The organism is Pseudomonas pergaminensis, from assembly GCF_024112395.2.
Taxonomy (GTDB): domain Bacteria; phylum Pseudomonadota; class Gammaproteobacteria; order Pseudomonadales; family Pseudomonadaceae; genus Aquipseudomonas; species Aquipseudomonas pergaminensis.
In genome coordinates this window covers 56,432-113,073 of sequence record NZ_CP078013.2, presented here as the reverse complement: position 1 = coordinate 113,073, position 56,642 = coordinate 56,432, and the positions used below count along the sequence as shown (strand labels likewise).

General features: G+C 60.7%; 56 protein-coding genes and 1 pseudogene (2 of these 57 running past the window's edge). 31 read left to right on the top strand and 26 right to left on the bottom strand.

The window, feature by feature from the left end; genetic code table 11:
* From KUA23_RS00550 to KUA23_RS00470, 17 genes are all read left to right on the top strand, one after another.
* Positions 1–157, top strand: the 3' portion of a protein-coding gene (locus tag KUA23_RS00550) for an NAD(P)(+) transhydrogenase (Re/Si-specific) subunit beta (protein ID WP_252993286.1). Its footprint begins 1,280 nt before the window's first position; only the last 157 of its 1,437 coding nucleotides appear in the window; its start codon lies beyond the left edge, outside the window; its stop codon occupies positions 155–157.
* A gap of 179 nt (positions 158–336) precedes the next feature.
* Complete coding sequence (gene scpC, locus KUA23_RS00545; protein ID WP_034110661.1) at positions 337–1,830, top strand: succinyl-CoA:acetate CoA-transferase ScpC; 1,494 nt, start codon at positions 337–339, stop codon at positions 1,828–1,830.
* Positions 1,831–2,148: 318 nt separating this feature from the next.
* Positions 2,149–2,364 carry a DUF1127 domain-containing protein gene (locus tag KUA23_RS00540; RefSeq protein WP_012721550.1) on the top strand — a complete coding sequence of 72 codons (216 nt, stop codon included), beginning with the start codon at positions 2,149–2,151 and terminating at the stop codon, positions 2,362–2,364.
* A gap of 263 nt (positions 2,365–2,627) precedes the next feature.
* A complete protein-coding gene (locus tag KUA23_RS00535) occupies positions 2,628–2,813 on the top strand; it encodes a DUF1127 domain-containing protein (RefSeq protein ID WP_078046271.1) in 186 nt (61 codons plus the stop codon).
* Between the two features lie 136 nt (positions 2,814–2,949).
* Entirely contained in the window at positions 2,950–3,270 is a 321-nt protein-coding gene (locus KUA23_RS00530; RefSeq protein ID WP_078046270.1) for a DUF2388 domain-containing protein, read from the top strand.
* A gap of 80 nt (positions 3,271–3,350) precedes the next feature.
* Positions 3,351–3,659 carry a DUF2388 domain-containing protein gene (locus KUA23_RS00525; RefSeq protein WP_078050845.1) on the top strand — a complete coding sequence of 103 codons (309 nt, stop codon included), beginning with the start codon at positions 3,351–3,353 and terminating at the stop codon, positions 3,657–3,659.
* A 37-nt stretch (positions 3,660–3,696) separates the two neighbouring features.
* A complete protein-coding gene (locus tag KUA23_RS00520; RefSeq protein ID WP_012721546.1) occupies positions 3,697–4,017 on the top strand; it encodes a DUF2388 domain-containing protein in 321 nt (106 codons plus the stop codon).
* The gene (locus KUA23_RS00515) at positions 4,014–5,975 is read left to right on the top strand and encodes a DUF7844 domain-containing protein (RefSeq protein WP_252993285.1); all 1,962 of its coding nucleotides are present in this window, start codon (positions 4,014–4,016) and stop codon (positions 5,973–5,975) included. Before KUA23_RS00520 ends, KUA23_RS00515 begins: the two co-directional genes overlap by 4 nt.
* Before the next feature lie 317 nt (positions 5,976–6,292).
* Positions 6,293–7,600, top strand: coding sequence for a CitMHS family transporter (locus KUA23_RS00510; protein WP_078046268.1), 1,308 nt, complete (start codon positions 6,293–6,295; stop codon positions 7,598–7,600).
* A 68-nt stretch (positions 7,601–7,668) separates the two neighbouring features.
* Positions 7,669–8,436 carry a TerC family protein gene (locus KUA23_RS00505; RefSeq protein WP_078046267.1) on the top strand — a complete coding sequence of 256 codons (768 nt, stop codon included), beginning with the start codon at positions 7,669–7,671 and terminating at the stop codon, positions 8,434–8,436.
* A 211-nt stretch (positions 8,437–8,647) separates the two neighbouring features.
* A complete protein-coding gene (locus tag KUA23_RS00500) occupies positions 8,648–10,306 on the top strand; it encodes a Na/Pi cotransporter family protein (RefSeq protein ID WP_214497086.1) in 1,659 nt (552 codons plus the stop codon).
* A gap of 57 nt (positions 10,307–10,363) precedes the next feature.
* Complete coding sequence (locus tag KUA23_RS00495) at positions 10,364–11,746, top strand: M16 family metallopeptidase (RefSeq protein WP_252993284.1); 1,383 nt, start codon at positions 10,364–10,366, stop codon at positions 11,744–11,746.
* A 72-nt stretch (positions 11,747–11,818) separates the two neighbouring features.
* Positions 11,819–12,850 (top strand): DUF5924 family protein, encoded by a 1,032-nt coding sequence (locus tag KUA23_RS00490; protein ID WP_078046264.1) that lies wholly within the window; start codon positions 11,819–11,821, stop codon positions 12,848–12,850.
* A gap of 54 nt (positions 12,851–12,904) precedes the next feature.
* A complete protein-coding gene (locus tag KUA23_RS00485; protein ID WP_078046263.1) occupies positions 12,905–14,053 on the top strand; it encodes an ABC transporter permease in 1,149 nt (382 codons plus the stop codon).
* Complete coding sequence (locus KUA23_RS00480; RefSeq protein WP_078046262.1) at positions 14,050–14,853, top strand: ABC transporter ATP-binding protein; 804 nt, start codon at positions 14,050–14,052, stop codon at positions 14,851–14,853. Before KUA23_RS00485 ends, KUA23_RS00480 begins: the two co-directional genes overlap by 4 nt.
* A gap of 1 nt (position 14,854) precedes the next feature.
* A complete protein-coding gene (locus KUA23_RS00475; RefSeq protein WP_078046261.1) occupies positions 14,855–15,793 on the top strand; it encodes an MlaD family protein in 939 nt (312 codons plus the stop codon).
* Positions 15,790–16,401 (top strand): ABC-type transport auxiliary lipoprotein family protein, encoded by a 612-nt coding sequence (locus KUA23_RS00470; protein ID WP_252993283.1) that lies wholly within the window; start codon positions 15,790–15,792, stop codon positions 16,399–16,401. The genes KUA23_RS00475 and KUA23_RS00470 overlap by 4 nt, the downstream gene beginning before the upstream one ends.
* A 92-nt stretch (positions 16,402–16,493) precedes the next feature.
* On the opposite strand, the gene KUA23_RS00465 is transcribed toward KUA23_RS00470, so the two are convergent.
* The 5 genes from KUA23_RS00465 to KUA23_RS00445 all read right to left on the bottom strand — a co-directional run bounded on the left by KUA23_RS00465 (position 16,494) and on the right by KUA23_RS00445 (position 20,878).
* Entirely contained in the window at positions 16,494–17,723 is a 1,230-nt protein-coding gene (locus KUA23_RS00465) for a nucleoside recognition domain-containing protein (protein WP_016978801.1), read from the bottom strand.
* Between the two features lie 98 nt (positions 17,724–17,821).
* Positions 17,822–19,153 (bottom strand): glutamate/aspartate:proton symporter GltP, encoded by a 1,332-nt coding sequence (gene gltP, locus KUA23_RS00460; protein WP_078046259.1) that lies wholly within the window; start codon positions 19,151–19,153, stop codon positions 17,822–17,824.
* 726 nt (positions 19,154–19,879) lie between these two features.
* Entirely contained in the window at positions 19,880–20,347 is a 468-nt protein-coding gene (locus KUA23_RS00455; RefSeq protein WP_010207846.1) for an inhibitor of vertebrate lysozyme family protein, read from the bottom strand.
* A gap of 2 nt (positions 20,348–20,349) precedes the next feature.
* Entirely contained in the window at positions 20,350–20,514 is a 165-nt protein-coding gene (locus KUA23_RS00450) for a DUF1328 domain-containing protein (protein WP_003170804.1), read from the bottom strand.
* A 79-nt stretch (positions 20,515–20,593) separates the two neighbouring features.
* Complete coding sequence (locus tag KUA23_RS00445) at positions 20,594–20,878, bottom strand: hypothetical protein (protein ID WP_252993282.1); 285 nt, start codon at positions 20,876–20,878, stop codon at positions 20,594–20,596.
* Between the two features lie 378 nt (positions 20,879–21,256).
* Between KUA23_RS00445 and algB the strand changes: the two genes are divergently transcribed.
* Complete coding sequence (algB, locus tag KUA23_RS00440; RefSeq protein ID WP_025854310.1) at positions 21,257–22,603, top strand: sigma-54-dependent response regulator transcription factor AlgB; 1,347 nt, start codon at positions 21,257–21,259, stop codon at positions 22,601–22,603.
* A 10-nt stretch (positions 22,604–22,613) separates the two neighbouring features.
* Positions 22,614–24,401 (top strand): KinB sensor domain-containing domain, encoded by a 1,788-nt coding sequence (locus KUA23_RS00435; protein WP_099493321.1) that lies wholly within the window; start codon positions 22,614–22,616, stop codon positions 24,399–24,401.
* Here the strand turns inward: KUA23_RS00435 and KUA23_RS00430 are convergent.
* The 6 genes and pseudogenes from KUA23_RS00430 to KUA23_RS00405 form a co-directional block, all read right to left on the bottom strand.
* Positions 24,398–25,174, bottom strand: a complete 777-nt coding sequence (locus KUA23_RS00430) for an N-acetylmuramoyl-L-alanine amidase (RefSeq protein ID WP_078046256.1) — start codon at positions 25,172–25,174, stop codon at positions 24,398–24,400. The two genes, KUA23_RS00435 and KUA23_RS00430, sit on opposite strands and share 4 nt — an antisense overlap.
* 88 nt (positions 25,175–25,262) lie before the next feature.
* On the bottom strand, positions 25,263–27,314 hold the full coding sequence (locus KUA23_RS00425; RefSeq protein ID WP_252993281.1) for a GGDEF domain-containing protein: 2,052 nt from the start codon (positions 27,312–27,314) through the stop codon (positions 25,263–25,265).
* Positions 27,311–28,189 (bottom strand): endonuclease/exonuclease/phosphatase family protein, encoded by an 879-nt coding sequence (locus KUA23_RS00420; RefSeq protein ID WP_078046254.1) that lies wholly within the window; start codon positions 28,187–28,189, stop codon positions 27,311–27,313. Before KUA23_RS00420 ends, KUA23_RS00425 begins: the two co-directional genes overlap by 4 nt.
* A 10-nt stretch (positions 28,190–28,199) precedes the next feature.
* Entirely contained in the window at positions 28,200–28,835 is a 636-nt protein-coding gene (gene dsbA, locus KUA23_RS00415; RefSeq protein ID WP_033899253.1) for a thiol:disulfide interchange protein DsbA, read from the bottom strand.
* 168 nt (positions 28,836–29,003) lie between these two features.
* Entirely contained in the window at positions 29,004–29,630 is a 627-nt protein-coding gene (locus KUA23_RS00410; protein ID WP_034110627.1) for a c-type cytochrome, read from the bottom strand.
* A 34-nt stretch (positions 29,631–29,664) separates the two neighbouring features.
* Positions 29,665–29,965, bottom strand: a pseudogene (locus tag KUA23_RS00405) (c-type cytochrome).
* A 192-nt stretch (positions 29,966–30,157) separates the two neighbouring features.
* Between KUA23_RS00405 and yihA the strand changes: the two are divergent.
* Positions 30,158–30,799, top strand: coding sequence for a ribosome biogenesis GTP-binding protein YihA/YsxC (gene yihA, locus KUA23_RS00400; protein WP_078046252.1), 642 nt, complete (start codon positions 30,158–30,160; stop codon positions 30,797–30,799).
* Positions 30,800–31,069: 270 nt separating this feature from the next.
* Here the strand turns inward: yihA and polA are convergent, their stop codons facing one another.
* Positions 31,070–33,847: a DNA polymerase I gene (polA, locus tag KUA23_RS00395; protein WP_100491807.1), complete on the bottom strand. Its 2,778-nt coding sequence runs from the start codon at positions 33,845–33,847 to the stop codon at positions 31,070–31,072.
* Between the two features lie 74 nt (positions 33,848–33,921).
* Here polA and KUA23_RS00390 point away from each other — a divergent pair, with 74 nt between their 5' ends.
* Entirely contained in the window at positions 33,922–34,212 is a 291-nt protein-coding gene (locus tag KUA23_RS00390) for a DUF2782 domain-containing protein (RefSeq protein WP_012721523.1), read from the top strand.
* A 56-nt stretch (positions 34,213–34,268) separates the two neighbouring features.
* Positions 34,269–35,222, top strand: a complete 954-nt coding sequence (locus KUA23_RS00385) for a homoserine kinase (RefSeq protein WP_078046250.1) — start codon at positions 34,269–34,271, stop codon at positions 35,220–35,222.
* A 123-nt stretch (positions 35,223–35,345) separates the two neighbouring features.
* Here KUA23_RS00385 and KUA23_RS00380 read toward each other — a convergent pair whose 3' ends face one another.
* Positions 35,346–36,275 (bottom strand): zinc ABC transporter substrate-binding protein ZnuA, encoded by a 930-nt coding sequence (locus KUA23_RS00380; RefSeq protein WP_078046249.1) that lies wholly within the window; start codon positions 36,273–36,275, stop codon positions 35,346–35,348.
* Positions 36,276–36,333: 58 nt separating this feature from the next.
* On the opposite strand from KUA23_RS00380, the gene KUA23_RS00375 reads away from it, so the two are divergent.
* From KUA23_RS00375 to KUA23_RS00360, 4 genes are read left to right on the top strand one after another with little or no spacing between them, the layout of a single operon-like run.
* Positions 36,334–36,816 (top strand): Fur family transcriptional regulator, encoded by a 483-nt coding sequence (locus KUA23_RS00375; protein ID WP_012721520.1) that lies wholly within the window; start codon positions 36,334–36,336, stop codon positions 36,814–36,816.
* Positions 36,816–37,601, top strand: a complete 786-nt coding sequence (gene znuC, locus KUA23_RS00370) for a zinc ABC transporter ATP-binding protein ZnuC (protein ID WP_065902810.1) — start codon at positions 36,816–36,818, stop codon at positions 37,599–37,601. Before KUA23_RS00375 ends, znuC begins: the two co-directional genes overlap by 1 nt.
* Entirely contained in the window at positions 37,594–38,382 is a 789-nt protein-coding gene (gene znuB / locus KUA23_RS00365) for a zinc ABC transporter permease subunit ZnuB (protein WP_012721518.1), read from the top strand. Before znuC ends, znuB begins: the two co-directional genes overlap by 8 nt.
* Before the next feature lie 37 nt (positions 38,383–38,419).
* Positions 38,420–39,139 (top strand): PA5502 family lipoprotein, encoded by a 720-nt coding sequence (locus KUA23_RS00360; protein ID WP_078046247.1) that lies wholly within the window; start codon positions 38,420–38,422, stop codon positions 39,137–39,139.
* Positions 39,140–39,226: 87 nt separating this feature from the next.
* On the opposite strand, the gene katE is transcribed toward KUA23_RS00360, so the two are convergent.
* On the bottom strand, positions 39,227–41,440 hold the full coding sequence (gene katE / locus KUA23_RS00355) for a catalase HPII (protein WP_223204484.1): 2,214 nt from the start codon (positions 41,438–41,440) through the stop codon (positions 39,227–39,229).
* A gap of 193 nt (positions 41,441–41,633) precedes the next feature.
* On the opposite strand from katE, the gene KUA23_RS00350 reads away from it, so the two are divergent.
* Genes KUA23_RS00350 through KUA23_RS00340 form a run of 3 tightly spaced genes read left to right on the top strand, consistent with a single transcriptional unit; the run spans position 41,634 to position 44,136 of the window.
* Entirely contained in the window at positions 41,634–42,641 is a 1,008-nt protein-coding gene (locus KUA23_RS00350) for a methionine ABC transporter ATP-binding protein (protein ID WP_100491810.1), read from the top strand.
* On the top strand, positions 42,641–43,315 hold the full coding sequence (locus KUA23_RS00345) for a methionine ABC transporter permease (RefSeq protein WP_078046245.1): 675 nt from the start codon (positions 42,641–42,643) through the stop codon (positions 43,313–43,315). Before KUA23_RS00350 ends, KUA23_RS00345 begins: the two co-directional genes overlap by 1 nt.
* Before the next feature lie 50 nt (positions 43,316–43,365).
* Positions 43,366–44,136, top strand: a complete 771-nt coding sequence (locus tag KUA23_RS00340) for a MetQ/NlpA family ABC transporter substrate-binding protein (protein ID WP_028618642.1) — start codon at positions 43,366–43,368, stop codon at positions 44,134–44,136.
* A gap of 160 nt (positions 44,137–44,296) precedes the next feature.
* On the opposite strand, the gene KUA23_RS00335 is transcribed toward KUA23_RS00340, so the two are convergent.
* Genes KUA23_RS00335 through KUA23_RS00315 form a run of 5 tightly spaced genes read right to left on the bottom strand, consistent with a single transcriptional unit; the run spans position 44,297 to position 48,220 of the window.
* A complete protein-coding gene (locus tag KUA23_RS00335) occupies positions 44,297–44,932 on the bottom strand; it encodes an SCO family protein (RefSeq protein WP_099493314.1) in 636 nt (211 codons plus the stop codon).
* A complete protein-coding gene (cyoE, locus tag KUA23_RS00330) occupies positions 44,929–45,828 on the bottom strand; it encodes a heme o synthase (RefSeq protein WP_214497096.1) in 900 nt (299 codons plus the stop codon). The genes KUA23_RS00335 and cyoE overlap by 4 nt, the downstream gene beginning before the upstream one ends.
* Positions 45,816–46,895, bottom strand: coding sequence for a COX15/CtaA family protein (locus KUA23_RS00325; RefSeq protein WP_252993280.1), 1,080 nt, complete (start codon positions 46,893–46,895; stop codon positions 45,816–45,818). Before KUA23_RS00325 ends, cyoE begins: the two co-directional genes overlap by 13 nt.
* 10 nt (positions 46,896–46,905) lie before the next feature.
* Entirely contained in the window at positions 46,906–47,490 is a 585-nt protein-coding gene (locus KUA23_RS00320; protein WP_078050842.1) for a hypothetical protein, read from the bottom strand.
* Positions 47,456–48,220: an SURF1 family protein gene (locus KUA23_RS00315; protein WP_252993279.1), complete on the bottom strand. Its 765-nt coding sequence runs from the start codon at positions 48,218–48,220 to the stop codon at positions 47,456–47,458. The genes KUA23_RS00320 and KUA23_RS00315 overlap by 35 nt, the downstream gene beginning before the upstream one ends.
* Positions 48,221–48,248: 28 nt before the next feature.
* On the opposite strand from KUA23_RS00315, the gene KUA23_RS00310 reads away from it, so the two are divergent.
* Positions 48,249–48,452 (top strand): twin transmembrane helix small protein, encoded by a 204-nt coding sequence (locus tag KUA23_RS00310; protein WP_252993278.1) that lies wholly within the window; start codon positions 48,249–48,251, stop codon positions 48,450–48,452.
* 6 nt (positions 48,453–48,458) lie between these two features.
* Here the strand turns inward: KUA23_RS00310 and KUA23_RS00305 are convergent, their stop codons facing one another.
* The 4 genes from KUA23_RS00305 to coxB form a co-directional block, all read right to left on the bottom strand.
* Positions 48,459–49,346 carry a cytochrome c oxidase subunit 3 gene (locus KUA23_RS00305; RefSeq protein WP_252993277.1) on the bottom strand — a complete coding sequence of 296 codons (888 nt, stop codon included), beginning with the start codon at positions 49,344–49,346 and terminating at the stop codon, positions 48,459–48,461.
* Between the two features lie 34 nt (positions 49,347–49,380).
* Positions 49,381–49,932 carry a cytochrome c oxidase assembly protein gene (locus tag KUA23_RS00300; RefSeq protein WP_252993276.1) on the bottom strand — a complete coding sequence of 184 codons (552 nt, stop codon included), beginning with the start codon at positions 49,930–49,932 and terminating at the stop codon, positions 49,381–49,383.
* 144 nt (positions 49,933–50,076) lie between these two features.
* Positions 50,077–51,663 (bottom strand): cytochrome c oxidase subunit I, encoded by a 1,587-nt coding sequence (gene ctaD / locus KUA23_RS00295; protein ID WP_078046240.1) that lies wholly within the window; start codon positions 51,661–51,663, stop codon positions 50,077–50,079.
* A 58-nt stretch (positions 51,664–51,721) separates the two neighbouring features.
* Positions 51,722–52,849: a cytochrome c oxidase subunit II gene (gene coxB / locus KUA23_RS00290; RefSeq protein ID WP_078046239.1), complete on the bottom strand. Its 1,128-nt coding sequence runs from the start codon at positions 52,847–52,849 to the stop codon at positions 51,722–51,724.
* A 367-nt stretch (positions 52,850–53,216) separates the two neighbouring features.
* Between coxB and KUA23_RS00285 the strand changes: the two genes are divergently transcribed.
* Positions 53,217–53,864 (top strand): hypothetical protein, encoded by a 648-nt coding sequence (locus tag KUA23_RS00285; protein WP_099493310.1) that lies wholly within the window; start codon positions 53,217–53,219, stop codon positions 53,862–53,864.
* A 105-nt stretch (positions 53,865–53,969) separates the two neighbouring features.
* Here the strand turns inward: KUA23_RS00285 and KUA23_RS00280 are convergent, their stop codons facing one another.
* The 3 genes from KUA23_RS00280 to KUA23_RS00270 form a co-directional block, all read right to left on the bottom strand.
* Positions 53,970–55,511 carry a SulP family inorganic anion transporter gene (locus tag KUA23_RS00280; protein ID WP_078046237.1) on the bottom strand — a complete coding sequence of 514 codons (1,542 nt, stop codon included), beginning with the start codon at positions 55,509–55,511 and terminating at the stop codon, positions 53,970–53,972.
* Between the two features lie 85 nt (positions 55,512–55,596).
* Positions 55,597–56,328 (bottom strand): carbonic anhydrase, encoded by a 732-nt coding sequence (locus KUA23_RS00275; protein ID WP_078046236.1) that lies wholly within the window; start codon positions 56,326–56,328, stop codon positions 55,597–55,599.
* Between the two features lie 227 nt (positions 56,329–56,555).
* Positions 56,556–56,642: the 3' end of a PA0069 family radical SAM protein gene (locus KUA23_RS00270; RefSeq protein ID WP_078046235.1), read on the bottom strand. It continues 972 nt past the right edge of the window; only the last 87 of its 1,059 coding nucleotides appear in the window; its start codon lies beyond the right edge, outside the window; its stop codon occupies positions 56,556–56,558.

Below are 56,642 nucleotides of genomic sequence, written 5' to 3'. Positions count from 1 at the left end.
CGAGGCGTTCAAGGCCAAAACCATCATCGTCAACAAACGCTCGATGGCCAGCGGCTATGCCGGTCTGGATAACGAGTTGTTCTACCTGGACAAGACCATGATGGTCTTCGGTGATGCCAAGAAGGTCATCGAAGACATGGTCAAAGCCGTCGAGTAACCCTGCTGCAGCGCAATACTCGAAACCCCGGCCTCCAGTAGGCTGGGGTTTTTTATTACCGCATGAAACCCGACCAAAGGCTCTAAATCGCTGCCTGGCATTCGACCATGGTAGCGGGCCGAAATTTTTTGAAATCACTAAACTGCGCACCTTGCTTCCGTAGCCTGAGATAAGAATCCATGTACCGTGATCGCATCCGCTTGCCTTCGTTGTTGAACAAGGTCATGAGCGCGGCAGACGCCGCCGCACTGATCGAAGACGGCATGACCGTTGGCATGAGCGGCTTCACCCGTGCCGGTGAAGCCAAGGCCGTCCCCCACGCCCTGGCCGAACGCGCCAAGACTTCCCCGCTGAAAATCACCCTGATGACCGGCGCCAGCCTGGGCAATGACCTGGACAAGCAATTGACCGAAGCCGGCGTGCTGTCGCGGCGCATGCCGTTTCAAGTCGACAGCACGCTGCGCAAGGCGATCAACGCCGGCGAGGTGATGTTTATCGACCAACACCTGTCGGAAACCGTCGAGCAACTGCGCAACAACCAGCTCAAGCTGCCGGACATCGCGGTGATTGAAGCGGTCGCGATCACTGAACAAGGCCACATCGTTCCCACCACGTCCGTAGGCAACTCCGCCAGCTTCGCGATTTTCGCCAAGCAGGTGATCGTCGAGATCAACCTGGCACACAATCCAAATCTGGAAGGGTTGCACGACATCTATATCCCGACCTACCGGCCGACGCGCACGCCAATCCCTCTGGTGAAAGTCGACGACCGTATCGGCAGCACCGCCATTCCGATCCCGCCGGAAAAAATCGTCGCCATTGTCATCACCAACCAGGCCGACTCCGCCTCGACCGTGACGCCGCCCGACAGCGACACACAGGGCATCGCCAACCACCTCATCAACTTCCTAAAGCAGGAAGTCGACGCAGGCCGCATGACCAACAAGCTCGGCCCGCTGCAGGCCGGGATCGGCAATATTGCCAACGCTGTGATGTGCGGGTTGATCGAGTCACCGTTCGAAGACCTGACCATGTATTCGGAAGTGTTGCAGGATTCAACCTTCGACCTGATCGACGCAGGCAAGCTCAGCTTTGCTTCGGGCAGCTCGATCACCTTGTCAGAGCGACGCAATGCCGACGTGTTCGGCAACCTGGAACACTATAAGGACAAGCTGGTGCTGCGCCCGCAAGAGATCTCCAACCACCCTGAAGTGGTACGTCGCCTGGGCATTATCGGTATCAACACCGCGCTGGAGTTCGACATCTACGGCAACGTCAACTCCACCCACGTCTGCGGCACGCGGATGATGAATGGCATTGGCGGCTCCGGGGACTTTGCGCGCAATGCGCACCTGGCGATCTTCGTCACCAAGTCGATTGCCAAGGGCGGGGCTATTTCCAGCGTCGTGCCCATGGTCAGCCATGTGGACCATACCGAGCATGACGTCGACATCCTGGTGACCGAAGTCGGGCTCGCCGACCTGCGTGGCCTGGCGCCACGGGAACGGGCCCGAGTGATCATCGACAACTGTGTGCATCCGGCTTACCGCGATGCGCTGAACAGTTACTTCAATGCCGCCTGCGCAATCGGTGGGCACACCCCGCACATCCTGCGCGAGGCACTGAGCTGGCACATCAACCTGGAAGAAACCGGGCACATGCTCAAGGCGTGATTGGTACAGATTCGGGCTGATGCAAATACAGTTTCATCAGCTCGGCTGCGCCGGCCGTACTTATTGAAAAAACTGTACTGCTGTACCGGTCATTTCCTACTGAAATATCCTACTAGCCAGACCAAAAACACCCATTTCGCACTATTTGAGTGCAGACAGGTACAGTTGCCCCATTTCTGTACAGTACAGCGCCTATAAACAGTTAACTGGCCCCTCACAATACAGGTGAACTGTATCTAGAGAGTCTTGCGCCGGAAGAGGATCATTGGCATCAGTTAAACCACTACCTAATCCCGCCACAAGCGGAAGGATGTCATCATGGAACGTACACTCAGTTCCGAACTGTTTTTCGAAGAAAAAGCTGTAAACACCCAGGCCTCCCTGCCTCTGCGCGTTATCGCCAACCTGATGTTGTGGCAGCGCCGCATCTCCAGCCGCCACCAACTGGCTCGCCTGGATTCGCGTCTGCTGGCTGATGCAGGCATCAGCGAAGCTCAACGCTACGAAGAGCTGAGCAAGCCGTTCTGGCGCTGATTTAGCGCTCGCTGGCCCTGACCTGACGGGTCCACTGCCAGCAACCTGATTTGTCAAAACACAGCCCGCCCCGGGTAACCGGAGGCGGGCTTTGTTGTTTCTGGGATTCAAGTCCTCAGTGCGAAAACAGAAGCGCTTTCTGGAGACCGGTACAGTTTAAAAAATACTACAGTTGAGCAGTACAATTTAAATCTGGTGTATCTGTATCGGTTCCACTGCCTAACCCAACATGGCGTTCCAAGACCTCATGAAAGGGACTCTCCATGGACACACCTTCTGCCTTATATAAGCGGCTACTGCAACGCACTGCCGCAACGCTGGCCAAATGGCTGCGCCAGGCCTATGAACGACGCCAATTGTCGAAGCTTGATACGCGGGAACTGTCCGACCTGGGCATCAGCCATGGCGATCGCATGGCTGAAATATCCAAACCGTTCTGGCGTGACTAGGCAGTCATGGCGCTTCCCGAACGGATAAACGGCAGCTTAATATCCAGTCACCACGTGGCGAGGCGCCTGGTACAGGCGTCTGATCCCCAATGGCTGCCCTGCGCCACCTTATCCGTTCATCTACAGGAGTCACCCCATGTCTCGTCTTCGCCTGCTGAGTGCTGCCGCCCTGTTGGTCCTGGCAGCCAACGCCAATGCGACCAGTTTCATCGTCACCACCGACTCTATCGTCGGCGCGCTGAAAGCCACCTCCGACGCCAGCTCCGATGCGACCTCGTCCCTGCGCGACAACAAGGTTGTGCGCGCCGCGCGTGACGACGCCGCCAGTTTTGTCGCCAGTGAAGGCGCCATCCGTGGTGTGAAACTGGAAAGCGCCCTGGCACAGATCCGCCAGCAAGCGCCGCAACTGAACACTGCGACTGACGCGCAACTGGCCCAGGCCATCCTGGCCATCTGAAGACAGCCGTGATGCCTGGGCGCTGGCTCTCGCCCGGGCATTACGCTAGCCTTGGCGCTCGTTTTCAGTTGTCGAGTCCCATGGCTTTTTCATACCGCCTTCTAGTAGTCCCTGTATTGTTTTCCTGCGGCTGGTCACCATTGGCTTCTGCCTTTGACCTCACCACCCAGAGCACCGTCGTGAGCGCGTACGCCACCAGCAAAGTGACCTCCGCGCCCTTCGACAGAAAAGTGATAATGGCCGCCCAGGATGACGCTGCCGCGTTTATCGCCACTGACGGCCAATGGCGGGGGGCACGGCTGGAGTCAGCGCTGGATTATCTGCGCCGCAGCCAGCCAAAACTTAACGCCAGCGACCTTGAACTGGCGCAAGCAATCCTCGTCCAATAATCATCTTTGTATTCCTTATTTGTATTGGAGTTATCCCATGCGTAGCCCGCTGATCGCCGCCACCCTTGGCCTGCTGTTATTGGCCGACGTTGCCCAGGCGCATACCCTGGTGGCCACCAGTAACATCATTGTTCGCGCCTCTGGCCGCACCATTGATTTCACCTCGGACACCACCACCTCGATCCGCGACTCCAAAGTGGTACGCGAAGCCCACGACGACGCCGCCAGTTTCGTCGCAACCAACGGTGAAATCCGTGGCGCGCACTTGGAAGCGGCCTTCGACACCCTGCGTACACGTCTGCCGGAAGCCCGCGACGCCAGTGACCAGACCCTCGCCGAAGCCATCCTCGCACTGTGAGGCGCATTGCCGCCTGGCTCCTGGCCGGGACTGTGCTGCTGTGTGCCAGCGCAGCCCAGGCCAGCCTGCAACTACGGCTCAAGACCGAGGGTCTGAGTCCGGCTGAACAGCAGGCCAGCCAGGCGTTGCTCGACGAAGCCCTGCACTCTTTACCGCCGCGCTTCATCGAACAGTTGGACCGGCGCATCGATGTCGGCTGGACCGACAAGATGCCCGAGAACGCCTACGGGCAAGCCTCCCTGGTGTCCGAGCTGGACCTCAACCGCAATCTGCTGGCCAGCCTGACCGACGGCAGCGCCGCCACCCAGAAAACCAATCGCCCCCATGGCACCGTGCGCCGCGAAATGCTCGCCACGGTGCTGCATGAACTGACCCACATCTATGACCGTGCGCGCCTGTGGTCCAAGGAAGACCGCGCGCTGATCAATCGTTGCAGCCGGCAGAACAACCTCACCGGCCTAATCGGCCTGCCTGATCAATGCCGCGGCCAGAATGGCCGACGCTTTACCCTCAGCGATGACCCACGCCTGCTGGACCTTGCCGGCTGGCCGCAGTACGTCGGCCGTCGCGGCGAGCGTGAGCAGCACAACCATCAAGTTGCGCGCAGCCCGGACATCTACGAAACCACCAGCCCGCTGGAGTTCGTGGCGGTCAATATGGAGTACTTCCTGTTAGACCCAAGCTACGCCTGCCGACGCCCGGCATTGTTCCGCTATTACCGGGCACACTTTGGCTGGGCCCCGCCGGAGCAGGACACCTGCGCCAGCACTTACGCCTTCCTGAACGCCGGTAATGATTTCGCCAAGACGCCGCTGGGTCATGTGGACCCTGAACGCGTCTACGAAATCGACTACCTGCTGGCCGAAGCCAACCAGAACCTGGTCAGCCGCTGGGGCCACAGCATGTTGCGACTGGTGATCTGTGCGCCGGGCCGCCCGCGTGGGCCGGATTGCCGGCTGGACCTGGACCAGCATCTGGTCTTGTCCTACCGCGCGTTTGTCGGTGACGTACAGCTGTCGAGCTGGGATGGCCTGGTCGGCAAGTACCCATCGCGCTTGTTTGTATTGCCGCTGGCGCAAGTGATCGACGAATACACCAAGACCGAACTGCGTGGGCTGGCCTCTGTACCGCTGAAACTGACCCGCCAGGAAATCAACGACACCGTCGAACATGCCGCCGAGATGCATTGGAGCTATGACGGCAACTATTTCTTCATCTCCAACAACTGCGCGGTGGAGAGCCTGAAACTGCTACGCAGCGGCAGCGCCAACCCGCAACTGACCGGCCTGGACAACATCACCCCCAACGGTTTGCTTGAAGTCCTGAGCGCCCGCGGCTTGGCCGATACCAGCGTGCTGGATGACAAACGCAGGGCGCTGCGCCTGGGGTATCACTTCGACTCCTTCCGCGAACGCTATCAGGCGATGTTCGATGTGCTGCGCAAGCACCTGCCGATCAAACAGACCCAGGTCGAAGACTGGTTGTCTCTGAGTGCCGAGGAACGCCGCCAGTGGTTCGGCCAGGCCGACCTACGCACCAGTGCCGCATTGTTGCTGCTGGAGCAGGCAAGCTTTCGCAAACAGTTGATGCTGGCCCAGGACGAAGTCAAACAACGCTACCTCGGCGCCCGCGAGCTGAAAAACGGTGGCATGGAGAAAGCCAACGCCACGCTGCAACAAATCCTCGCCAACAGCGGCTTCCTCAGCCGCCCGGCGGAACTGCTGGGCAGTGGCGGCTATGGCCTGCCGCAACCTTCGGAGGCCACACGCCTGGAATCGGAAAGTGCCGAGCGCCAGAAGCAACTGCAATCGCTGACCGGCGAACTGGACAAAGAGGTGAGGGCGCTGCTGGAGCCGTCCCGTTCCGCCGAAATTGCCGCCTGTGAAGCCAACCTGAAGCTGGTGGGCGAGCATTTGCGGACGTTGCATAAAGCGGCTGGCGGCCTGGAGCTCCCCTGAAGGCACCACGGCAAACACCATTCAAATGTGGGAGCTGGCTTGCCAGCTCCCACATGGGGTCTGTGTAAATCTGAAGACTGTGTATCTACCCTCCATCAGCTGTTTGCGCAGCGAAAGCTGGCTGAAAGCTTACCCGTCTAGGATCGCCACCACTGCCGGCAATAGACCGGCTGTTAACAACAACAATGGTGATTCCCGATGTCCGCTCCTACCCGCCTGTTCGCCCCAACTCCACCCGTACGCCTCGTGCCGTTCGTTTTGCGCTGACCCCAACCCGGTCCGCCATTCCCTAGCCGCGCTACGCCTGGAGTATTCCTATGCTGACTTTCCTTGGCTTTGCCATGGTCATCACGTTCATGTTCCTGATCATGACCAAGCGCCTTTCTGCGCTGATCGCTCTGATCATCGTGCCGATCCTGTTCGCGCTGTTCGGCGGTTTTGCACCGAAGATCGGCCCGATGATGCTCGAAGGCATCACCAAACTCGCGCCGACCGGCGTGATGTTGATGTTCGCCATTCTCTACTTTGCCCTGATGATTGATTCCGGCCTGTTCGACCCGGCCGTGCGCAAGATCCTCAAGATGGTCAAGGGCGACCCACTGAAGGTTTCCGTCGGTACCGCCGTACTGGCCCTGGTCGTGTCCCTCGACGGTGACGGCGCCACCACCTACATGATCTGCGTGGCCGCCATGCTGCCGTTGTACAAGCGCATCGGCATGAGCCCGCGGATCATGGCGGGCCTGATCATCCTCGCCGGTGGCGTGATGAACATGACCCCCTGGGGTGGCCCGACTGCCCGTGCCGCCAGTGCGCTGCATGTCGACCCCTCGGATATTTTCGTACCGATGATCCCGGCGATGGCCGCCGGCGTGGTGGCGATCCTGGTGATTGCCTACATGTACGGCAAACGCGAACGTGCGCGCCTGGGTGAACTGCACCTGCAAGGCGATGAAATCGACCACAGCGAGATCAGCGTGTCGCAATACCCTGACGCTCGTCGTCCGAAGCTGATCTGGTTCAACGGCGCGCTGACCCTGGCCCTGATGTGCACACTGATCGCCGGTCTGTTGCCGCTGCCGGTGCTGTTCATGGTGGCGTTCAGTATCGCGATGATCGTCAACTACCCGTGCCTGCAACAGCAGAAAGACCGCGTCGCCGCCCACGCCGGCAGCGTCTTGGCGGTCGTCGGGTTGATCTTCGCTGCGGGTATCTTCACCGGCATCCTGTCCGGTACCGGCATGGTCGACGCCATGTCCAAGAGCCTGCTGGCAGTGATCCCGGAGGCCATGGGCCCGTACCTGGCCGTGATCACTGCACTGGTGAGCATGCCGTTCACTTTCTTCATGTCCAACGACGCGTTCTACTACGGCGTGCTGCCCGTCCTCGCCGAAGCCGCCAGCCACTACGGCATCACCGCCGTGGAAATGGCCCGCGCCTCTATCGTTGGCCAGCCTGTGCACTTGCTCAGCCCACTGGTACCGTCGACCTACCTGTTGGTGGCACTGGCCGGTATCGAATTTGGTGATCACCAGCGCTTCACCCTTAAGTGGGCAGTGCTGGTGTGCCTGTGCATAATGTTCGCCGCATTGCTGATGGGGATTTTTCCGCTGTTCAGCACTCTATAATCGTACCGACTCACTCACCGCGCGGCGCTGCAGCTTGCGCGGTTTAACATTTGCTCAAAGGAATACACATGGAATGGCTGACCAATCCGGAAATCTGGATTGCCTTCTTCACCCTGACGGCCCTCGAGATCGTCCTGGGCATCGATAACATCATCATGATTTCGATCCTGGTCAGCCGCATGCCCAAGCATATGCAGGCGCGCACCCGGATCTTCGGCCTGGCCTTGGCCATGGTCACGCGCATCCTGTTGCTGCTGTCGATAACCTGGGTGATGCAACTGACCGCCGACCTGTTCGTGGTCTTCGGCCAGGGTATTTCCGGTCGCGACCTGATCCTGTTCTTCGGTGGCCTGTTCCTGCTGTGGAAAAGCTCCCAAGAGATGTACCACGCGCTGGAAGGCGAAGACGAAACCCACGACGAGCCGAAGGGCGCCGGTGGCAAGTTCATCTACACCATCATCCAGATCGCGATCATCGACATCGTGTTCTCCCTGGACTCGGTGATCACCGCGGTGGGCATGGTCTCGCACGTACCGGTGATGGTCGCAGCGATTATCGTGGCCGTACTGGTGATGATGCTGGCGGCGGGCACCATCAGCGAATTCATCGACAAGCACCCGTCGCTGAAGATGCTGGCACTGTCGTTCCTGCTGGTAGTGGGTACCGTGCTGATCGCCGAATCCTTCGATGTGCACGTGCCAAAAGGCTACGTCTACTTCGCCATGGCGTTCTCGCTGGCAGTGGAAGCGGTGAACATCAAGATGCGCACCGCCATCGCGAAAAAGAAAAAACAGCAGGATCCTGTGAAACTGCGCAAAGACATTCCGGGTCAATAAACCCGAGCCAGACATAAAGGGGCTTTTATAAGCCCCTTTTTTTTATCCGCAAAAAGCTGATTTCATGACAGTTTTGTTTCAATCCCCACTTTAGCTATGCGATGCTGGCGCAGAGCCCATTCGCCAACTACAGCTTAACTACAAGACGTAGAACGGCACGCGGCAACTTTCCTTCGCTCCTGTTGGAGCGCACCCACACGGGGGGCCGAGCATGCTGACCTTGCTCAATCTGCTTTCCGCCGTGACCCTGCTTATCTGGGGCACGCACATCGTTCGTACCGGCATCCTGCGGGTCTACGGCTCGAACTTGCGCCAAGTCATCGGGCAGAACATGTCCAAGCGCTGGCTGGCGTTTATCGCCGGTATCCTGGTGACCGCCATGGTGCAAAGCAGCAACGCCACGGCGATGCTGGTGACGTCCTTTGTCGGCCAGGGCCTGATGGGGCTGATGCCCGCCCTGGCAACCATGCTCGGTGCAGACGTGGGTACTGCGCTGATGGCGCGGGTACTGACGTTTGACCTGTCGTGGCTGTCGCCGCTGCTGATCTTTCTCGGGGTGATTTTCTTCCTGTCGCGCAAACAGACGCGGGCAGGGCAGTTGGGCCGGGTCGGGATCGGCCTTGGGCTGATCATCCTCGCACTGCAACTCATCGTCGAAGCCGCGGGGCCCATCACCCACGCCCAGGGCGTCAAGGTTCTATTCGCTTCATTGACCGGCGACATCCTGCTCGACGCCCTGGTCGGCGCCTTGTTCGCGATGATTTCCTACTCCAGTTTGGCCGCCGTCCTACTCACCGCCACCCTGGCCGGCGCCGGCGTGATCGGCTTGCACGTGGCCATCGGCCTGGTGATCGGTGCCAATATCGGCAGCGGCGTGCTGGCCTTCCTCAGCACCAGCATGCAGAACGCCGCCGGTCGCCAGGTCGCGCTGGGCAGCTTGCTGTACAAGTTGATCGGCCTGCTGCTGATCATCCCGGTACTCGACCCGCTGGTGCTGTGGATGGACGGGCTGGACTACAGCGCCCAAGGCATGGTCATCACTTTCCACCTGCTTTACAACGTCACCCGGTGCCTGATCCTGCTGCCCACCATTGGGCCGATGGCGCGGCTGTGCGCCTGGCTGCTGCCCGAGCGCGAAGAATCCAACGGCAAGGCCAAACCCCGCCACCTGGACGTGGCCGCGCTCACTACGCCGAGCCTGGCACTGGCCAACGCCGCGCGGGAAACCCTGCGCCTGGGCGACCTGATCGACAACATGCTCACCGCGATGCAGGAAGTACTGCGCGGCAAACAGACGGCCATCACCCAGGAAATGCGCAGCCTCAGCGACGACGTCGAGTCGCTCTACAGCGCGATCAAACTCTACCTGGCGCAAATGCCGCGCGAAGACCTCAGCGAGCAAGACAGCCGGCGCTGGGCCGAAATCATCGAGCTGTCGATCAACCTCAAGCTGGCTGGCGACCTGATCGAACGCATGCTGCGCAAAGTCCAGCAGCAGAAAACCTCCCAGCGTCGCCAGTTCTCGGAAGTCGGTCTGGAAGAACTTACGGGCCTGCACAGCCAATTGATCGCCAACCTGCGCCTTGGGCTGTCGGTGTTCCTCAGCGCCGACCCGGAAAGCGCGCGCCAATTGCTGCGCGAGAAGCGCCGCTTCCGCGCCCAGGAACGCCGCCTGGCACACGCCCACGTCAGCCGGCTGCAGCGTAAAATCGTGCAGAGCCTGGAGACCAGCTCCCTGCACCTGGAGCTGATCGCCGACATGAAGCGCTTGAATTCGTTGTTTTGCAGCAGTGCCTATGTAGTGTTGGAAACGTCCGACACCGGCGCGCTCTCGGCCGAAGATATTGCCGACATCACACATTCGCCCTGAACGTACGATGGCCCGTGAAGTCAGTTAAAACTGACCTCACTCGCCAGGAAGCTTGTTATGCGTCGCCTGTTGTTCGCTTGCCTGCTCATGGGTTCTGCCCACGTCTTCGCCTTTGACCGCCTGCAAGTCGAGGGTTATACCTTGCCCAATGGCCTGCAATTGCTGCTTAAACCGGGCACCGAGCGCGGGCACGTGGCGATACGCCTGGTGGTGGGCGTGGGCCTGGATGACTTCCATTGCGAAGACAAGGAGTTGCCACACCTGCTTGAACACCTGCTGTTCAGCGGCATCGACGGTGGCGGCGAAGGTGAGCTGGAAGACCGCATGCAAGCCCTGGGCGGTGAGTGGAACGCCTACACCAGCAACGCGGACACCACCTTCGTGATCGAGGCGCCCGCGCAGAACCAGCGCAAGGTGCTCGACCTGCTGCTGGCGATCATCACCCGCACCGAACTGACCGACGCTAATATCAATGCCGCCAAGCGCGTGGTCGAACGCGAAGACGGCGGCCACTACTCACACCTGCAACGCCTGCTGGACCGCCAGGACCTGGGCCACACCGCCAGCAATCAACTGGCCGTCGAGTTGGGCCTCAAATGCGCCGAACGTGCCGAGGTCGACCACCTGACCCGCGAACAGTTGGAAAACCTGCGCAAACACTGGTACGCGCCCAACAACATGACCCTGATCATCGTCGGCGACCTCGACAAACTGCTGCCTGCCTATCTGGAACGTACCTACGGCCAGCTCGAACCGATCAAGCCCAGCGAACATCTGGCGCTGCCGGAAATCCAGCACGCCGCCGCCGCCCATCGCGAACTCATCCACGGCTGGGTTGGCGACAGCGCCAAGTTGCACTGGTTGTTCCCCGAGCCGGTGCTGGACGACGGGCATGACGAAACCTACGACCTGCTCAAGGATTACCTCGACTGGGCGCTGTACCGCCAACTGCGCCTCAAACACGGTTTGTCCTACGGCCCCTGGAGCGAGCGCGAAGTGCTCGGCGGCGTCGGCTTTCTCAGCCTGAATGCCGACCTTGAGCGCGAAAGCCTCCCCGAAGCCGAACAGGTCCTCCAGGACCTCAAGGCACAACTGCTCAAGGACGGCCTCGACCCGGCGGTGTTCACCCGCTTGCAGCAGGCCGCCATCGCCCGTCAGGCCTGGGCCGTGCAGGGCAACAGCGCGCTGGCCGACTACTACTGGAGTGCTTCGGGAGACTACAACAACGGCCATTTCAGCGACCCGGTCAAACGCATCAAGGCCGTCAGCCTGGACCAGACCAACCAAGCCATGCGCCAAGTGTTCCAGCAGCCAGGCTACTGGCGCATCGAAAAACCGTTGCTCAGCTACGACGCGCTGAGTTGGATGGGCGCCGGCCTGCTCGGCCTGATCGCCATTGTGTTGATTGGCGTGCGGGGTTATCGCAAACGGATCGCGTAATGAGGCACCGGACGCCAGGCTAAGACGTTATTCTGTCTGGGATTTTCTCCTACAAAGACTGCGAACCGCCGAATGCAAAACCTGACCCGCTTGATCACCCGCATCCTCGAACTGATGAAGCGTTACCCTGGGGTGATTGCACTCGGCGGCTTCATCTCGGGTGTGGGCAGCTTCATCCTGGTGGACCGCCAGCAGGGCATGGCCAGTTGGATCGCGGTGATCATGCTGGTGAGCTGGCTGTGGTTGATGCTGGAGAACAGCTTTACCCAGCTGTTCACCAAGGTCTTCAAGCGCGAAATCCCCGAACCGCTGCTGCGCTACGCAACCCAGATGATCCATCAGGAAAGTCTGTTCTTTGTGCTGCCGTTCTTCTTTGTCACCACCGCCTGGAACAGCGGCCAATCGGTGTTCACCGGGCTGCTCGGCGCGGCAGCGCTGGTGTCGATCACCGACCCGCTGTATTACAAGTGGCTGGCGCCCAAGCGTTCGCTGTTCCTGGCGCTGCACACGCTGACCCTGTTCGCGGCACTGCTCACCGCGCTGCCGATCATCCTGCACCTGACCACCGCCGAGAGTTACAAGCTGGCCCTCGGCGTGGCCATGGCGTTGTCGATCCCAAGTCTGGCCGTGAGCCTGCCGCTGCGCAGCCTCAAGGGCTGGGCGATGCTGTTGGGGGTTACGGCCGCGATTGGCTGCGCCGGCTGGTTCCTGCGCAGCTGGGTGCCGCCGGCCACCCTGTGGATGACCGAAGTGGCGATCAGCACCCAACTGCAAGACCGCACTCCAGGCGACGACCTCAAGGAAGTCACCGCCGCCCAACTGCGCAGCGGCGGGCTGTACGCCTACACCGCCATCAACGCACCGCGCGGGCTGGATGAGCGGATCTACCATGTTTGGCAATTCAACGGCAAAGAGGTCGACCGCATCGCCCTCGATATTCACGGCGGGCGTAAAGAGGGCTATCGCGCCTGGACTCACAAGCAGAACTTCCCCGGCGACGCTGTGGGCCGCTGGCAGGTCAGGGTGTTGACCGAAGACGGGCAGGTGATCGGTGTGCTGCGCTTCAAAGTGACGGACGCAGCACAAACGGACAACCCAAAGTAGGTAGGTTCGTGCTATTACGTAGGAATTGTGGATAGCCAAACAAGCTCGGAGCTTATGACCACCAGTACGACGGCCGGCGCAGCCCACCTCGATACGTCCACCACCCCGCCACAGCTGAGGATTACGGGGGACTGGACGCTTGCGCACTATGCCGGCCTGAAGAAGCTGTCGGACAAGCTCGACGGCCAATACGACGCCGGCGCGCGCATCGACCTCAACGGCCTCGGCGCCCTCGATACTGCCGGCGCCTCGCTGCTGGTGGAACTGCTGGGGCCGACCCGCATCGAGCAATCTGCCGAGCAGACTGACTGCAGCTTGTCTGCCGCTGACCGCGCGCTGCTCAAGACCGTCTACCGCTCCCTGAATGACTTTTGCGTACCGGACAAAGCCCCGGAAGAAGCCGCCGGCATTCAGGTGCTGGCGCGCATTGGCCGAGCGGTGGACACCGTCTGGCAGGACAGCAAGAAACTGCTGGGCTTTATTGGCCTGATTCTCGAAACCTTCGCCCGTGGCATTTTGCGCCCCAAGCGCTGGCGCATCACGCCCATGGTCGCGCACCTGGAGCAGGTCGGCCTCGACGCCGCGCCCATCGTGGCCCTGCTGACCTTCCTGGTCGGCGCGGTAGTGGCGTTTCTCGGCGCCACTGTCCTCAAGAGTTTTGGCGCAACTATTTTCACCGTCGACCTGGTGGCGTTTTCTTTCCTGCGGGAATTCGGCGTGTTGCTGACGGCAATCCTGATCGCCGGTCGCACCGCCAGTGCCTTTACCGCCCAGATCGGTTCGATGAAGGCCAACGAAGAAATCGACGCGATCCGCACCCTGGGCCTGGACCCGATGGAATTGCTGGTATTGCCGCGCGTGCTGGCGCTGCTGGTGGCGCTGCCGATGCTGACCTTCCTGGCGATGCTGTCGGGGATTGTCGGCGGCGGCGTGGTCTGCGCGGTGGCGCTGGATATTTCGCCGGCGATGTTCCTCTCGCTGCTGCAATCGGACATTGGCGTGCAGCACTTCCTGGTGGGCATGGTGAAAGCGCCGATCTTCGCGTTCCTGATTGCGGCCATTGGCTGCCTGGAAGGCTTCAAGGTCAGCGGCAGTGCCGAGTCGGTGGGCGCCCACACCACCTCCAGCGTGGTGCAATCGATCTTTGTGGTGATCGTGCTGGATGCGGTCGCTGCGCTGTTCTTTATGGAGATGGGCTGGTGAGTCGTCTACACCGTGCGCCCACTGAGGCGGTCATTGAGGTGCGCGGCCTGTGCAATCGCTTTGGCAGCCAGAGCGTGCACGAGAACCTCGACCTGGACTTGTACAAGGGCGAGATCCTCGCCGTGGTCGGCGGCTCCGGCAGCGGCAAGTCGGTGCTGTTGCGCAGCATCGTCGGCCTGCGCCGGCCCAGCGAAGGCGAAGTGCGGGTGTTCGGCAAAAACCTGCCGAGCCTGCCGGAACATGAACGCTCGCTGGTCGAACGGCGTTTCGGCGTGCTGTTCCAGAAGGGCGCGCTGTTTTCCTCGCTGACGGTCACCGAGAATGTGGCCCTGCCGCTGATCGAACATGCGGGCCTCAGCCGCGCCGACGCGGAGCACCTGGCAGCGGTCAAACTGGCGCTGGCCGGGCTGCCGCTATCGGCGGCCGACAAGTACCCGGCGTCACTGTCCGGCGGCATGATCAAGCGCGCTGCCCTGGCCCGCGCTTTGGCCCTGGACCCGGACATCCTGTTCCTCGACGAGCCCACAGCCGGCCTCGACCCGATCGGCGCGGCACAGTTCGACCAACTGATCCTGACCCTGCGTGACGCGCTGGGCCTGAGTGTGTTTCTGGTCACCCACGACCTGGACACGCTTTACACCATCACCGACCGCGTGGCGGTGCTGGCGCAGAAGAAAGTGCTGGTGGCCGACGCCATCGACATTGTCTCTGAAACCAACGACGCCTGGATTCACGAATATTTCCACGGCCCCCGGGGCCGCGCGGCATTGGATGCCGCTCAACCGCTCAACGAGGTATGACATGGAAACCCGAGCCCATCATGTGATGATCGGTCTGTTCAGCGTGATCGTGGTGGTCGGCGCGATGCTGTTTGGCCTGTGGCTGGCCAAATCCAGCGTCGACACCGCCTTCCAGGATTACGAAGTGATCTTCAACGAGGCGGTCAGCGGCCTGTCGCAGGGCAGTTCGGTGCAGTACAGCGGGATCAAGGTGGGCGACGTGATCAGCCTGCGCCTGGACCCCAACGACCCGCGCCGCGTGCTGGCGCGCATCCGCCTCGCCGGGCAGACGCCGATCAAGGAAGACACCCAGGCCAAACTGGCCCTGACCGGCATCACCGGCACCTCGATCATCCAGCTCAGTGGCGGCACACCGCAAAGTCCCGAACTCAAGGGCAAGGACGGCAACCTGCCGGAAATCATCGCCTCGCCATCGCCCATCGCCCGGCTGCTGAACAACAGCAACGACCTGATGACCAGCATCAACCTGCTGCTGCACAACGCCAACCACATGTTCTCCCGCGAGAACGTCGAGCGCCTGAGCAACACCCTGGACAACCTTCAACAAACCACCGGCGCCATCGCCGACCAACGCGGTGATATCAAGGTGGTGATGCAGCAACTGATGCAGGTGAGCAAGCAAGCGAGCGCCGCACTGGAGCAGACTACCGTGCTGATGCGCAACGCCAACGGCCTGCTCAACGAGCAAGGCAAGCAGGCCTTCGGCAGTGCCGAACAGGCGATGAAGTCCCTTGAACAAAGCACCGCGACCATCAACACCTTGCTGACTGACAACAAGGACTCGGTGAACAGCGGCATGCAAGGCCTCAACGAACTGGCGCCGGCCGTGCGCGAACTGCGCGAAACCCTGGGCTCGCTGCGCGCCATCTCCCGCCGCCTGGAAGCCAACCCCAGCGGTTACCTGCTGGGCAGCGACAAGAACAAGGAGTTCACGCCATGAAGCGTGCGTACCAAATGATCGCCCCTGTCGCATTGGCGCTGGTGAGCGCGTGCTCGATCCTGCCCAAGGCCGACCCTTCGGACGTGTATCGCCTGTCCTCGGCCCAGGCCACTAGCCAGGCTGCGCCGGTGAGTTGGTCACTGCGTGTGAACAAGCCGCAGACCAGCGAGTTTCTCGACAGCCCGCGTATTGCCGTGGTGCCCAATGGCGACCTGATCAGCAGCTATGCCAACTCGCGCTGGAGCGACCCGTCACCCGTGCTGCTGCGCAACCGCTTCATGGATGGTTTCCAGCGCGATGGCCGGGTGACGCTGCTGAGCACCGACGACACCAACTTGCAGTCTGACTTTGAATTGGGCGGGCAATTGCAGGCGTTCCAGAGTGAATACCACGGCAGTGCGGTGGAGGTGGTGATTCGCCTGGATGCGCGCCTGGTGCGCGGCAGTGACCAGCGAATTGTTGCCAGCCGACGGTTTGAGGTGCGGCAGCCAGTGAGCGACACCAAGGTGCCAGCGGTGGTTGCCGGGTTCGGGCAGGCGGGGGATCAACTGAACAAGCAGGTGGTGGATTGGGTTGTGCAGCAAGGCAATGGTGCTGCGAAACGCTGAGGGCGTCTTCGCGGGCAAGCCCGCTCCCACATTTTGATTTGTGAACACAGTCAAATGTGGGAGCTGGCTTGCCGGCGATAGCGATTCAAGCCTTACCCAAAGAACCAATAGCACACCGCAATAGCAGCAACGACACCGGCCAACTCCGCCAGCAACGCACACCCCACCGCATGCCTGGCCCGCTGGATCCCCACCGAACCGAAATACACCGCCAACACATAGAAGGTGGTCTCTGTACTGCCCTGGATCGTCGCCGCGACCAGTGCCGGGAAGCTGTCCACACCCTGGGTCTGCATGGTCTCGATCAACATCGCCCGCGCGGCACTGCCAGAGAAGGGCTTGACCATCGCGGTCGGCAACGCATCGACGAAGCGCGTGTCCATGCCCGTCCAAGCGACCACATGACGAATGCCTTCGAGACCAAAGTCCAGCGCACCCGAGGCACGTAACACACCTACGGCACACAACATTGCCACCAGATATGGCAGCAGGTTCTTGGCCACGTCGAAGCCTTCCTTGGCGCCTTCGACAAACGCCTCGTACACCTTGACCTTGCGCAGTGCACCGATCACAAGGAACAACATGATCAGGCCGAACAGCGTGAGGTTGCCGAGGATCGACGACAGCCCGGCCAGTGCCGTGGCGGAAAGAGTCGCCAGCAGGGCCATGAAGCCGCCAAGCACCAGCGCACCCGGAATCAGGTAGGCCAGCACCACCGGGTCCCACAGCCGCAGACGCTGCATGATCGCCACCGAGAGCAGGCCGACCAGGGTCGAGGCGCTGGTCGCCAGCAGGATCGGCAGGAACACCAGCGTCGGGTCCGCCGCGCCTTGCTGGGCGCGGTACATGAAGATCGTCACCGGCAACAGCGTCAGCGAAGACGCGTTGAGCACCAGGAATAGGATCTGCGCGTTACTCGCGGTGTTGGGGATAGGGTTGAGTTCTTGCAGCGCCTTCATCGCTTTCAAACCGATGGGCGTGGCGGCGTTATCCAGGCCCAGGCCGTTGGCAGCGAAGTTCAGGGTGATCAAACCGATGGCCGGGTGGCCGGCAGGGACTTCCGGCATCAGGCGGCGAAACAGTGGGCCGAGGGCCTTGGCCAGCCAATCGACGATCCCGGCTTTTTCGGCAATGCGCAAAAAGCCCAGCCACAGCGTCAGGGTGCCGAAAAGCAGCACCATGACCTCCACCGACAATTTAGCCATGGCGAAAATGCTTTCGACCATTGCCGCGAATATTCCGGCGTTACCGCCGACCAGCCATTGCGCCAGTGCCGACACCATTGCCACGACAAAGAAGCCAAGCCACAGGCCATTGAGCATCACTTAAACCCCTTGAAGAATGCAGCGAATGATAGCGGGGCTGGCAGAAACGACAAACCCCGGAATTTTCCGGGGTTTGTCTTCGAGCCGTCAGGCTATCAGCTGCGGGTGGCCTGGGCGGCCGGCGAGGCTTCCTTGCTGCGCCAGTGCGGCAGCGAGTTCCAGTAACGCTCGCCCTTGGCGTCGTCGTACATGCCTTCCCAACGGGAGATCACCAGCACGGCCAGGGCGTTGCCGATCACGTTCAGGGCGGTACGCGCCATGTCCATGATGCGATCGACACCGGCGATAAACGCCAGGCCTTCCAGCGGAATACCCACGCTGCCCAGGGTGGCCAGCAGCACCACAAAGGACACGCCCGGCACGCCGGCAATGCCTTTGGAGGTGACCATCAACGTCAGCACCAGCATCAGTTGCTGGCCGATCGACAGGTCGATGCCGTACAGCTGCGCAATGAAGATCGCGGCAATGCTCTGGTACAGGGTCGAACCGTCGAGATTGAACGAGTAACCGGTTGGCACCACGAAGCTGCAGATCGCCTTCGGCGCGCCGTAGGCTTCCATCTTCTCGATCACGCGCGGCAGCACGGTTTCGGAGCTGGCGGTGGAGTAGGCCAGCACCAGCTCATCCTTGAAGATGCGCATCAGCTTGATCACCGAGAAGCCGAACAGGCGGGCGATCAGGCCGAGGATCACAAAGGCGAAGAACAGGATGGCGACGTAAACCAGGATCACCAGCTTGGCCAACGGCAGCAAGGAGGCGAAGCCGAAGTTGGCGACGGTCACGGCGATCAGTGCAAATACGCCGATCGGGGCGTATTTCATGATCATGTGCGTGACTTTGAACATGCTCTCGGACACGCCCTGGAACATGGTCACCAGCGGCTCGCGCAGCTCAGGCTTGAGGCTCGACAAGCCGAGGCCGAATAGCACGGAGAAGAAGATGATCGGCAGCATTTCGCCACGGGCGACGGCGGCGAAGATATTCGATGGGATCAGGTTGAGGATGGTTTCGATGAACGCATGCTCATGCTGCACTTCGGCGGCAGTGGCGGTGTACTTGGAGATGTCGACGGTACCCAAGGTACTCATGTCGATGCCAGCGCCCGGGTGGAACAGGTTGGCGAGCAACAGGCCGACCACGATGGCGATCGTAGTGACGATTTCGAAGTAAAGGATGGTTTTGACGCCGATACGCCCGAGTTTCTTCGCGTCACCGACACCGGCAATGCCGACGATCAGCGAGGAGATCACAATCGGGATCACGATCATCTTGATCAGGCGGATAAAGATATCGCCCGCTGGCTGCAACACATTGCTGATCCACCAGGCTTTTTCAGCACTGAAATGGTTGAGCACTGCACCGATTGCGATCCCCAGCACCAAACCGATGAGGATCTGCCAGGCGAGGCTTAGCTTTGCCTTCTTCATGTCATTACCCTTACTTCAAGTGAACTTAAGGCAAATGCGCCAGCCGCAACGCTCGAAAGCGAAAAAGTGTGTGCATCTGCCTCCATGGAAGGTCACCGCAGCGTGGCCGAAATGGCTTACTGGCAGGCGAAAAAAGGCGCAACTATTCCCATGCAAGGGAGCGACGTCTAATGCCGTAAACGCCTACCCTATGCCGAATCGGCATGGCTTTTTTTAATAATAACTGTCCGAACGGTCAGTTCAAATGTGACATTTTGTCCGGCAAACATGCCGTGAACCTGCCAAACCCGGCTCGCTCAGAGAATCAGGACGTCTTTGGAGCCTTGGCAGAAATGCTTGGGAATACCGTCGTTTAGCGTCGGAAATGTCCTATGGACCAGGCCAAATTTTATCGATAGATGGTCAGCCCGACACACGAAGTAATGGTTGGGAAAGAGCAGGAAGGAAATTTGCGGCTAAGGAGAGCATAGGAAGCTGAGCGAGCCTGACAAGCCCGCCGCAGGTTCAGCAAGCCATCGGCTTGTAAACCTGCGTCGCAGCTTTTCGCCTGACCCGGCCCTTGCGCAGGCACTCCCTGTACCCGTAGGTCACGCCGATCGCAATTGATCAGAGCAACCCGGCCCCTTGGTCATGCACCGCCCTTTTCGGGTGGCGCAGACAGAAAGAAGCGAGGGGCTTCTTTCTATGGACGCTGGCCCCGTAGACGACAATGTCGTCAGACGGAACCTAGTACCAATTAGGATCTTTCTTCAGCTGCTCCATCAGCAGCTTCTGCATGCCCTCATCCGGCTTACCGATAAAACGGTAATCGGCGTGCCGCGTCGGGGACTTGTCCGCCGGCAGACCGGCCGGGACTTCCACCAACATGGCGTAGGCGTCTTCCTTGTCGAGGCTGAAGGCAACAATCAGGCGCTTGTTCAAGCAGGTGTCTGCGGTTTCGCAGAGCGGCCCGACCAAGTACTTGTCGCCATCTTCTTCCACGGCATTCATTTGCTCGGCGGTGCCTGACAGGTTCATGACCCATTCCGGCAGACGCTCTTCTTTCTTCACCACGCCTTGCCAGGTCTCGCGGTATTGCGGGTCCGCGCTGAGCAATTCGTTGGCTCGGGACTGGCCGTCATTGGCGGCCATTGCCAAGCCGCTGCCGCCCAGAAGCAGGGCGGCAGTAATGGCTTTGAAGGACAAAGTGGTCATGTTCAGCCTCGGCCGCGACGACCAAAGAAGAAGGAAGCGATGAACATCACCAGGAAGACCACAAACAGAATTTTTGCGATACCCGTGGCGGTGCCCGCGATACCACCGAAGCCCAGGACTGCAGCCACAATGGCGATGATCAGAAATGTGATTGCCCAACTCAACATGGTGATTCTCCTTATGCTTCTTTAAGAGGTAACAGCGGTAGTGCCGTGCGGCCACTCAACAGGAGCGGCCTTATGGTGCCTAGAACACCCAACGCTCCTGGGATGGCAGTTCACTCAGGGAAGATTCCTGGTCAACCATCCGCAATTGCGGGGCTGTTACGTCGGCAGCTACGCTGCCAACGGAACGGAAATGGGTTTGGATCATGGCTGGACGTTCGAACTGGGGAATCTGCTGCTGACTCTGCTGCCAATGTTGCAACTGTTGGCCGCCAATCAGCGTGACCATCAAGGCCAGGCTGGCAAACAGACCTTGTTGCAGGCGCAGTGGCGACACACGCAATTGGCTGAGGCTTTGGCGAGTCATGCTGTTGTTCTCCCGCATTTTGATTATTCGTTGGGAGAGCTATTGCAGAGCGCATGCCAGCTTTTTTACAAAATAAAACTCAATAAAATCAATGAGTTAAATATTATTAATCCGACACACGCCCAGCATCCTGCACGATGCCCCCTCGCGGGCCGTGCGAAATGCACGATGGCCAGCGGTCGGATCAAGGGATAGAACACTCAGAGTGCGTTGCCGAAGTGGCAAGACGGCATGAAAACGCCATCAGGCGGGGCTTTGTAGGAAGCGGTGCAGATACCTGCACGACGATGCTATTTATCGATCAGAATAAACCATGCAACTTGCCCGATTATTCCGGGACTAAACACCATCATTCATAGTTTAAGGAGCGCGGGACAGATGGAATCAGCCAAGGAACTTCAAGGCCGCATTCTTTTAGTGGATGACGAATCCGCGATCCTCCGCACCTTCCGTTATTGCCTGGAAGATGAAGGCTACACCGTAGCCACCGCCAACAGCGCTGCCCAGGCCGATACCCTGATGCAGCGCCAGGTGTTCGACCTGTGCTTCCTCGACCTGCGCCTGGGCGAAGACAATGGCCTGGACGTGCTGGCCCAGATGCGCATCCAAGCGCCGTGGATGCGCGTGGTGATTGTCACCGCGCATTCGGCAGTCGATACCGCAGTGGATGCGATCCAGGCCGGTGCCGCCGACTATCTGGTAAAGCCCTGCAGCCCCGATCAATTGCGGCTCGCCACTGCCAAGCAACTGGAAGTGCGCCAACTCTCCGCGCGCCTGGAAGCCCTCGAAGGCGAAGTACGCCAGCCGAAAGACGGCCTCGACTCTCACAGCCCTTCGATGATGGTAGTGCTGGAGACCGCGCGCCAAGTGGCCGGCACCGACGCCAACATTCTGATCCTGGGTGAATCCGGTACCGGTAAAGGTGAGCTGGCCCGCGCCATTCACGGTTGGAGTAAACGCTCGAAGAAATCCTGCGTGACCATCAACTGCCCGTCGCTGACGGCAGAGCTGATGGAAAGCGAATTGTTCGGCCATAGCCGTGGTGCCTTTACCGGTGCCAGCGAGAGCACATTGGGTCGCGTCAACCAAGCGGATGGCGGCACGTTGTTTCTCGATGAAATCGGCGATTTTCCACTGACGTTGCAACCAAAATTGCTGCGCTTTATCCAGGACAAGGAATACGAGCGTGTGGGCGACCCGGTTACCCGCCGTGCCGATGTACGCATCCTCGCCGCCACTAACCTGAACCTGGAAGACATGGTGCGTGACGGCCGCTTCCGGGAGGATCTGCTGTACCGCCTCAACGTGATCACCTTGCATCTGCCGCCACTGCGCGAGCGCAGTGAAGACATTCTGACCCTGGCCGATCGGTTCCTGGCACGTTTCGTCAAGGAATATGCCCGACCGGCACGGGGTTTCAGCGATGAAGCGCGCGAAGCACTGCTCAACTACCGCTGGCCGGGGAATATCCGTGAACTGCGTAACGTCGTGGAGCGTGCCAGTATCATCTGCCCACAGGAGAAGGTGGAAATCAGCCACCTGGGGATGGCCGAACAGCCAACCAACAATGCCCCGCGTATCGGTGCGGCATTGAGCCTGGACGAGCTGGAGAAAGCCCACATCGGCGCCGTGCTCGCCACCAGCGACACCTTGGACCAGGCGGCTCGCACCCTGGGTATCGACGCGTCGACCCTGTACCGCAAACGCAAACAGTACAACCTGTGAGCTGTACCCTATGAAGTTAGCGATGAAGCTGCGCACTCGGTTATTCCTGAGCATCTCAGCGCTGATCACCGTTGCCCTGTTGGGCTTGATCCTGGGCCTGGTGAGCGTCATGCAAATGGCCAAGACCCAGGAGTCCCTGATTCGCAGCAACTTCATCACCCTGGACCTGGGCCTCAAGCTGCGCCAAAGCCTGGGTGATCAGTTGATCATGATGCTGGAGGAGCGCCCCGACCCCGAGGCACTTCAAGCCTCCAAGCAGCACTATTTCGACCTGCTGGATCAGGGCATCGCGCATGAACAGCGCGACCGGCACGGGACGGGCTTCAGCGAGGCCCGCGGCCAGTATCAGCAATTGCTGGAAGCCTTCGACGAGTCCCAGCAACCGACGCCCCCTCCCGGCACCAAGGAAAAACTTACCGACACCTTCAATACGCTGCGCAATGGCCTCATCAACGAACACAAACAGGCGCTGGAAAATATCAGCAACAGCGAGCACAAATCTCGTGAGCGCGCGCTGCTGATCGCCGGGTTGCTGGGGTTGGTGGGGCTTGCGGTCCTGATCATCGGGTTTGTGACGGCACATGGCATTGCCCGACGCTTTGGCGGGCCTATCGAAGCGCTGGCCAAGGCCGCGGACAAGATCGGGCAAGGTGATTTCGAAGTGACACTGCCGATCTCGTCTGCGGCGGAAATGAACCAGTTGACCCGACGTTTCGGCATCATGGCCGAGGCGTTGCGCCAGCATCAGGCGACCAACGTCGATGAGCTGCTGGCCGGTCAACAGCGTCTGCAGGCGGTGCTCGACAGCATCGACGATGGCCTCCTGATGATTGACCGCCAAGGCCGCCTGGAACACCTCAACCCGGTGGCCCAGCGTCAGTTGGGCTGGGACGAGGCGCGCCTGGGCCAAGGTCTTGGCGAAGCACTGGTGCGCCCGGAACTGGACGAGCAGCTGCAACTGGTATTGCGCGGCGGCAACCTAGAACGGGCGCCGGACGATCTGGAAGTGGAGGTCGAGGGCGAGTTGCGCCTGCTGACCTACAGCCTGACGCCTGTCAGCCATACCCAAGGACACATCCTCGGCGCGGTGATGGTGCTGCATGACGTCACCGAACAACGCGCCTTCGAACGGGTGCGCAGCGAGTTCGTCCTGCGCGCCTCCCATGAGCTGCGCACGCCGGTGACCGGCATGCACATGGCGTTCGGACTGTTCCGAGAACGCGCGAAGTTTCCGGCAGAGTCCCGTGAAGCGGACCTGCTGGACACGGTCAACGAAGAAATGCAGCGCTTGATGCAGTTGATCAACGACCTGCTCAACTTCTCCCGCTACCAGAACGGCCTGCAGAAACTCACCCTAGGGCCGTGCGATGTGACCGACCTGCTGGAACACGCCCGTGTGCGTTTCGCCGAGCCGGCCAAGGCGCAAGACATCGAACTGCTGGTAGAAGCCCAATCCGACCTGCCTCGGTTGTACGCGGACCAGGCACAGCTTGAGCGCGTGTTGGACAACCTGCTGGGCAACGCCCTGCGCCACACCACTGCAGGCGGGCAGATTCGCCTGCAGGCGCGACGCCATGGCGAGCGGGTGATCATCAGCGTCGAGGATAACGGCGAAGGCATCGCCTATGGGCAGCAGGGCCGGATCTTCGAACCCTTCGTCCAGGTGGGCCGCAAGAAAGGCGGCGCCGGCCTGGGCCTGGCGCTGTGCAAGGAAATCGTGCAACTGCACGGCGGCCGCATGGGCGTGTATTCGCGGCCGGGGCAGGGCACTCAGTTCTATATGGCGTTGCCGCTCTAGCGGCGGTTCAACGCACGCAGGATCGCGGCACTTTCCGCATCCGGCGTGCCATCAAACAGCGACGGCCGGAAATGCATCTGGAACGCCGCGATCACATGACGCGTGGCCACATCCAGCTCGCCGGTCTGGGGTGTCTGATAGCCCAGATGAGCCAATTCTTCCTGGAACCAGGTGATACTCGGCAGCTCCGTGGCGTACTGCACCTGGAAACGCGCCACGGCCTGGGCATCCGGCCAGACACCCAGGCCCTCATCTGCCAGGCGCTTCCAGGGGAACAGAGGGCCCGGGTCGAGCTTACGCAGCGGCGCAATGTCACTGTGGCCAATGATGTTCTTGGGGTCGATGCCGTTGCGTTTGATGATGTCCTTGAGCAACACCACCAAGGACTGCACTTGCGCCTCGGAGTACGGATACCACAAACGGCCTGTCGGCGTGTCTTTGTAGCCAGGGTTCACGATCTCGATACCAATGGAGCTGGAGTTGAGCCAGGTGCGGCCCATCCACTCGCTTTCGCCGGCATGCCAGGCGCGCTTGCTCTCATCCACCAGCTTGTAGAGGGTGCCCGACGCATCGTCGCCGATCAGGTAATGGCTGCTGACCTGGCCGTGGGTGAGCAATGCCAGGGAGCGTTCAAGGTTGGTGGAGGTGTAATGCACGACAATGAACTGCACGCGGTTGTCGTAGTTCACCGAGGGGTGGGTGGTGTCCAGGCGAGGGCCGCTGGCGCAGCCCGCGAGAAGGAGAAACACAAAGGCGATGTACAAGGATTTCATGGCGGAAGACGTTACGCTAAAGACGATAATGCAACAGTGTAACGTACCGTTTGTGACCCAACCGTCAAATTACAAAATGGAACATCTTTTAGGCGGCCTGCACTTGGTTCCGCCCGGCGGCCTTGGCCCGATACAAGGCTGCATCGGCGCGCTTGAGTGCCAGGTCGCTGCGCTCTCCCGGCTGGAACTGCGCCACGCCCATGGACACGGTGATCGTCACCGGCTCACCCTTGAAGTGAAACGGGCAGGCTTCAATCGCTGCACGTAACACCTCGCCCGCAGCCAGGGCGTCCGCCAGGGATGAGTCCGGCATCAGCAGGACAAACTCCTCACCGCCGAAACGCGCGATAAAGTCGCTAGGGCGCAGGCGTTTACGCAGCACGCTAGCGATGATTTTCAGTACTTTGTCGCCAGCCAGGTGGCCGTAGCCGTCGTTGATGCGCTTGAAGTGGTCCAAGTCCAGCATCGCGAGCGACAGGCTGTTGCCACGTTGATGCCAGTCGTTGACCTCCTGATCCAGACGCTCACTCCATGCGGCGCGGTTGGGCAGGCCGGTGAGCGGATCGATCAAGGCTTTCTGGCGTTGTACCTCCAGGTGCTCGCGATAGCCCTGGGCTTCCTGCTCCATGTTGGCGACCCGCTCAGCCAAGCCTCTCAGGCGCGCCGCGGTTTCCTGCTCGCGCAGGTCACGCTGCTGCTGGTGCTCATCCATGGTGCCGAGCAGGCCTTCGAGGTGGCTTTCCAATACGTGCTTGAGGCTGTCCAGGTCGGCGGCCTCCTGCACGCTGCTTTGCAGGCCATCGACCTGTTCGCGGATCTGTGTATCCAGCTCCCGGGCGGCGGAGCGGCTATCGGCATGGCCGTCGCTGGCAACCTGCAAATGCCCTTGGAACGCTTCGAGGCGCTCGTTGAGCTGCTTGAGGTAAGCCTCGAACTCATGCTGACCGCTGTCGGTAATTGCCAGCATTAACACAGCCAAGTCGTCGAGGATCGGTAGCAGTTCGTACCAGTTCAAGCCGTGGGCCAGGCGCTCGCGCATGGCTTCGGCCTGGGGCCGGTGGCGCTCGGGCAGCGACAATTCCTCCAGAAGCCCGAGCAGGGTGTCTTCAATGTGTTTGGCCACGGAGCTGTAGGACGGCTCCGGCGAATCCGGTAAGGAATACGTGCCGTCCGCTTGCAACTCGTCAGGATCGGGCTCCTCGGCCTCCAGCACCGGCGGCAGCGACAGGCTGCCGATGACGGTCTCGTCCGGGGTGTCGACCTGAACGTCAGGCGTTTCGATGAAGGCGGCGAGGGCGCTTTCCGGTGCAACTGCTTCGGCCTGGGGTTCGGGCTCTACACGCGCTGCGGGCAGTTCAACGGGAGCAGTTTGAACCGGGGCCTCGTAGACAAACGTTTCGCTGACGGCTTCGACAACCTTGGCAGGTGCGGCCGGCTCTACTGCAGGGGCGAGCATTGCTTGAGGCTGTGGCTCAAAGGCGCGCAAGGCTTGCGTCAGTTCCTCCGACTGCTCAGGCTCGGGCGATTCAGATTCGGCAACAGGCTTGGCCGCTGCGGGTCGGGGTGCCGGGCCGGGTGCTGGATCGCTTGCCACGGCCTCGTTCTCGACCTCTTTGGAACCGAACAGTCGCTGCAGAAGCCCAGGCCCAGGCCGCGCGACTTCACCGTCCGGCTCCAGATTGTTCAGCGCCTGGCCCTGCAGGCTGCTCAATTCGCTGAGCAGCAAGGGGATCTCACGTGCCTGGCTGACACGGCCGTCCAGCTGCTTGGCGAACGTCTTCAGCGGCCGGGCCACTTCACGAGGTAATGGCAGTTTTTGCAGTTGGCTGACCAGGGAGGTCAACGCAGTACTGATCTGGTCGACCCGGGTTTCGCGGCGCTGCTCCGAATCCAGCACGGCTTTTTCCAGGCGCGGCAGCAAGGCGGCGAGAGCGGCATCCATATCATCGGTACGGACAACGTCGCGCATTTCCTTCATGCACTGGTCGACCGCGCGGTCGGTGCCCTCAGCAGCCAGCGTGCTGCGCACCAGCCCACGGCGCAGCAGGTCGAGGCGGGCAGCCCAACGGCGTTCGAGCTTATCTTGTTGCTCGATACTTTTGAGGTATTTCTCTTTCCAGCGCTGGGCGTCGTCGCTCATGCAAGGGGTCCGCGAGGGCCGGGGCTCAACGCGGGTAATGCATCAGCCGTGAGCGAACCCGGCAGACGAATCTCTACCGCGACCGGCAGGTGATCGGAGATGGGCTGCGCCAGCACCTGCACGCTCTCGAGTGTGAGGGTAGGGCTGAGCAGGATATGGTCAAGACAGCGTTGCGGGCGCCAACTGGGGAACGTGGCTTCGGCTTGCGGAGCCAGGAGCCCGAGGTCGCGCAACGGAGAATTCTGCAGCAGGTCGCTGGCGTGGGTGTTCATGTCCCCCATCAGCACCTGGTGTTTGTAATTGCCAATGAGCTCGCGGATGTAGGCCAACTGCATGGTGCGGGTGCGAGCCCCCAACGCCAGGTGCATCATCACCACAACCAAGGCCTCTGGGCCTTCGCCAAAGCGTACAAGGATCGCCCCCCGGCCCTTGGGGCCCGGCAGCGGGTGATCTTCAATAGCGGAGGGCTTCAAGCGGCTGAGCACGCCATTGCTGTGCTGTGCCAGGCGCCCTAGGTTGCGATTGAGCTGCTGGTACCAGTAGGGGAAAGCCCCGAGCTGGGCCAGGTGCTCCACCTGGTTGATGTAACCGGAGCGCATGCTGCCGCCGTCGGCTTCCTGCAGGGCAACCAGATCGAAGTCGTTCAACAGGTTGCCGATTTTTTGCAAGTTGCCGGCACGCCCGTTGTGGGGCAGCAAGTGCTGCCAGCCACGGGTGAGGTAGTGCCGGTACTTCTCGGTACTGATGCCCACCTGGATATTGAAGCTCAGCAGGCGCAGGCGGCTGTCTGCCGGCAGGCCCGTGGTTTCCAGGTGATGTTCGTTGACCTGCGGATCATGCAAGCCAACCACACGTTCGGTACCCCAACGGCGCATGACGGGCCCCTTACTTGGCTGCGCGCTCTTTGGCGATCAGCTGGTCGGCAACATTGAGGGTTTGCTCAGGACCACCGGAGGTGCCCAGGTCGAAACGGTATTTGCCGTTGACGATCATGGTCGGTACGCCTTGCACGCCGTACTTCTGCGCCAGCTCCTTGGCCTGCTTGATCTGGCCCTGGATGGCGAAGGAGTTGAAGGTCGCCAGGAACTTGTCCTTGTCGACACCTTGGGTGGCCACGAAGTCAGCCATTTCGTCTGGTTTGGTGAGGCGCTTGCCTTGCTTCTGGATCGCGTCGAATACCGCGTTGTGAACTTTATGCTCCACACCCATGGCTTCCAGGGTCAGGAACAGTTGGCCGTGGGCATCCCATGGGCCGCCGAACATGGCGGGGATACGTTTGAAGTTCACGTCTTTAGGCAGTTTCTCGACCCATGGGTTGATGGTCGGCTCAAAAGCGTAGCAATGCGGGCAGCCATACCAGAACAGCTCCACCACTTCGATCTTGCCTGGCTCCGAGACCGGAACCGGGTTAGCCAATTCAACGTAGGTTTTACCGGCTTCAAGCGGCACGTCGGCGGCTTGTGCGGTCATGCCGAAGAGGCTGGCAGTGACGAGAGCGGCGCTGAGAATCAGATTACGCATGCTTTACTCCTGGACAAATAAAGTCGCCTCACGCGACCCTTGTTGTGACAGGTCTACGCGGGCATGAGTTCGTTAGTGTAACGGCACCGGCCACAAAAAAGGGCGGCCTGGGCCACCCTTTTTATGCTTGCATCACGGGATTAATCGAGTGTTAACGTTGCCTGTACCTCAGTGCAAGCCCTGGATGTAGCTGGAGACCGCCGCAATGTCTTCATCACTCAGCTTGCGGGCGATGGTGCGCATGATCGCCGCGTCGCCATCGTTGGCGCGTCCCGCCTCTTCCTTGCGGAAATCGGTCAACTGTTTGGCGATGTAGGTCGCATGCTGGCCACTCAGATGCGGGAAGCCGGCGGCGGCGATGCCCGCGCCATTGGGCGAATGGCAGCCGGTGCAGGCTGGCAGGCCTTTTTCCAGGTCGCCGCCGCGGAATAGTTTCTCACCACGGGCCACCAGTTTCGGATCAGCAGCTCCCACACTGCCTTTCTGGCTGGCAAAATACGCCGCGAGGTCTGCCAGGTCCTGATCGCTGAGGTTGGTCAGCAAGCCGGTCATTTCCAGGACCGTGCGCTTGCCATCCTTGATGTCGTGCAGTTGCTTGGTCAGGTAACGTTCACCCTGGCCGGCCAGTTTGGGGAAGTTCGGCGCCGGGCTGTTACCATCCGGTCCATGGCAGGCACCACATACGGCGGCTTTCGCTTGACCGGCAGTGGCATCACCTTTCAGGGGGCCCTCTGCAGCGACGGCAACGCCTGTGATGCCCAAGGTCAACAGCAGACTCACGATCAGTTTGTTCATCAGCTAATCCAACTACGGCTAAGGGGTTTAAGAGTTATCTACCGGGTTTACTCACCATCAACTCAATGACGGCCTGGTAATCCTCAGTACTGCAGTCCATGCACAAACCACGCGTCGGCATTGCCTTGAAACCCTGGGTCACGTGTTGCACCAGCGTGTCCATGCCTTGCGCCAGTCTTGGCGCCCAGGCGCCTCGTCACCCCGTACGGGGGCGTTGGGCAACTGGCCGGCAGGCAAGCCACGCAAACTCGGTTGTACACCGCTTCCGGATCCTGTGTAGCCTGAGCGCCGTAAAGCGGGAGCAGGACACCGATAGCGAGCAACCACTTGGTCATACGTCGACCATTTCAGGGTTTGAGAGCGTTTTGCGTTCTAATGCGCAATAAAGGTCTATCGCTCCCGTGAACTTCATCCTTCGCTGGGACAAAGCACACACAAAATCTGCGGCATTATATACTGGCGCTACTGAAACGGAAACGACACCGCTTGCCGCACCCTTTTTCGGCACCGCCCACATCGGAAAACTCATGCAACTCAAGAATCCCATCCTCGGCCTGTGCCAACAGTCCACGTTCATGCTCAGCGCCGCCAAAGTTGACCAATGCCCCGATGACGAAGGCTTTGAAGTCGCCTTTGCCGGTCGCTCCAACGCCGGCAAGTCCAGCGCGCTGAACACCCTGACTCACGCCAGCCTGGCACGCACCTCGAAAACCCCGGGCCGTACGCAACTCCTCAATTTCTTCAAGCTAGACGATGATCGGCGTCTGGTCGACCTGCCGGGCTACGGTTACGCAAAAGTACCCATCCCGCTGAAGCTGCACTGGCAGCGTCACCTGGAGGCTTACCTGGGTGGCCGAGAGAGTTTGAAGGGTTTGATTCTGATGATGGACATCCGCCATCCGATGACCGACTTCGACCTGTTGATGCTCGATTGGGCTGTCGCCAGCGGCATGCCGATGCATATCCTGCTGACCAAGGCCGACAAGCTGACCTACGGCGCCGCCAAGAACACTCTGCTCAAAGTGCAGTCGGAAATCCGTAAGGGCTGGGGCGATACGATCACCATTCAGCTGTTCTCGGCGCCTAAACGCCTGGGCTTGGAAGAGGCTTACACCGTATTGGCCGGCTGGATGGAGCTGGCAGACAAGGGCGCAGAAATCGCGGAGTAACTTTTCTGCAGGCAAAAAAAACCCCGGACTTCGTATGGGGAGGGGAAGTTCGGGGTTCAAGTTCCGGACCGCTAGGGCGGGGTCCAGATATCTGCCAACACTTAACACAACATAGGAGCATTGAAGGGCTTCACCACCCATTCAGTAACTCTGAGTAGCAGTTCACAGGTTAAGTTCCGGCAGGTTCAAAAAACTATTGGAAATAACCGACGAAGACTTCTGGACTAAAGCACTCTGCCACCACGCAAGGTGGTGGCAGGAGCCCCGTCATCAGTGTGCTTCGTCCCAGTTATTGCCTACGCCCACTTCCACCAGCAGCGGTACGTCCAACTGAGCAGCCGCACTCATGTGCTCGCGAATTTTCTCGCTGACTTGCGCGACGAGGTCTTCACGCACTTCCAGCACCAATTCATCGTGTACCTGCAGGATCACCTTGGCATCCAGGCCTGAGTCGGTCAGCCAGTTATCCACCAACACCATGGCTTTCTTGATGATATCTGCCGCCGTGCCCTGCATCGGCGCGTTGATGGCAGTGCGCTCAGCGGCCGCGCGTTCCTGTGGCTTGTTGGAGTGGATATCCGGCAAGTAGAGGCGACGACCGAAGAAAGTCTCGACGTAGCCTTGGTCGGACGCCTGGGCCCGGGTGCGTTCCATGTACTCGCGAACACCGGGATAACGGGCGAAATACACATCAATGTACGCCTTGGCCGTCTTGGTATCGACGCCAATGTCCTTGCCCAGCTTCTGCGCGCCCATGCCATAGATCAAACCGAAGTTGATCGCCTTGGCGCTGCGACGCTGGTCGGAGGTGACCTCGCCCAATTCAACCTTGAACACCTCGGCCGCCGTGGCCGTGTGTACGTCGAGGTTGTGACGGAAGGCATTCATCAACCCCTCGTCTTTCGACAGGTGGGCCATGATCCGCAGCTCAATCTGCGAATAGTCCGCCGCCAGCAATTTGTAGCCCTTGGGCGCAATGAACGCCTGGCGAATCCGCCGCCCTTCGGCGGTACGTACCGGGATGTTCTGCAGGTTCGGATCACTGGAAGACAACCGCCCGGTCGCCGCCACCGCCTGGTGATACGAGGTGTGGATACGCCCGGTGCGCGGGTTGATCTGTTCCGGCAGCCGGTCGGTGTAAGTGCTTTTGAGCTTGCTCATGCTGCGGTACTGCATCAGCACCTTGGGCAGCGGGTAATCATCTTCGGCCAGCTTGGCCAGAACTTCTTCGGCGGTCGAGGCCTGGCCCTTGCCGGTTTTTTTAAGCACTGGCAGGCCGAGTTTTTCGTACAGGATTGCGCCAAGTTGCTTGGGCGAACCCAGGTTGAACTCTTCGCCGGCGATCTCGAACGCCTGGCGCTCGAGCTCGACCATCTTGTTGCCCAGCTCGATGCTCTGGACGCCCAGCAAGTCCTTGTCGACCAGCGCGCCCTGGCGCTCGATACGCGCCAACACCGGCACCAGCGGCATCTCGATATCCGTGAGTACACCTGCCAGGCTCGGGATGGCCGCCAGTTGCGCAAACAGCGCCTGGTGCAGGCGCAAGGTCACATCGGCGTCTTCCGCCGCATAAGGCCCAGCCTGCTCCAGGGCAATCTGATCGAAGGTGAGCTGCTTGGCTCCCTTGCCAGCGATGTCCTGGAAGGCAACGGTGTCGTAGTCCAAGTACTTCTTGGCCAGGCTGTCCATGTCATGCCGCGTTGCGGTGGCGTTCAACACGTAGGATTCAAGCATGGTGTCAAAGGCGATGCCGCGCACGGTAATGCCATGAGCCGGGTCGCCGCCGATGGCGCAGTTGGCCAGGATGTTCATGTCGAACTTGGCGTGCTGGCCGACTTTGAGCTTGGTCGGGTCTTCCAGCAGTGGCTTCAGGGCCAGCAGCACGGTATCGCGGTCCAACTGCTCCGGCACGCCGATGTAGGAGTGGGTCAGCGGAATGTACGCGGCTTCATGGGGCTGCACCGCGAAGGAAACACCTACCAGTTGCGCGCGCTGGGCATCGATCCCGGTGGTTTCGGTGTCGAAGGCGAACAGCTTCGCGTCGTTGAGTTTCTTCAGCCAGATGTCGAACGTCGCCTGGTCGAGGATGGTGGTGTAAGTCGCCTCGGCGGGTGCCACCACTTCAACAACGTCCTCAACCGCAGGAGCTGCCTTGAGCTCCACTCGCTTGGCATCGCGCTGGATCTCATCAAACCAGCTCTTGAACTCCAGCAGCGTGTACAGCTCCAGCAGTTTTTCACGGTCCGGTTCGATCAGGTGCAGGTCATCCAGGCCCACGTCCAGCGGCACATCGACCTTGATCGTCGCCAATTGATAGGACAGGAATGCCATCTCACGATGCTCTTCCAGCTTGGCCGGCAGCGTCTTCGCACCCCGGATAGGCAGGGTCGGCACGATATCCAATTGCTCATACAGCTCTTTGAGGCCACCGTTCACGCCAACCAGCAAACCTGAAGCGGTCTTCGGACCGATGCCCGGGACGCCTGGGATGTTGTCGGACGAATCGCCCATCAATGCCAGGTAGTCGATGATCTGCTCGGGAGCGACACCGAATTTCTCCTTCACGCCCTCGATGTCCATCGCGCTACCGGTCATGGTGTTGACCAAGGTAATGTGCCCGTCGACCAGCTGTGCCATGTCCTTGTCCCCGGTGGAAATAACCACCGGGCGGTCAGCGGCCGCACTGCTGCGGGCCAGGGTGCCGATCACGTCATCGGCCTCGACGCCTTCGACGCACAACAGCGGGAAGCCCAGGGCGATCACGCTCTGGTGCAGGGGTTCGATCTGCAGGCGCATGTCATCGGGCATGCTTGGGCGATTGGCCTTGTATTCGGCGTACATGTCATCGCGAAAGGTCCCACCCTTGGCATCGAACACCACCGCGAACGGACTGTCCGGGTATTGCTTGCGCAGGCTTTTGAGCATGTTCAACACGCCCTTGACCGCGCCGGTGGGCAGGCCTTTGGAGGTGGTCAGCGGTGGCAGCGCATGGAACGCGCGGTACAGATAAGAAGAACCGTCCACCAGGACGAGGGGTGCTTGGCTCATGAGCAGAATCAACCTTTTCGGCGGGTCAGGCGCTAGAATAGCCGGACCAATGACGACAAAGGGACAAGGTTATCATGCGTACATTCAATCGCCTGCTGCTGACTGGCTTGATTGCACTCGCTCCGATGGCTGCCATGGCGGCAGACGACGCCCCCGGAGGCGATCCGGAAGTGACCATTCGCACGGAAGGCGACAAGACCATCCAGGAGTACCGCCAGAACGGTTTCCTGTACGCAATCAAGGTTACCCCGAAGGGGGCGCCCCCGTATTTCCTGGTGCGCGCGGACGGAACCGATGCGAACTTCATCCGCTCTGACCAGCCGGATATGCTGATCCCGTCATGGAAGATCTTCGAATGGAAATGATTTCTTAACTTCAATTGGCGCCGCGCACCGCGGCGCCCGTACTGGCAGTTTTAACCATGTCTGTGTTCACCCCCCTGGCTCGGCCCGAGCTGGAAACCTTTCTCGCCCCTTACGGGCTCGGCCGCCTGATCGACTTCCAGGGGATTGCCGCCGGTAGCGAAAACACCAATTTCTTTATCAGCCTGGAGCAGGGCGAGTTCGTCCTGACCTTGGTTGAGCGCGGCCCGGTCGCGGAGATGCCGTTTTTCATCGAACTGCTCGATGTGCTCCACGACGCCGACCTGCCCGTGCCTTACGCCCTGCGCACCACAGAAGGCGTGGCCCTACGCGAACTGAAAGGCAAACCGGCGCTGCTGCAACCGCGCCTGGCCGGCAAGCACATCAAGGACGCCAACGCCCAGCACTGTGCCCAAGTAGGCGACCTGCTTGGCCACCTGCACCTGGCGACGCAAGGCGAAAAGGTGCTGGAACGCAAGACCGATCGCGGGCTGGACTGGATGCTCAGCGAAGGCGCGCAGCTTATTTCGCACTTGAACGAGGCACAGCAGCGCCTGTTGCAAGACGCCCTGGCAGAGATCGAAGCGCATAAGGCCCAGATCCTCGCCCTGCCGCGCGCCAACGTGCACGCTGACCTGTTCCGCGATAACGCGATGTTTGAAGGCACGCACCTCACTGGTCTGATCGACTTCTACAACGCCTGTTCCGGCCCGATGCTGTACGACGTGGCGATCGCCCTGAATGACTGGTGCTCGGACGCTGATGGCGTGATTGATGGGCAACGCGCTCGGGCATTGCTGGGTGCGTACGCAGCGCTGCGTCCGTTTACGGCGAAAGAGGCAGAACTGTGGCCGACGATGTTGCGCGTAGCCTGTGTGCGGTTCTGGCTGTCACGCCTGATCGCGGCCGAATCGTTTGCCGGCCAGGATGTGTTGATCCATGACCCGGCGGAGTTCGAGCATCGCTTGGCACAACGCCAGCAGGTCACGATCCAACTGCCGTTCGCCCTCTAAAGCCCAACTCGGTCATTGTGGGAGCTGGCTTGCCTGCGATAGCGTCAGGTCAGCCAGCAATGTCGTCGCAGGCCCACCGCAATCGCAGGCAAGCCAGCTCCCACATTAGATATGCGCCATCTGTTACAACGACTCCAGGCACCCGGCCAGGTCATTCCCTAGCTTCTCCAACACCTGCTCGTAACCCTGAGCGGTAGCCGGCGTGTAACCGCCCAACGCATCCAACTCCGCCAGCTTCACCGGCAAGCCGGCGACCAGCGTTTCAGCCAGGCGCGGGCGCAACGGCGGCTCACTGAACACACACGTCTTGCCGACTTCCTGCAAACGCGTACGCATCGCAGCCACGTGCTGGGCGCCGGGTTGTACCTCGGCGGCAACGCTGAACACACCAGTGTGCTTGAGGCCGTAAGCGTCTTCGAAGTAATCGAAAGCTTCGTGGAAGACGAAGTAAGGCTTGCCATCGATCGGCGCCAAGCGGGCTTTCAGGCGAGCGTCCAGCGCATCGAGGCGCTCTTCGAAGGCCTTAGCGTTGCTCTGGTACCGCGCGGCATTGGCCGGATCGGCGGCTGCCAGGTCAGCCGCCATGCGCGCAGCAATCACCCGAGCATTTACGGTAGACAGCCACAGGTGCGCATCCAGGCTGCCTGGGCGGTGATCGTGGTCATGTTCGTCGGCATCGTCGGCGTGGGAGTGACTATCTTCGGCGAATCGACGCAGTTTCATGCCTGGAAGGTCCTGCACGGCCACCGTTGTTGCCGTACGACCTTTCAACACGCGTGGCAGGAAACTCTCCATATCCGGGCCGATCCAGTACAGCAGGTCCACCGACTGCACGCGCCGTACGTCGGATGGTCGCAACGCATAGTTATGGGGCGACGCACCGGGGGGCAACAACACCTCGGGAACCGCCACACCGTCCTGTACAGCAGCGGCAATCAACTGCAATGGCTTGATGCTGGTCAGCACCTTGACCTCGGCCTGAGCGGCGCCAGTAATGAACAAACTGGTGACAAATACGACAAAAACGGGAAAAAGTCGGGACACGATGACCACTCAATGGCGTAGGAACGGGTAACATAATAACGTCTCTATCAAATATCTGTCGCCGCTCATGCCTAAAACACCGCTTGCCAGCCGTCCCCACGACCACTCTCACTGCGTGCATACCGCGCTGTCGGAGGCCGACACCCTGTGCACACAGAAGGGGTTGCGCCTGACCGCCTTGCGTCGCCGCGTGCTGGAACTGGTGTGGCAGAGCCACAAGCCGCTGGGCGCCTACGACATCCTCGGCGTACTCAGTGAGCAAGACGGCCGTCGCGCAGCACCGCCGACCGTGTACCGCGCACTCGACTTCCTGCTGGAAAACGGCCTGGTGCACCGCATCGCCTCGTTGAACGCCTTCGTCGGCTGCAGCCACCCGGAACACGCGCACCAGGGCCAGTTCCTGATCTGCCGCGAGTGCCACGCCGCCATCGAGCTTGAACAAAAAAGCATCAGCGACGCCATCATCAAAAGCTCGGCCGATGTCGGCTTCCGGGTCGAAGGGCAAACGGTCGAAGTGGTCGGCCTGTGCTCGGGCTGCCAGGGGGCTTGATGAGCAACGCGTTAATCCGCCTGGAGCAGGTCGGGGTCACGTTCGCCGGGCAAAACGTGCTGGATAACATCGCGCTGAGCGTGGAGCCTGGGCAGATCGTCACCTTGATCGGCCCCAATGGCGCCGGCAAGACCACGCTGGTTCGCGCCGTACTCGGCCTGCTCAAGCCCGACACCGGCAGCGTATGGCGCAAACCCAAGCTGCGGGTCGGCTATATGCCGCAGAAGCTGCACGTCGACCCGACATTGCCTCTCTCTGTGTTGCGCTTCCTGCGCCTGGTGCCGGGTGTGGACCGCACCCGCGCCCAGGCTGCGCTCAAGGAAGTCGGCGCCGAACAGGTGATCGACAGTCCGGTGCAAAGCATCTCCGGCGGCGAAATGCAGCGCGTGCTACTGGCCCGCGCCCTGTTGCGCGAGCCGGAACTGCTGGTGCTGGATGAACCCGTGCAAGGCGTCGACGTCGCCGGCCAGGCCGAGCTGTACAGCCTGATCACCCGCCTGCGCGACCGTCATGGTTGCGGCGTGCTGATGGTCTCCCACGATTTGCACCTGGTGATGAGCACCACCGACCAAGTGGTGTGCCTCAACCGTCACGTGTGCTGCTCCGGCCACCCGGAGCAGGTCAGCGGCGACCCGGCGTTCGTCGAGCTATTCGGCAAGAACGCCCAGAGCCTGGCGATCTACCACCACCATCACGACCACGCCCACGATTTGCATGGCGCCGTGGTCGACGATCCCACCGCGCCTCACACCCACGTTCATGGAGATAGCTGCAAGCATGGCTGATTTTCTGCTCTACGCCCTGCTGGCAGGCTTGGCTTTGGCGTTGGTGGCGGGCCCACTGGGCTCGTTCGTGGTCTGGCGACGCATGGCTTATTTCGGCGACACGCTGTCGCACGCTGCGCTGCTGGGCGTGGCCATGGGCTTCTTGCTGGATGTCAGCCCGACCATCGCCGTGACCGTGGGCTGCCTGTTGCTGGCAGTGCTGCTGGTGACCCTGCAACAGCGCCAGCCACTGGCCTCCGACACCTTGCTGGGTATCCTGGCGCCGAGCACCCTGTCCCTGGGCCTGGTGGTGCTGAGCTTCATGCATGAAGTGCGCATCGACCTGATGGCCTACCTGTTCGGCGATCTGCTGGCGATTAGCCCCACCGACCTTGCATGGATTCTCGGCGGCAGCGCGGCCGTATTGGTGTTGCTGGTCGCGCTGTGGCGCCCATTGCTGGCGATTACCGTGCACGAAGAGCTGGCCACGGTCGAAGGCTTGCCCGTGCCGAGCCTGCGCATGGCCCTGATGTTGCTGATCGCCGTGGTGATTGCTGTCGCGATGAAGATAGTGGGCGTATTGTTGATCACGTCGCTGTTGATCATTCCTGCAGCCGCTGCCCAGCGCCATGCCCGCTCACCGGAGCAAATGGCGATCGGCGCAAGCCTGTTGGGGATGCTTGCAGTGTGCGGGGGCTTGGCGTTGTCCTGGTTCAAGGATACCCCGGCCGGCCCATCGATTGTGGTCACGGCCGCCGCCCTGTTTCTGCTGAGTTTTGTCCTGCCCCGTCGAGGGGTGTAGACTTGCTCGCTTTTTGCGCAAATAGAGAGTCGCAGGAATGAAGCTGTTCACCTCCCGTTATCTGCTCCTTGCCGCATTTTCCCTGCTGCTGGGCGCCTGTCAAAGCACACCGCCCGCCGCCCCCGAGGCCCCGGACGCACGCGCTGCGGCCATCGCGCAGCTGGAGCAAAACCTGGCCAGCAGCGAGTTGGCTACCGCCGAAGACCAACTGGCCGCGCTACAGGCTCAATCGCCCAACGACCCGGCGCTCGAGACCTACCAGCGTCAGTTGGCCGAAGCCTATCTGCAGCGCAGCCAGATCGTGTTGCAAAAAGGTGACGTAAACGCCGCCGCCACCGCCCTGAGCCGTGCCCGCGCCCTGATGCCCAAGGCGCCCGCACTCACCGGCGGCGTAAACAGCGCCATCACGCACGCCCGCAAAGCCGAGCTGGATAAAGCCGAGGCCGCCCTGAAAGCCGCCGAAGCCAAGCCCGCGGCCAAAGTCATCGACCCGGCAGCGCCCAGCACCACAGTGGCGCTGAACCTCACCAACATCGAAGAACTGCGCCACCAGCTGGACGCAATTGCCACCGACGTGGTGAATTACCAGTGCGACGTGAGCATCCAGGCGCCGCGCACAGAGGATTACCCGTGGCTGGCCACGTTACTGACCAAACGGGTGAAGCGTATCGATTCGGGATATGACCTGAAGATTCACCGGCAGATTCTGAAGAACATTCCGGCACAGGTCGTGCTGATTCCGCGCAAGGCGGACTAAAAAAGCATCGCCGGCAAGCCGGCTCCTACCCATCAACCTGTAGGAGCCAGCTTGCCGGCGATAGCGATCTAACTGACAACCAATAGCTTAAGCTGGAATCGCCTTGGCCTTAGGCTCGCGATCCCAAACCCGATGCTGGCCGATCGCGGCAAAAAACGCCTTGAACGCCTTGGCATCCGATCCCACGATCAGCCCCGCATCCACCTCAAGTTTCAGCAGGTCCAACAACGGCTTCGCGTCACTGGCGACTGTGATCGCCTTGAGGTGCTTGTATGCCTCCAACAGGAAGTGCAACGCCACCCCATCACCGCTCAGGGCTTTCACCGAGTCCTTCCCGCCAGGGACGAACACCGCATCAAACGCAATGGACGGCATACCTTCCATCGACGCATCCACTGGCAGGCTCTTGCCATCGGCCGTCTTCACCGGCGCCGAGGTTGGCCCCAGCAGCTTGGCGTGCGCACCTTCTGCCTCGAGTGCCTTTTTCAGCGCGGCAATCGCCACGCCGTCCACGCCATTGGCTGCCAGGATCGCCACCTTGCGGGTCTTGATATCGCCCGGCAGCAGGTTCGCCTGGCTCAACGCTGGCGAGCGCTCCGGCTTGGTTTGACGCTCCGGCACGGTGCCTTGGGTCGGTGCTGGCAGCCCCAGGTTCTGGGCCACGCGCTTGGCCAGTTCCAGGTCGATATTCGCCAGGATCTCGTTGACTTGGCGCGCGCGAATGAACTCACGCTCTACCTTGCCCAACTCAAAGCTATACGCCGCGATGATGTGCTCTTGCTCGTGCTTGCTCATGCTGCGGAAGAACAGGCGCGCCTGGGAGAAGTGATCGCCGAACGACTCGCTGCGCTCACGGATCTTGTGGGCATCGATGCGCTCCGGATACGTCTCGAAGCCACCATCCTGTGCCGCCGGCGGAGTTTCTTTAGGCCAGCCGCCATCAATCGAATTCGGCTCGTAGGACGCACGACCTTTATCGATGGTGCTGCGGTGCATGGCATCACGCTGGTTGTTGTGCAGCGGCGTCACGGGCTGGTTGATCGGCAACTGGTGAAAGTTCGGGCCGCCCAGCCGGCTGATCTGTGTATCGGTGTAGGAAAACAACCGACCTTGCAGCAGCGGGTCATTGGAGAAGTCGATACCCGGCACGATATGACCCGGGCAAAACGCGACCTGCTCGACTTCTGCAAAGAAGTTATCCGGGTTGCGATTCAGAACCATCTTGCCCAGCGGGGTGATCGGCACCAGCTCTTCCGGAATCAGCTTCGTGGGGTCGAGAATGTCGAAGTCGAAGGCATGCTCCTTATCCTCGGGGATAACCTGCACACCCAATTCCCACTCGGGGTAGTCGCCCATCTCAATGGCTTCCCAGAGATCGCGACGGTGGTAGTCGGTATCTTTACCGGCCAGCTTCTGCGCCTCGTCCCACACCAGCGAGCAAGTACCCGCCGTAGGGCGCCAGTGGAATTTGACGAAGTTGGATTTGCCCTCGGCATTCACCAGGCGGAAGGTGTGCACGCCAAAGCCCTGCATGCTGCGCAGGCTTTTTGGAATGGCGCGGTCAGACATTGCCCAGATCACCATGTGAGCGGATTCAGGCTGCAGCGAAACGAAGTCCCAGAACGTATCGTGCGCCGATCCGCCGGTAGGAATTTCATTGTGTGGTTCAGGCTTTACGGCGTGCACGAAGTCAGGAAACTTGATCGCGTCCTGAATGAAAAACACCGGCATGTTGTTGCCCACCAGGTCGAAGTTGCCTTCTTCGGTGAAAAACTTAACCGCAAAACCGCGCACATCACGCACCGTATCCCCTGAGCCACGCGGGCCCTGCACGGTGGAAAAGCGCGTGAATACCGGGGTTTTATGCCCTGGGTCACGCAGGAACCCAGCCTTGGTCAGCGCCGAATGGTTTTCATACGTCTGGAAATAACCATGGGCGCCGGTGCCACGGGCATGCACGATGCGCTCTGGGATGCGCTCATGGTCAAAGTGCGTGATTTTTTCACGCATGATGAAGTCTTCCAGCAGCGATGGGCCACGGGAACCGACTTTCAAGGTGTTCTGGTTGTCGGAAATCTTCACGCCTTGGTTGGTACGCAGGGCCTGGCCGGTCGCATCGGAACGGAATGTCTCCAGGGCCTGTAGCTTGGCGTTGGTGTTGCCACGGTCCAGGGTATCGGTGCCCGCGAGTTCACTCTTCGGCGGGGTGGCTGGCTTCTTGGTACTCATCAGACAAAACTCCTTATTCAAAGTGGCCAGAGCGATCCCCGGCTCGTTTGAGCAAAACCCCAGGCACGGCACCTGGGAAATCGAGTTGCTTAAGTAGTGACTGATGGGGTTTTGGGCCGTTCCTTTTTTATGACCTTTGATCGCGTTATTGCCAAATCGCTGGTTGAATGCGAAATAAATGCTAAGAAACACTATACGGACAGGCTAAAATGCGCGCCCGGCTAACCGCTGATCCCTTTTCCATGCGCCCCACAAGGTTCGCTACGTGATCGAGTTTCAAAACGTCCATAAAACCTACCGCGTCGCCGGTAAGGATATTCCCGCGCTGCACTCCACCAGCTTGAGTGTCGAAAACGGCCAGGTGTTTGGCCTGATCGGCCACTCCGGTGCGGGTAAAAGCACCCTGCTGCGCCTGATCAACCGCCTCGAGGAACCGAGTGGCGGCAAGATCACGGTGGATGGCGAAGAAGTCACCGCCCTGGACGCCAACGGCCTGCGCCGTTTCCGCCAGCAGGTCGGGATGATCTTCCAGCACTTCAACCTGCTGGCGTCCAAGACCGTCGCCGACAACGTCGCGTTGCCGCTGACCCTGGCCGGCGAACTGTCGCGCAAAGAAATCGACCTGCGCGTCGCCGAATTGCTCGCCCGTGTCGGCCTGTCGGACCACGCCAAGAAGTACCCGGCGCAGTTGTCCGGTGGTCAGAAGCAACGCGTCGGCATCGCCCGCGCCCTGGCGACCAAGCCAAAGATTTTGCTGTGCGACGAAGCTACCAGCGCCCTCGACCCGCAAACCACCGCTTCGGTGCTGCAACTGCTGGCCGAGATCAACCGCGAGCTGAAGCTGACCATCGTGCTGATCACCCATGAAATGGACGTGATCCGCCGCGTGTGCGACCAGGTGGCCGTGATGGACGCCGGCGTGATCGTCGAGCAAGGCTCGGTGGCCGACGTGTTCCTGCACCCCAAGCACCCGACCACCAAGCGCTTCGTGCAAGAAGCCGAGCAGGTCGACGAAGGCGAGCAGCGCGATGACTTCGCCCATGTACCCGGCCGCATCGTGCGCCTGACGTTCCAGGGTGAAGCGACCTACGCGCCACTGCTGGGCACCGTCGCCCGCGAAACCGGTGTGGACTACAGCATCCTCGCCGGTCGTATCGACCGCATCAAAGACATCCCCTACGGGCAACTGACCCTCGCCGTCACTGGCGGTGACATGGACGCCGCCTTTGCGCGCTTCACTGCCGCTGACGTTCACATGGAGGTCCTGCGCTAATGGAAGCCCTGTTGAGTTTCTTCGCTAATATCGACTGGTCCGAAATCTGGCTGGCCACCGGCGACACCATGACCATGCTGTTCGGTTCGCTGTTCTTCACCGTCGTACTGGGCCTGCCGCTGGGCGTGCTGCTGTTCCTGACCAGCCCGCGCCAACTGTTCGAACAGAAGGGCCTGTACGCGCTGCTGTCGCTGATCGTGAATATCCTGCGTTCGCTGCCGTTCATCATCCTGCTGATCGTGATGATCCCGTTCACCGTGCTGCTCACGGGTACTTCGCTGGGTGTGGCGGGTGCAATTCCGCCGTTGGTCGTGGGCGCGACGCCGTTCTTCGCGCGCCTGGTGGAAACCGCCCTGCGTGAAGTGGACCGTGGCATCATCGAAGCCACCCAGTCCATGGGCGCCAGCACGCGCCAGATCATTATCAATGCCTTGCTGCCCGAAGCCCGCCCCGGCATTTTCGCGGCGATTACAGTGACGGCGATTACACTGGTGTCCTACACGGCGATGGCGGGTGTGGTGGGTGCCGGTGGCCTGGGTGACCTGGCCATCCGCTTCGGTTACCAGCGCTTCCAGACCGATGTGATGGTCGTGACCGTGGTGATGCTGCTGGTCCTGGTGCAAATTCTGCAAACCGTCGGCGACAAGCTGGTGGTGCACTTTTCTCGAAAATAACGGCCATGGCCGGCCCCCGCCGGCCGATGCCCGAACAAGGAGCTTGTTGGATGAAAAAACTACTGGTTGCTTTCGCCGCCGTTGCCGCGTTTTCCGCCCACGCCGAGACCATTACGGTCGCCGCTTCGCCGGTCCCCCACGCGGAAATCCTCGAATTCGTGAAACCTGCCCTCGCCAAAGAAGGCGTAGACCTGCAGGTCAAAGTCTTTACCGATTACGTGCAGCCAAACGTTCAAGTCGCTGAAAAGCGCCTGGACGCCAACTTCTTCCAGCACCAGCCGTACCTGGATGAATTCAACAAGGCCAAGGGCACTCACCTGGTGAGCGTCGGCGCTGTGCACCTGGAACCCCTGGGCGCTTACTCCAGCAAGTACAAGAAGCTGGACGAGCTGCCAAGCGGCGCCAATGTGGTGATCCCGAACGACGCCACCAACGGCGGCCGCGCGTTGTTGCTGCTGGCCAAGAACGGCCTGATCACCCTGAAGGACCCGACCAACATCCTGTCGACCATCAAGGACATCACCGGTAACAGCAAAAACCTGAAGTTCCGTGAACTGGAAGCCGCCACCCTGCCGCGCGTGCTGACCCAAGTCGACCTGGCGCTGATCAACACCAACTATGCGCTGGAAGCCAAGCTGGACCCGTCCAAGGACGCACTGGTCATCGAAGGCAGCGACTCGCCTTACGTGAACATTCTGGTGACCCGCGAAGACAACAAGGACTCGGACGCCGTGAAGAAGCTGGTTGCCGCCCTGCACACGCCTGAAGTGAAAAAATTCATCGAAGAGAAGTACAAAGGCGCGATCAAGCCGGCGTTCTGACCTGACTCGATCTCCCAAAACTGGAGATCAAAAAATGTGGGAGCGGGCTTGCTCGCGAATGCGGTGTATCAGTCGAAGGAGATGTTGACTGGCACACCGCTTTCGCAGGCAAGCCAGCTCCCACATTTGTTTTGTGGTGCTGGCCGGGCTGGCGTCCGGCTTATTTACGCTGCAACAGCACCGGCAGTTGCGCTACGAGCTTCTGGTTATTCAACGGCGCACGAATAAACCCACGCTGCGTCCCGTCCGGACCGATCAGCGCCAGGTTACCGCTGTGGTCAACGGTGTAGTTCGGTTTGCTGGTGTCGGCCGGTATGAACGGAATGCTCACCGCATTCGAAACCTTCTGCACATCCTCCACGTTCGCGCCGGTCAGGCCCTGGAACTGCGGGTCGAAGTAGCCCAGGTACTGCTTGAGCTGGGTCGGCGTATCGCGGTTCGGGTCGACGCTGACCAGGATCACCTGCAGCTTATCCACCGCGTCCTTGGGCAGCTCGCTCTTGATCTGGCGCAGTTGGGCGAGGGTGGTCGGGCAGATGTCCGGGCAGAAGGTGTAGCCGAAAAACAGCAGGCTCCACTTGCCTTTCAACTCATTGACCACCACCGGCTGGCCTTCCTGGTTGGTCATGCTCACTGGCGGCAGCTGACGGCTTTGCGGCAGCAGGATGATGCCGGCGTCGATCAAGGCAGTGGGGTCGCCCTGGCCCTTGCCCGAGAGCACCTTGTTGACGGTCAGGCCCATGATCAATGCCACCAGGGCCACCAGGATGAAGACAGTTTTTTGAGTTCGAGTCATAGGTTCAACAGTAAGTAGTGGTCTACGAGCAGGGCGATAAACAGCAGCAGCAAGTACCAGATAGAGTACTTGAAGGTGTTGATCGCCGCGTGCGGCCGACCGCCACGGTACAACACCCAGGCCCATTGCAGAAAGCGCCCGCCCAATACCAGTGCACAGGCAAGGTACAGCACGCCGCTCATATGGATCACATAGGGCATCAGGCTCACTGCCAGCAGGGCGAAGGTGTAGAGCAGGATATGCACCTTGGTGTAGTGCTCGCCATGGGTGACCGGCAGCATCGGAATATCGGCCTTGGCGTATTCCTCCTTGCGATGGATGGCCAGGGCCCAGAAGTGCGGCGGCGTCCAGGCGAAGATGATCAGCACCAGCAGCAGGGGTTCGGCGCTGACATGCCCGGTGACGGCGACCCAACCCAACAGTGGCGGCGCCGCGCCGGCCAAGCCTCCGATAACGATATTCTGTGGCGTCGCACGCTTGAGAAAGCCGGTGTAGATCACTGCATAACCGAGCAGCGAAGCCAGCGTCAGCCACGCCGCCAGCGGGTTGGTGAACGCCAGCAACAGCGCCAATCCTGCAACAGCCAGAAACAGTGCAAACGCCAACGCCGCCAGCGGCGACACCCGCCCCTCGGCCAATGGCCGCTTGTGGGTGCGCGCCATCACCGCGTCGATGCGCCGATCCACCACATGGTTGACCGCCGCCGCGCCCCCCGCACACAGGGCAATCCCCAGGTTGCCAAACACCAGCACTGTCCACGGCACGCCGGCGCGGGTCGCCAGGAACATGCCAACCAGCGAGGTGATGAGCATCAGCACCACCACCTTCGGCTTGGTCAGCTCCAGGTAGTCACGCCAGATCGCCTGGCGGTGGTGTGCGCCGATCAAGGTCGCCATGGCATCTCTCCTTTAAGGGTAATGAGGCCCGATACGTGTTTGCGCGGGATAAACCGCCAGCCGAACGGCAGTTGATTGCGCACCCGGACCAGGCTGGTGCGCGCGTGGTAATTGACCAACACCAGACTGAGCAATAACGCGGCGCCCCCGGCGTTATGGCCTACAGCCACCGCCAGCGGCAGCCCGAAAGCCACATTGCTCAGGCCCAGGCAGATTTGCGCGGCGAGGGCGACCAGCAATAAGCCCGCCAAACGCGTCATGCCCACCACGCGCAATTGCCAGGCCAGGCCGAGCAACACCACGCTGACGATGACGGCGCCGATGCGGTGGGTCAGGTGGATGGCGGTGCGTGCCTCGCTGTCCAGTTGCCCGCCCAGGTAGTTGGGCCCGATGTGCTGGGTGAGATGAAAACCGTTGGCGAAATCCGCTGCCGGCCACCACTCGCCATGGCAGGTCGGCAAATCGATACAGGCCACCGCCGCATAGTTCGAACTGACCCAGCCACCCAACGCAATCTGCCCGATCACCAGCACCAGTCCCGCCGTCGCCCAATACTGCAGGCGCTTGGGCACGATCAACGCGGGTAATACGCCGGACAGCCGCAGTGTCAGCAGGAACAGCAGGCTCAAGGTCGCAAAACCGCCCAATAAATGTCCCGTGACCACCTGCGGCCACAGCTTCAGCGTTACCGTCCACATGCCAAACGCCGCCTGGGCGAACACTACCGCCAGCACGAACAGCGGCAACTTCACCGGCTGGCCAGGATCGCGCCGATGGCTCCACGAACGCGCGGCCAACAGCACGATCAGCAAGCCCAAGGTGCCGGCGAAGTAGCGATGCGTCATTTCCGCCCAACCTTTATCCGCCTCCACCGGCGTATCGGGGAAGTGCAGCTCGGCATGGGCCAACTGGGCTTCGGTCTTGGGCACACTGATAAAGCCGTAGCAGCCGGGCCAGTCCGGGCAGCCGAGGCCGGCGTGGGTCAGGCGCGTATAGGCGCCAAGCAGCACGACGATCAACGCCAGCAAGGTGGCAAACAACGCGAGGCGAAATCCAGGTTTGGCCATGACGATGCCCTTATCCGATGTTGGACAGTTTCAGCAGGTGGCGCAGGTCGTTGAGCAAGTCCTTGCCCTTGACCTTGGCGTCGTAGCGCAGCACCAGGTTGCCGTGGGGGTCGACGATCCAAAGCTGTGCATCGCCCGGTGCTCCGGCGTTTTTGCTGAAGGTCGACAGGTCCAGCGGGAAGCGTTGCAGTTGCGGGTATTCGACCTTGAGCTTGGCGTCATAGTCGCTGCCCAGCGGCTGCGCACTGGCCAAGGCATGGCTGGCGCGGGAGGCATCGCGCCCCAGGCCGATCTGCAATTGCCGCGCGAGGTACACCAGTTGCTGGCAATCGGCAGCACAGGCGGCGGGCGCGGTCACCAGCAGTTGCCAACGTTGCTCATCGGCCTGCACGCCAATGTCGGCGCGGGTCTGTCCGTTGCCGATCATCTCACCGTGGTAGCTGCGGCTTTCCGGCACCCAGAACTGCAGCTTGTACATGAAGGTGGCCAGCGCCATCGGGCCGATCACCATCATCAGGATCAGAATCAGTTGCCAACGGCCTTTGCGCCGGTCAGGCACCTCAGACATGTTGAGTGGATTCATGGCCGCTCCCATGGGGCTTCTCCTTTTTGTTGTGCCATCCGAGGTAGAGATAAAGCGCCAGCAGGGCCAGCGACATGGCGAACCACTGCACGGCATACGCCAAGTGTTTTTCCGGCCCCATGGCCACGATCGGCCAAGTGGTTTCGTAGGTGCCAGGGCCGGCTTCGGCCCGCAGCTCGTAGGCAAAGCCGCTGCGCCCCAGCTCTGCCCACAACGCGGCAGGGTGCAGCGCTGTCAGCAAGCGCGGCCATTGCGCACCCGCCGGGTCGGCGTGCAATTGGAAGGTTTCACCGGGGGCGACATACACCCAGGCATCCAGGTTCAAGGGTTGCTCAGGCGTGCTGAAAACGGGTGGCGTGCGCCGGTCCGGCCAGGGCAACCAACCGCGATTGAGCAACAGCCACAGGCCGCTGGCCTGGTCATGGAAAGGTTGCAGCAGCTCAACGCCGGCCTTGCCGTCGCGCATGCGGTTGTCGAGAAAAACGCTGTGTTCGGGATCGAATTGCCCGCGCAAGCGCACACGGCGAAAGGCCGGGTCAGCCCTGTCGTTGAGTTGCACACTGCTGATCGGATCCGCCGCGCGCCGCTCGGTATAACTGTCCACCAGCAGCTGTTTTTCATGGCCGCGAGACAGTTGCCAGAACCCCAGGCCGACCATCAACGGCAGCAGTACCAGCACCACTAAGGTAGGTGCGATCCCTGGACGAAAGCGTTTTGCGGCGCTGGCTATACTTGTTTTCATTGCCCGCCCATCCCATTGGAGCCAGACCATGCTCAAAGCCGCCATTGCCCTGATGCTGATCGCGACCGTTGTGAGTCTGTTCAGTGGCTTGTTCTTCTTGGTCAAGGACGAGGGCAACTCCAATCGCCTCGTCAACGCCCTGACCGTGCGTGTGGTACTGGCCGTGATCACACTGGGTTTGATCACCTGGGGGTTTTTCAGCGGCCAATTGGTTTCTCATGCGCCGTGGTAAGTCGGCTCACAGCACATAGACGAAGAAAAACAGCCCGATCCACACCACATCCACAAAGTGCCAATACCAACTGGCCGCCTCGAAGCCGAACTGGTGCTCGGCGTTGAAATGCCCCTTGAGGATGCGCATCAGCATCACGAACAGAATGATCGTGCCGATGGTGACGTGGGCGCCGTGAAAGCCGGTGAGCATGAAGAACGTCGCGCCATACACGCCCGAGCCCAGGGTCAGGCCCAGCTCTTTATAGGCGTGGATGTACTCCTCGGCCTGGAACCCCAGGAATGCCAGGCCCAACAACACTGTGATCGCCAGCCAGATCTTCAGCGCACCGCGATGTCCTTTGCGCAGCGCATGGTGGGCGATGGTGATGGTCACGCTGGAACTCACCAGCAAGATGGTGTTGACCAATGGCAGGCCCCAGGGGCTGATGGTGCCCTCCGGCGCGGGATACATTTTCGGGTCGGGGTTGTTGAGCAACGGCCAGGCAAACTCGAAGTTCGGCCACAGCATGTGCGCAATGCCCTTGTGCCCTTCGCCCCCTAGCCACGGGCCGGACATGTGCCGCACGTAAAACAGTGCTCCGAAGAACGCGATAAAGAACATCACTTCAGAAAAGATGAACCAGCTCATGCCCCAGCGAAACGATCGGTCCATCTGCGCGCTGTACAACCCGGCGCGACTTTCCTTGATTACCGCTCCAAACCAGCCGAACAGCATGTAGGCCACCAGCAGGCCGCCGACGAAGAAGATCCACGGGCCGTGGGATTCCGGGCGCGCCGCCTTCAGGTCGTTGAACCACACGGCCAGGCCGTACACCGTGACCAGCATGCCAATCGTGGCAATAATTGGCCATTTGCTTTGCGCTGGTACGTAGTACGTATCATGAGTCGACATGTATTCGCTCTCCTGATTGAGCCCCAAACAGTAGCTAGCCGCCGGTATGAGCAGCCACGGGCGGTTGGCGCGCAGTGATATCAAACAGCGTGTACGCCAGGGTCAAATGCTTCACATCCTTGGGCATGTCGCGGTCGACAATGAAGCGCACCGGCATTTCGATGCGCTGGCCCGGCTGCAGTACTTGCTGGGTGAAGCAAAAGCACTCGGTCTTGTGGAAGTACATCGCCGCTTCGGCCGGGGAAATACTCGGTACGGCCTGGGCGGTCATGGGTTTGTCGGTGGGGTTGTGGGCCACGAACAACATCTCCGTCACCGCGCCCGGGTTGACCACCACTTCGTCAGCATTGGCGTAGAAATCCCAGACCATGTCGATGGCGTTGGTGGACAGGAACTGCACCCGCACCTGGCGTGAAGCGTCGACAACCTGTTCACCCTCGTACTGCCCGGCCGTCTTGCCATTGATACCGAACGCTTTGCACATCACGTCGTAGATCGGCACCAGGGCAAAGCCGAAGGCGAACATCGCCACCACCAGGATGAGCAGCCGAGTAACCAGGCGCTTGATAGGCACGGACTCAGCCATGGCGACCACCCCGCTTTTGATTTTCTGTGGTAGCTGGCTTGCCTGCGATAGCGGTGTGCCAGGCACCGAATCTACTCACTGCCACACCCTCATCGCAGGCAAGCCAGCTCCCAAAGGAGACCGTGTCGGCCTGCACCAAAGTGTTCATTTCACCTCCGGCGGCGTCGTGAACGTGTGGTACGGCGCAGGCGAAGGAATGCTCCACTCCAGCCCTTCGGCGCCATCCCACGGCTTGGCCGGCGCCGGCGGGCCGCCACGGATGCACTTGATCACGATGAACAGGAAGAAGATCTGCGTTGCGCCAAACATGAACGCACCAATCGACGACACCATGTTGAAGTCGGCGAACTGCAGGTTGTAGTCCGGCACCCGGCGCGGCATGCCCGCCAGCCCGACGAAGTGCATGGGGAAGAACGCCATGTTCATGCCCACGAAAGACAGCCAAAAGTGCAGCTTGCCCAGGGTTTCGTCGTACATGTGGCCGGTCCATTTCGGCAGCCAGTAGTAGGCCGAGGCGAAGATGCCGAAGATCGCGCCGGGCACCAGTACGTAATGGAAGTGCGCTACCACGAAGTAGGTGTCGTGGTACTGGAAGTCCGCCGGCGCAATCGCCAACATCAGCCCGGAGAAGCCACCGATGGTGAACAGGATCACGAAGGCCACGGCGAACAGCATCGGCGTCTCGAAGGTCAGCGAGCCCTGCCACATGGTGCTGACCCAGTTGAACACCTTCACCCCCGTCGGCACGGCGATCAGCAGCGTCGCGTACATGAAGAACAACTCGCCCACCAGCGGGATGCCCACCACGAACATGTGGTGCGCCCACACGATGAACGACAAAAACGCGATGCTCGCCGTGGCGTAGACCATCGAGGTGTAGCCGAACAGCGGTTTGCGCGAGAAGGTCGGGATGATCGAGCTGACGGCGCCGAAAGCCGGCAGGATCATGATGTACACCTCAGGATGGCCGAAGAACCAGAACACGTGCTGGAACAGCACCGGGTCACCACCGCCAGCCGCACTGAAGAAGCTGGTGCCGAAGTGGATGTCCATCAGCATCATGGTCACGCAACCCGCCAGCACCGGCATTACCGCGATCAGTAGGAACGCGGTGATCAGCCAGGTCCAGACAAACAACGGCATTTTCATCAACGTCATGCCGGGTGCGCGCAGGTTGAGGATGGTCGCGACCACGTTGATCGCGCCCATGATCGAACTGATGCCCATGAGGTGGATGGCGAAGATGAAGAACGTCACGCTTTCCGGCGCATAGGTGGTAGAGAGCGGGGCGTAGAAGGTCCAGCCGAAATTCGGCCCGCCGCCGGGGGTGAACAGGGTCGAGACCAGCAGCAGGAACGCCGCCGGCAGCAGCCAGAAGCTGAAGTTGTTCATGCGTGGCAGGGCCATGTCCGGCGCACCGATCATCAGCGGGATCATCCAGTTGGCCAGGCCGACGAACGCCGGCATCACCGCGCCGAACACCATGATCAGGCCGTGCATGGTGGTCATCTGGTTGAAGAACGCCGGCTCGACAATCTGCAGGCCGGGCTGGAACAGTTCGGCGCGGATCACCATGGCGAACGAGCCGCCGAGCAAAAACATGGTGAAAGCGAACCACAAGTACAGGGTGCCGATGTCTTTGTGGTTGGTGGTCAGCACCCAGCGCATCAACCCCTTGGCGGGGCCGTGGGCATGGTCGGCGTGACCATGGTCATCGATCACAGCGCTCATGGCCGTTCTCCTGCAAGCGAGTGGGCGGGGCGGGTCGAGGTAAACGCCTTGAGGTAGGTCATTTGCTTTCCGCCTGCTTGATGGCCAGCACGTCTTTAGGCGTGACCATGTCGCCTTTGTTGTTGCCCCACGCATTGCGCTCGTAGGTCACCACGGCGGCGATATCCACTTCCGAAAGCTGCTTGCCAAAGGCCGCCATCGCGGTGCCCGGCTTGCCGTGGTAGACGAGACTCAGGTGGCCTTCTTTTGGCCCTGTCGCGATTTTCGAACCCTTGAGCGCCGGGAACATTGGCGGCAAGCCCTGGCCCTCGGCCTGGTGACAGGCCACGCAGGTGGTGTGGTAGACCTTGTCGCCACGGGCCACCAGCTCTTCCAGCGTCCACTCTTTGGAGGTGAGTTCCTTGAGCTTGGCGGCCTCTTCCTTACGCTCGCCGAGCCAAGTGTCGTAGTCGGCCTTGGACTTGACCTCGACCACGATGGGCATGAACCCGTGGTCCTTGCCGCACAGTTCGGCGCACTGGCCACGGTAGATGCCAGGCTTCTCGATACGGGTCCAGGCCTCGTTGACGAAGCCGGGGATGGCGTCGCGCTTGACCGCAAACGCCGGCACCCACCAGGAATGGATCACGTCGGCAGCCGTCACCAAAAAGCGCACCTTGGCGCCCACCGGCAACACCAGTGGCTGGTCGACTTCCAGCAGGTAGTGTTCGCCCTTGGTGGCCTGGTTGTGGATCTGCTCGGCGGGCGTGGCCAGGTTGCTGAAGAACTCCACGTCCTGGCCCAGGTATTTGTAGTGCCACTTCCACTGGTAACCGGTGACCTGGATATCGATATCCGATTCACTGCTGTCGTAGATATTGATCAGGGTCTTGGTCGCCGGAATGGCCATCGCGACCAGGATCAGCAAGGGCACGACGGTCCAGAGGATCTCCACGGTAGTGCTTTCGTGGAACTTGGCCGCGACCTGCCCCGTGGACCGGCGATGAACGATCATCGACCAGAACATCGCGCCAAACACGATGATGCCGATCACCACACAGATCCAGAATATGGTCATGTGCAGGTCGAACACAGCGTGACTGACTTCTGTCGCCCCTGGCGCCATATTCGTTGTCCAGGCGGCATGTGCCTGGCCGAATACTGACCACAACAGGAGGCCCATCCAAACGTGTGGATGTCGCATCATTGCGGGTTCCCCTTATCGTTCTTGTTATCCCGCCGGTTTGCACCTGCGTCGAAGGGAGCGGCTTCCATACTGCTTACAACCGCTTAGCCTTGCCTGCTTATGCAGTCTGGCGTCATCAGCTAATCGCGTACAAATCCGAGTATAGACAGGCTCTGCAACCCCGCAATGTGTAGGGGCAAATGAGCAAAAATGACCGGTCGGGGCTAATAAAACCGGGTGCGGAATCGTTTATCCGACGAACGATGGCAATAGGATATAACGCAGGCGCATAACCATGAAATAATTATGACAAATGCGTCTTAAGCTCTCGTATAAACGAGCTACCTTATCCTCTCCCTTTTCCTACGCCTGCATCACTGGAGCTTTCATGAACACCGCCGCATTGCGCGAGCAGATTTCCCGTGCCCATCAACACGAAGCCAGCACGGGCCAGCTTGCCCAGCAACTGGAAAAACAATTGCCGCACCTGCATTCGGCCATCTCCCTGGCTGACGGTGATCGCAACATTGTCATGACTCGCTTTGTCACCGCCTACATCGACCTGGTCCCGGACTTGCTGGACGCCGCCAACGATGTGGCCCGCGAGGCGGGTATCGAAAGCCAGATCAAGCCGGTGCTGAAAATTGCCGAGCACTTCTTCCTGCAACCGCCTGCCATCCTCGCCGGCCACGAAGGGCTCGACGGCCTGCTGGATGAGGCCTACCTGGCTCATCGCCTGGTCGAAGAGGTCAACGATCTGTACATCAAGCATTTTGGCCAGCCGTTGATTCCGGCCGACACCACCGTGGCCAATGTCATCGCCCACCAGCTGATCGGCGAAACCTTCGCCAACCAACTGGATGAAGCGGTGCATCACGCGGTGGATGAAATGCTCAACGAAGACAGCTTTGCGCTGGAGTCGGTCGAGACCTATCGCGAACAGCTCAAGAGCCCGGACACGGAAGCCGCGTGGAAGCGCTGGCCGTGCCTGTCGCGACAGCTGGGGGTTGAGTTGGCGCTGGACCAGCCTGCCTGATCCCCCGTTGTAGGCACTGGCTTGCCAGCGATGAGGCCCTTGAACCTAAGTGATCTTGCGGGCTTCATCGCCGGCACGCCGGCTCCTACAGGGGTTATCTGCGCTTCAGGCTGGTGCTGAGCCTATCCCCGTCGTCGTCCGCACCCGACCTTCCAACCGGCGCTTCAACCCGCGCGCCTCGATCACCAGCTTCGAGCCCTTGGCCGCATTGGCCCGCCCCCATTCCTCGAGCAGCTCCAGGCAGGAATGGTCGATGTAACTCAGGTTATTGAGCGGCACATGCACAGTGCTGCCCGCCGGTACCGTGGACAGCACCTGGGTCAACGCCGGCACTTTCAGAAAGGTCGCCGCACCGGTCAGGCGCAGCTCCATCTCGCCCTCCTGGGGCAAGTCGATCAGGCTGACCTTGAGCCGCGAAGCCTTGAACGCCAGCTTGACCAAGGTCAAGCCGAAGCCCACCAGCACGCCGGTCAGCAGGTCGGTAAAGATGATCGCCAGCGCCGTGGCCGCATAGGTGAACATCGGCATCCGCCCATAGCGTCCCAATGCCTTGAATGCCTTGACGTCCACCAGCTTGATACCGGTGTACACCAGCACGCCCGCCAGGCTCGCCACCGGAATGCTCTGCAGCACACTCGACAGCAACAGCACGAACGCCAGCAGCCACAGGCCATGGAACATCGCCGACAGGCGCGTGGTAGCACCGGCCTGTACGTTGGCCGAGCTGCGCACGATCACGCCGGTCATCGGCAAGGCACCCACCAGGCCGCAGAGCATGTTGCCTACACCTTGAGCAGACAATTCCTTGTCGAAATCAGAACGCTGACCGCTGTGCATGCGATCCACCGCCGCGGCGGAGAGCAGGGTTTCGGCACTCGCGATAAACGCCACCGCAAACGCGGCAATCAACAGTTGAGGATCTGCAAGATTCAACAGATCGCTGGGGCGCAGCCAATCGATGGCATCGGCAAGATTTTCCGGGACTTCCACGCGCTTGACCTGCAACGCCAGCATCAGGCTGACCACGGTGGTCAGGCCCACACCCAACAAGGCGCCGGGTACAAAGCGCAGCGTCTGTGGGCGGAATTTATCCCAGACGTACATCACCAGCATCGTCGACAACCCGAGCAATCCCGCCTGCCAGCCCAGGCCACCGCCCAGGGTCGGGATCGCCTCCGCCAACGCCGCCGGGAAGCCTGCCAGGTTGTCCAGCCCCGAGGGCTTGGGCGCGCCGTCGAGCATCACGTGAATCTGGGATAGCACAATCAGCACGCCAATCCCTGCCAGCATGCCGTACACCACCGCCGGGGCCGTGACGCGAAACCAGCAGCCCAGGCGCAGACGCCCGGCTACCAGCTGCAGAAAGCCCGCCAGCAACAGGATCGGCCCGAGCATCAGCATGCCGTGCTGGCGCACCAGTTCGAATACCAATACAGCCAAACCGGCCGCCGGACCACTGACTTGCAACGGCGAGCCCGCCAGCCAACCCACCACAAGGCCGCCGATGATCCCGGTGATCAGGCCCTTGGCGGGCGGCATGCCAGAGGCAATCGCGATGCCCATGCACAAGGGCAGGGCAACCAGAAACACAACCACGGAAGCGAGCAGCTCCCGTGGCAATACAGCTTTCAATTGAGCAGCACGCATGATGACTCTCCCGAGGCATTCGCCGGGCGCGGTAAAGCCTGGCTGCGTCCATGGCAGCCACCGCTTTACCCGGCAGGGAAGTGTGTTAGAAGCGCGCTTTAGGCGTCGCGCAAGGGATCGGCCCGTCGCCGCCCAACGGTCGGAACGCCGACTGGTCGGCATCGTAGGCGCGGATTTCGCTGGTCTCGATGTTGTAGATCCAGCCATGGATATACAGCTGACCATTGGCCATGCGCGAAGCCACGGAAGGGTGGGTACGCAAATGCTGCAGTTGGGCGATGACGTTTTCTTCGGTCAGCACCTTCATGCTCTCGCCTTCATTGGCGCAGTCGCAGTTGTCTTCGACCATGGACTTGGCCACCTCAGCGTGTCGCAGCCAGGCCCTGACGGTTGGCATCTTCTCCAGGCTGGCGGGGTTGAGGACCGCACGCATAGCGCCGCAATCGGAGTGCCCGCAAACGATGATGTGCTGCACGCCCAGGGCAAGGACGGCGTACTCGATGGCCGTGGAAACACCGCCGTTCATCTGCCCATAAGGCGGTACGACGTTACCGACGTTACGCGTCACAAACAGATCGCCCGGGGAGCTTTGGGTGATCAGCTCAGGCACGATGCGCGAGTCGGCGCAGGTAATAAACATCGCCCGTGGGCTCTGGGCCGTGGCGAGTTTCTTGAAGAGTTCTTCCTGCTGCGGGAAGACGTCGTGATGGAAATGCAAAAAGCCGTCAACGATATGCTTTAGCGCTGCATCGGCGGTTTCCGCCACTGGAGAGGCAGAAGCCGACGCAGCCAACGGCTGTTTATCCTTGTCACTCATGATTCATCCTCTTGATTAATGCAGGGGAGTTTTCAGGTCAGTTCGACGCTTGGCCAGTGGAAAAGTTGTAAAACGCCAGGGGCCAGAGTGCCGACTCATCAGTCACTCGCTGAACAAGGTAACCGTCGAAACTTAACTCAAACTGAATGAACCGCTCTAGGACGCGGGTTTCAGTGATGTCAAAACGCGACTATCCCTACAACACCAGGGCATTCCGCCCGTTCAGTCTACAACAAAGCCATCTGTCTGCCGGGTGGACAAAAAGCGCTGCAATCCAGGTTGAAGCCTTCTCGCCGGTTGAGCCCCAGGCGTTT

Bases quoted from the DNA above. Each gene is read 5' to 3' on its own strand.
- scpC (WP_034110661.1), top strand. From the start codon at position 337: ATGTACCGTGATCGCATCCGCTTGCCTTCGTTGTTGAACAAGGTCATG.
- KUA23_RS00540 (WP_012721550.1), top strand. From the start codon at position 2,149: ATGGAACGTACACTCAGTTCCGAACTGTTTTTCGAAGAAAAAGCTGTA.
- KUA23_RS00535 (WP_078046271.1), top strand. From the start codon at position 2,628: ATGGACACACCTTCTGCCTTATATAAGCGGCTACTGCAACGCACTGCC.
- KUA23_RS00530 (WP_078046270.1), top strand. From the start codon at position 2,950: ATGTCTCGTCTTCGCCTGCTGAGTGCTGCCGCCCTGTTGGTCCTGGCA.
- KUA23_RS00525 (WP_078050845.1), top strand. From the start codon at position 3,351: ATGGCTTTTTCATACCGCCTTCTAGTAGTCCCTGTATTGTTTTCCTGC.
- KUA23_RS00520 (WP_012721546.1), top strand. From the start codon at position 3,697: ATGCGTAGCCCGCTGATCGCCGCCACCCTTGGCCTGCTGTTATTGGCC.
- KUA23_RS00510 (WP_078046268.1), top strand. From the start codon at position 6,293: ATGCTGACTTTCCTTGGCTTTGCCATGGTCATCACGTTCATGTTCCTG.
- KUA23_RS00505 (WP_078046267.1), top strand. From the start codon at position 7,669: ATGGAATGGCTGACCAATCCGGAAATCTGGATTGCCTTCTTCACCCTG.
- KUA23_RS00500 (WP_214497086.1), top strand. From the start codon at position 8,648: ATGCTGACCTTGCTCAATCTGCTTTCCGCCGTGACCCTGCTTATCTGG.
- KUA23_RS00495 (WP_252993284.1), top strand. From the start codon at position 10,364: ATGCGTCGCCTGTTGTTCGCTTGCCTGCTCATGGGTTCTGCCCACGTC.
- KUA23_RS00490 (WP_078046264.1), top strand. From the start codon at position 11,819: ATGCAAAACCTGACCCGCTTGATCACCCGCATCCTCGAACTGATGAAG.
- KUA23_RS00485 (WP_078046263.1), top strand. From the start codon at position 12,905: ATGACCACCAGTACGACGGCCGGCGCAGCCCACCTCGATACGTCCACC.
- KUA23_RS00475 (WP_078046261.1), top strand. From the start codon at position 14,855: ATGGAAACCCGAGCCCATCATGTGATGATCGGTCTGTTCAGCGTGATC.
- KUA23_RS00470 (WP_252993283.1), top strand. From the start codon at position 15,790: ATGAAGCGTGCGTACCAAATGATCGCCCCTGTCGCATTGGCGCTGGTG.
- KUA23_RS00465 (WP_016978801.1), bottom strand. From the start codon at position 17,723: ATGCTCAATGGCCTGTGGCTTGGCTTCTTTGTCGTGGCAATGGTGTCG.
- gltP (WP_078046259.1), bottom strand. From the start codon at position 19,153: ATGAAGAAGGCAAAGCTAAGCCTCGCCTGGCAGATCCTCATCGGTTTG.
- KUA23_RS00455 (WP_010207846.1), bottom strand. From the start codon at position 20,347: ATGACCACTTTGTCCTTCAAAGCCATTACTGCCGCCCTGCTTCTGGGC.
- KUA23_RS00450 (WP_003170804.1), bottom strand. From the start codon at position 20,514: ATGTTGAGTTGGGCAATCACATTTCTGATCATCGCCATTGTGGCTGCA.
- KUA23_RS00445 (WP_252993282.1), bottom strand. From the start codon at position 20,878: ATGACTCGCCAAAGCCTCAGCCAATTGCGTGTGTCGCCACTGCGCCTG.
- algB (WP_025854310.1), top strand. From the start codon at position 21,257: ATGGAATCAGCCAAGGAACTTCAAGGCCGCATTCTTTTAGTGGATGAC.
- KUA23_RS00435 (WP_099493321.1), top strand. From the start codon at position 22,614: ATGAAGTTAGCGATGAAGCTGCGCACTCGGTTATTCCTGAGCATCTCA.
- KUA23_RS00430 (WP_078046256.1), bottom strand. From the start codon at position 25,174: ATGAAATCCTTGTACATCGCCTTTGTGTTTCTCCTTCTCGCGGGCTGC.
- KUA23_RS00425 (WP_252993281.1), bottom strand. From the start codon at position 27,314: ATGAGCGACGACGCCCAGCGCTGGAAAGAGAAATACCTCAAAAGTATC.
- KUA23_RS00420 (WP_078046254.1), bottom strand. From the start codon at position 28,189: ATGCGCCGTTGGGGTACCGAACGTGTGGTTGGCTTGCATGATCCGCAG.
- dsbA (WP_033899253.1), bottom strand. From the start codon at position 28,835: ATGCGTAATCTGATTCTCAGCGCCGCTCTCGTCACTGCCAGCCTCTTC.
- KUA23_RS00410 (WP_034110627.1), bottom strand. From the start codon at position 29,630: ATGAACAAACTGATCGTGAGTCTGCTGTTGACCTTGGGCATCACAGGC.
- yihA (WP_078046252.1), top strand. From the start codon at position 30,158: ATGCAACTCAAGAATCCCATCCTCGGCCTGTGCCAACAGTCCACGTTC.
- polA (WP_100491807.1), bottom strand. From the start codon at position 33,847: ATGAGCCAAGCACCCCTCGTCCTGGTGGACGGTTCTTCTTATCTGTAC.
- KUA23_RS00390 (WP_012721523.1), top strand. From the start codon at position 33,922: ATGCGTACATTCAATCGCCTGCTGCTGACTGGCTTGATTGCACTCGCT.
- KUA23_RS00385 (WP_078046250.1), top strand. From the start codon at position 34,269: ATGTCTGTGTTCACCCCCCTGGCTCGGCCCGAGCTGGAAACCTTTCTC.
- KUA23_RS00375 (WP_012721520.1), top strand. From the start codon at position 36,334: ATGCCTAAAACACCGCTTGCCAGCCGTCCCCACGACCACTCTCACTGC.
- znuC (WP_065902810.1), top strand. From the start codon at position 36,816: ATGAGCAACGCGTTAATCCGCCTGGAGCAGGTCGGGGTCACGTTCGCC.
- znuB (WP_012721518.1), top strand. From the start codon at position 37,594: ATGGCTGATTTTCTGCTCTACGCCCTGCTGGCAGGCTTGGCTTTGGCG.
- KUA23_RS00360 (WP_078046247.1), top strand. From the start codon at position 38,420: ATGAAGCTGTTCACCTCCCGTTATCTGCTCCTTGCCGCATTTTCCCTG.
- KUA23_RS00345 (WP_078046245.1), top strand. From the start codon at position 42,641: ATGGAAGCCCTGTTGAGTTTCTTCGCTAATATCGACTGGTCCGAAATC.
- KUA23_RS00340 (WP_028618642.1), top strand. From the start codon at position 43,366: ATGAAAAAACTACTGGTTGCTTTCGCCGCCGTTGCCGCGTTTTCCGCC.
- KUA23_RS00335 (WP_099493314.1), bottom strand. From the start codon at position 44,932: ATGACTCGAACTCAAAAAACTGTCTTCATCCTGGTGGCCCTGGTGGCA.
- cyoE (WP_214497096.1), bottom strand. From the start codon at position 45,828: ATGGCGACCTTGATCGGCGCACACCACCGCCAGGCGATCTGGCGTGAC.
- KUA23_RS00325 (WP_252993280.1), bottom strand. From the start codon at position 46,895: ATGGCCAAACCTGGATTTCGCCTCGCGTTGTTTGCCACCTTGCTGGCG.
- KUA23_RS00320 (WP_078050842.1), bottom strand. From the start codon at position 47,490: ATGGGAGCGGCCATGAATCCACTCAACATGTCTGAGGTGCCTGACCGG.
- KUA23_RS00315 (WP_252993279.1), bottom strand. From the start codon at position 48,220: ATGAAAACAAGTATAGCCAGCGCCGCAAAACGCTTTCGTCCAGGGATC.
- KUA23_RS00310 (WP_252993278.1), top strand. From the start codon at position 48,249: ATGCTCAAAGCCGCCATTGCCCTGATGCTGATCGCGACCGTTGTGAGT.
- KUA23_RS00305 (WP_252993277.1), bottom strand. From the start codon at position 49,346: ATGTCGACTCATGATACGTACTACGTACCAGCGCAAAGCAAATGGCCA.
- KUA23_RS00300 (WP_252993276.1), bottom strand. From the start codon at position 49,932: ATGGCTGAGTCCGTGCCTATCAAGCGCCTGGTTACTCGGCTGCTCATC.
- ctaD (WP_078046240.1), bottom strand. From the start codon at position 51,663: ATGAGCGCTGTGATCGATGACCATGGTCACGCCGACCATGCCCACGGC.
- coxB (WP_078046239.1), bottom strand. From the start codon at position 52,849: ATGATGCGACATCCACACGTTTGGATGGGCCTCCTGTTGTGGTCAGTA.
- KUA23_RS00285 (WP_099493310.1), top strand. From the start codon at position 53,217: ATGAACACCGCCGCATTGCGCGAGCAGATTTCCCGTGCCCATCAACAC.
- KUA23_RS00280 (WP_078046237.1), bottom strand. From the start codon at position 55,511: ATGCGTGCTGCTCAATTGAAAGCTGTATTGCCACGGGAGCTGCTCGCT.
- KUA23_RS00275 (WP_078046236.1), bottom strand. From the start codon at position 56,328: ATGAGTGACAAGGATAAACAGCCGTTGGCTGCGTCGGCTTCTGCCTCT.